Genomic DNA, 57,671 nt, shown 5'->3' on the forward strand with positions numbered 1-57,671 from the left:
GAGGCGCGAGCAGCTGCACGTTCGTCGCCAGCCCTTCTGGCGTGAAGCCGAGGTTCAGGCTGATGCTCGGAAGCCCCGCGAGGTTCGCTATCGTCGTGAATACGTCGCCGAGGTACATCCTTACCGGGTCGGTCTCGCTGAGTCCGCGTTTGTAGGCAAGCGCCGGGGTTATCGGGCATATCATGAAGTCCGCCGTGCGGAAAAGATTTTTGAATTCGTCGGAGATGAGCTGGCGCACCTTCGTCGCGGGTACGAAGTAATTTTCGTAATATCCGCGCGTCAGTATGCAGGTGCCGACGAGTATGCGCTTGCGCACCTCTTCACCGAAGCCCTCCATGCGGCTCTTCTTGTACATCTCGGAGAGGTTGCGGCCGTCGGCGTGATGTCCGTAGCGCATTCCGTCGTAGCAGGCGAGCTTCGAGCTGGCGTCGCCGAGCGCTACCATGTAGTAGCAAGCGACGGTGTGCTCCATCGTTATCGGAAGGCTGGCCTCGACTATCTCGGCTCCGGCTTCGCGGCAGATTTCTACGGCACGGTCTATCGCCTGCGCGAGCGGCGCGTCGATGCTGTTTTTGTCGTAGCCTGTGAGCACGGCGACCTTTTTGCCTTTGAGCGAAGCTCCGTCGAGCGCGCCGCTGAACGACGGACGGTCGTATGCGTCGCAGGTCGTGTCGTTCGGGTCTTCCTTAGCAAGGACGTCCATCATAACGGCGAGGTCCTCAACATTGCGCGCTATCGGGCCGACCTGGTCGAGCGACGAGGCGTAGGCGACGATGCCGTAACGGCTTATCTGCCCGTATGAGGGCTTCATGCCCTGCACGCCGCAGAAGGCCGCGGGCTGGCGCACCGAGCCGCCGGTGTCGCTGCCGAGCGCGACGGGCACGAGCCCCGCCGCGACGACCGCGGCGCTGCCGCCCGAGCTTCCGCCGGGGACGCGCTCCGTGTCGCGCGGGTTGAGCGTCGGGCCGAAGATGGAGCTTTCGGTCGTGCTGCCCATCGCGAACTCGTCCATGTTCGTCTTGCCGACGAGGACGGCTCCGGCCTCTTTCATATTTTTGACCGCCGTCGCGTCGTACTGCGGCACCCAACCCTTGAGCATGTTGCTGCAGCAGGTCGTCTCTATTCCGTTAGTGCAGAAGTTGTCCTTGACGGCGAAGGGAACGCCCGCGAGCGGGCCGGGGTCTTCGCCGCGCGCTATCGCGTCGTCCACTCTGCGCGCCGCGGCGAGCGCCTCGTCCTCGCAGAGCGTGACGACGGAGTTGTATTTTTTGTCGAGCGTCTTGATGCGCTCTATCGACTCGCGCGCGACCTCCTCGGCGGTGAAGCGCTTCTCCTTTACGCCGCGCGCTATCTCGCATGCAGAAAGCTTATGAAATTCCACGGCTATTCCTCCTCGTCCTCAAGCGCTATTATGCGCGGCACGCGGAAGAAGTCGCCGTCGCGCACCGGCGCCTGGTCCAGGAACGCGTCGCGTCCGTCCCATTTCACGGGCTCGTCCCTGCGCCGCGCGGGAGCCTTCTTCACGTCCCATTCGAACTGCGGCACGTCCTCGGCCGCGAGCTCCTGCATCTTGTCGCAGAGCCTGAGTATCTCGTTTACTCGGTCGAGAACTTCCTGATATTTTTCCTCGGGCAGGCCGATGCGCGACAACGTCAGCACTTCGCGCAGCCGTTCCTTGTCCATCTCCATGTTCTGTATCATATATAAACCCCCTTGAGCGAGGAATTTTCCCTAATTTTTCGATTCGTCAGAAGCCGCGGGCTCTTCGCCCGAATCGGCTGCGGCGAGCTTCGCCATGAAGGCCGCCTCGTCGAGCACCGGGACGCCCAAGCTCTGCGCCTTGACGTACTTGCTGCCCGGGTTTTCGCCTACTACGACGAAGTCCGTCTTTTTGCTCACGCTGTCCGCTACCTTGCCGCCGCGCTCCTTTATAAGAACTCCGGCCTGTGCGCGCGTCATCGACGAAAGCTCGCCCGTCAGCACGAACTTGAGGCCGTTCCACGGAAGCGGACGCTCCGCCGCGGCCTTCGCCTCCTGCTCGAAGCGCACGCTGTCGGCCTTGAGCTTAGCAAGCAGCGCGCAGTTGTGCGGCTCGGTGAACCACGCGTGAAGCGACTGCGCGATTATCTCGCCGACGCCCTCGACGGTCTCGAGCTCCTCGACGGCATTCCGCGACTTCTCTGCGAGGACGTCGAGCGAGTTGTAGCGGTCTGCGAGGTCGCCCGCCGTCTTCTCGCCTATGTTGCTGATGCCGAGCGCGTTGATTACCGCGCCGAGCGGGCGGCTCTTCGACTTCTCTATCGCCGTGACGAGGTTCTGCGCCGACTTGTCGCCCATTCTGTCAAGCGCCGCGAGCTGTTCTTCCTTGAGCGAATATATGTCCGCGTAGTTCGAGAGAAGCCCCTTCTCCACGAGCTGGCCGACGAGCTTCGCGCCGAGGCCCGTTATGTCCATCGCGGAGCGCGAGGCGAAGTATATGATGCGCTCCTTGACCTGCGCGGGGCATGAGCTGTTGGTGCATTTCACCGCGGCTTCGCCGGGCAGCCTGACGGCGGTCGAGCCGCAGACGGGGCACGTCTCCGGCAATTTGAACGGCTCCGTGCCGTCGGGGCGCTTTTCGTACTCGACGCGCACGACCTCGGGAATTATCTCCCCGGCCTTGCGCACCCAGACGAAGTCGCCGACGCGCACGTCCTTCTTGTCTATTTCGTCCTGATTGTGAAGCCCGGCGCGGCGCACCATCGTGCCCGCGAGGCGTATCGGGTCGAAGACCGCCGTCGGCGTCAGCACGCCGGTGCGGCCTACCGTGACTTCGATTTTATGTATCTGCGTCAGCTTCTCCTCGGGCGGGAACTTGAAGGCGATCGCCCACTTCGGGGCCTTCGCCGTGACGCCGAGCAGCGGACGCAGCGAGATGTCGTTGAGCTTGACGACGACGCCGTCCGTGTCTATCGGATGCTCGAAGCGCCCCGTCTCCCACTCGTCGAGATAGGCGTATATATCGTCGAGCGAATTGCAGAGCCGTTCGCTCCCCTGCGTCGGCAGGCCGAGCTCCGCGAGCCATTCGAGCATTCTCTTCTGCGTCGTGACGCCGTACTTTTCGGGCGAAATCACCTGATAGAGGTAAATCTTCAGGTTGCGCCGCGCCGTCTCCTTCGGGTCGAGCGTGCGCAGGCTGCCCGCCGCGGCGTTGCGCGGGTTCGCGAAGAGCGGCTCGCGGTTTTCCTCGCGCGCGGCGTTGAGAGCCGCGAAGCCCTTTTTGTCGATGCAGACCTCGCCGCGCACCTCGAGCGTTCCTTCGACCGCCTGAGCGAGGCGCAGCGGCATCGTCCTTATCGTCTTGAGGTTCGCCGTAACGTCCTCGCCTATCTGCCCGTCGCCGCGCGTCGAGCCGCGCACGAACAGGCCGTTCTCGTAGACGAGCGATACGGCGAGGCCGTCTATCTTCGGCTCGCAGAGCACGGCGGGATTCGCGTCAGAGAGGGATTCGCCGAGCTTCGTGTAGAAATCCGCGAGCTCGTCGCGGTTCAGCGCGTTTTCGAGGCTCATCATAGGCTCGGCGTGCGCGACCTTGACGAAGCCCTCGCGCGGCGCGCCGCCTATCCTCTGCGTCGGAGAGTCCGGCTCAGCGAGCTCGGGATATTTTTGCTCAATATCCTGGAGCTCGCGCATCAGCTCGTCGTACTGAAAATCCGAAATCTCCGGCGCGTCGTCCTCATAGTAGAGCCGCGCGTGGCGGTTCAGCTCCGCGCGCAGCTCCTCTGCTCTTTTTTTCAGATTTTCAAATGCGTCCATGAATATATTCCGACGCCGTCTTTAGTCCTTCGGCTTCATCGTCGGGAAGAGAATGACGTCGCGGATGCTCTTCGAGTCGGTGAGCAGCATCGTCACGCGGTCGATGCCGATGCCCATTCCGCCGGTCGGCGGCAGGCCGTACTCGAGCGCGTTGACGAAGTCCTCGTCGAACGGGTGAGACTCGTCGTCGCCCTCGGCCTTCTTGCGCGCCTGGTCGATGAAGCGCTCGCGCTGGTCAAGCGGGTCGTTAAGCTCGCTGAAGGCGTTCGCTATCTCCCACGCGTTGATGTAAAGCTCGAAGCGGTCGGTGATGTCGGGGTTCTCCTTGTTGCGCTTCGAGAGCGGCGAGATTACCGTCGGATGTCCTATAACGAAGGTCGGCTGGACGAGCTTCTCCTCCACGTACTCGTCGAAGAAGAGCGGCAGAATGTCGAAGCGCGTGAACGACGGCTTGATCTCCAGCCCGCGCAGCGCGGCCTGGCGGCGAGCCTCCTCGTCCGTGATGTTCATGAAGTCTATGCCGACGTGCTCATGCACGAGCTCCGCCATCGTCGCGCGGCGGAAGGGCGGGTTGAGGTTTATCTCCGTGCCCTGATAGCTGATGACGCGGCCGCCGAGCTCGTCGGCGCAGGCGACTATCAGCTCCTCGGCGAGGTTCATCATGTCCTCGTAGTTCGCGTAGGGCCAGTAGACCTCCATAGTCGTGAACTCGGGGTTGTGGCGCAAGTCCATGCCCTCGTTGCGGAACTGCTTGCCTATCTCGTAGACGCGGCCCATCATGCCGACGACGAGGCGTTTGAGATAAAGCTCCGTCGCTATGCGGAGGTACATGTCGATGTCGAGCGTGTTGTGGTGCGTGATGAAGGGACGCGCGTTAGCTCCGCCCGCGATGGTCGAGAGTATCGGCGTCTCGACCTCGAGCGTGCCGTGAGCGTCGAGGACGCGGCGGAAGGTCTGGACTATCTTCGTGCGCTTGCGGAAGACGTCGCGCACCTCGGGGTTCGCTATGAGGTCGGCGTAGCGCTGGCGGTAGCGGACCTCCATGTCCTTGAGGCCGTGGTACTTCTCGGGCATCGGGCGCAGCGCCTTCGAGAGAAGCGTGAAGCTGCGCACCGAGAGCGTCAGCTCGCCGCGCTGCGTGCGGAAGGGAACGCCGACGAGGCCGATGAAGTCGCCCGCGTCGACCCATTTTTTGAAGAAGGTGTAGTCCTTCTCGCCGAGCACGTCAAACTGGAAGCAGAGCTGCAGGCGGTCGAAGCCGTCCTCGAAGGTCGCGAAGGCCGTCTTTCCGTGGCGGCGCAGGACGATTATGCGTCCCGCCGTCTGTATCTCGTCCTCGGCCCACTCTTCGGGCTTAAGATAATCATATTTTTCTTTGACGTAGCCGAGGCTCTGCTTCACCTCGTAATGGTCCTGCTTGTAGGGGTCGTAGCCCTCTTCGGTGCGGAGGCGCGTAAGCTTGTCCTTGCGCTGGCGGAAAATTTCCTCTTCCGGCATGACGTTCTGCTGCGCCTGCGCGTTCTTCTTCTCTTCTGCCACTTGAATCACATCTCCCGTGTTTTTAGTAAATCTTTATGATGACGCTTAATTTTCTATATTCGGCGCTTCGCCGCACTCCGCGCCGCTTTCGCCGAGGCCGCGGACTGTGAGGAGCTTTTCCATGTCCTCCCATTTTCTGACCATCGCGCCCTCGCGACGAAGCTTCGGCGCTCCCGCGAAGCCTTTGAAGAGCGCTCCGAGCATTCTCTTCGCTATCATGAGCGCGAGCGGCTCCCCTTCGGTATTATAGATGTTTCTGCCGAGTTCGAGAAGGATTCCGGCCTGCGCCTCGGGCGTCTGCGAGCAGAAGTCCTCTGGCACTGGCGCGCCGAGCCGCTTCAGCGTGCGCGGCACGAGCAGCGCGTCGCGAAGGACGCCGCGCGCCGCGAGCACCGCCGCGCAGCCGCGCGCGAGATAATCCTCAAAATCCCCGGGCGCGTAGCAGTCGCCGCTGCCGCCTATCATTTCGGGGAAGAGAGACGCGACCTCGCCGACGGCCTCGCGCGACGCCGTCCCCTCGTACCTCTGCGCGGGCGTGCGTCCGTGGACGAAGACGAAATCCGCCCCGGCCTCGAAGAGCTTCGCGCAGAAGTCCGCCGTCGAGAGCGCCGAGCCGCGCGGCATGACGCGCACCTTCGCCCATACCGGCAGGCCGAAGCTTTTCAGCGCGCGCATCATCGCCGCTGCCTCGTCGGGAAATTCCATCAGCTTCGAGCCCGCGCCCTTTTTCGTAACCTTCGGCATCGGGCAGGCCATGTTGACCTCGAGCGCGTCGAAGCCGCGAATCGTCAGCGCGATCTCCGCGCCCTTCGCAACGTCCTCCGCGCTCGCGCCGAAGAGCTGGAGCGCGCAGGGGCGCTCGTCGTCGAAGCCGTAGAGCAGCTCCTTCGTCTTGCGTCCTTTATATATGAGGCCGAGCGCGCTCACCATCTCCGTGTGGACGAGCCCCGCGCCGAGCGCGCGGTGGAAGCGTCGGAACGAGCTGAAGGTTATGCCCGCGAGCGGCGCGAGCCATATCGGGTTATCGACCGCGACGCCGCCTATTTTTTTCGGCCATCCTGGAAGCGCGAACGCCGCGCCGCCCGTTTGCGGATTATTTTCCAAAACAGTTCCTCTCGTAAATTATGCGCAGGCCGTCGAGCGTCAGCCACTGGTCTACGGTGTCGATGCGGTTTGAATATTTCGCGATGAGCGGCGCGTGTCCTCCGGTCGCGACGACGCGGCACGGGCCACCGAGCTCTTTGAAAATTCCCTTGATTATCTTGTCCGCCATGCCGACCGTGCCGTAGATGATGCCGGACTGTATCGCCTCGACGGTGTTTCCGCCGATGACGTGCTCCGGCGCGACGAGCTCGATCTGCGGCAGCTTCGCGGTGCGCGAGAAGAGCGACTCCATAGCGAGCTCCATGCCCGGGGCAATCGCGCCGCCGAGGTACGCGCCGTCCTGCGCTATTACGTCGAAGGTTATCGCGGTGCCGAGGTCGACGACGATGAGCGGCGCGCCGTACTTTTCACGCGCGGCGACGGCGTTCACTATGCGGTCCGCGCCGATGCCGGTCGGGTTCTTCATCTTTATCGTGAGCCCCGTGTTGAGCTTCGCCGTGACGCGGAGGCACTCTATGCCGATGTACTTGCGCACGCCGCCGCGTATCATTTCGTCGAGCGGCGGCACGACGCTGCCGAATATAGCGCCGTCTATCGCGCCCTTGTCTATGCCGAAGGATGAGAGCATCCCCTGAATCATAAAGCCGACCTCGTCCGCCGTGCGTTTGCGCGACGTGAGCCGCCAGTGTCCGACGAGCTTATCCCCGTCGAATATGCCCATTACAGTGTTCGTGTTGCCGATGTCGAAGACGAGAAGCATCCGCCATTCCTCCCAAGAGATACAATTTTTATATTTTACAACACCGCGCGGAAATATAGCAGGACGGCGAGCGAAAAGAGGACGATAAAGGGCGCGCGCCGGAGCGGAGCGCCGCACCTGAGCGCCGCGGCCGAGCAGAAAATCGCGGCGGCGAGGACGAAGAGCGGCGTCGAGTATCCGACCTGCGCCGGAGTCAGCGACGCAAGTGCGTCGAGCGCGCTCTGCGAAAAGCGCAGAATAAGCTCGCTCGTCTCCGCGAAGAGCGGCGCGAGCGGAAGGCCGAGCAGCGGCGGCAGGCAGAGCGCGAATATCAGAGGGAAGACGACGGCGAAGTAGGGCACTGCGACGAGGTTCGACGTAAGCCCAGCGACGGGAACGGACGAAAATACCTCCGCGACGACGGGCGCGCTGACGAACCATACGAGCACGGAAAGCGCTGCTGCGCCCGCGAAACCGCGCCCGACGAGCCGGACGCCCGCCGTTATGAAGAGAGCCGCGAGCACGGAGAGCCGCCAGCCGACGTCGAAGAAGCTCCACGGATTGTACAAAAGCATGAGGCAGGCCGCGGCGCTTACGTTGTTGAATGACGAGTACGGACGGCCGAGAGCCTCCGCCGCGATGCAGATCTGCGCCATCGCGGCCGCGCGCGCACCGCCCGGCGGAAATCCCGCAAATGCGACGTAAAGCCACAGAAGCGCGGATACCGTGACGGTCCTCGCCGCGCCTCCGCGCTTGAGGAAAAAGAGCAGCCACGCGAGCACGCCGACGTGAAAGCCGGAGACCGAGAGCAGGTGTATCGTCCCGGCGCGCTCGTGCGGCTCTTCTATCGCGGCGCTCCTGCGCCCCGTCGTGAGCGCGGACATATATGCCGCGCTAAGCGGATAGAGCCGCGCGCGGAAAAGCTCGTCAAGATGTGCGCGCCAGGCCGCGAGCCCCGAGGGCGGAGCCGTCTCGCGGATTTCGAAAAGCTCCAGCTTTTTCACCGCGCCCCTGCCGCGCCAAAAGAGCATCTCGTCGAAGCCGCCGCGCTCCTCCGCTCGCTTGAAATCGAACGACGCGGCGCGCAGCCGGACGCCCGCGCCCTCGCGCAGATTTTCGCGCGAGTAGGCCGCCGCGCGCCCGTATGGCGTTTCTATGAGATAAGCGCGCGTTTTGCCCCAATCGCGCACGAGCAGGATTTTTCCGTAAGCTTCGAAGCTGTCGGGAAATGAAATTTTTTCGCGCGTGCGCGCCGCGGATATGAAAGATAAGACGAAGGAAAGAATTACGACGAGCGCGAGCATCCGCCGCCATCCGGGGACCTCGCGCTCTGTGCCCGCGAATATCGCGGCAGCGGAAAAAAGCGCCGAGACGGCGGCGATTGCGGAGACCGGCGCGGACGTGCGCACGCCGAGCAGAATCGAGACGCAGAGCGAGACGAATATAAAAAAGGCGGGAGCCGCGGCGAGCGGCCCCTCCTTAACCGCCAATCGTTATGTCGTCCTTTATCGCGTCGAATTTCTTCGGGCCGATGCCCTTGACGTTCATCAGGTCCTCGGCGCGGCGGAACGGGCCGTTGGCCTCGCGGTAGGCGATTATCGCCTGACCCGTCTTCGGCCCGATTCCCGCGAGCGTGTCGAGCTCGCCGAGGCTCGCGGTGTTTATGTTGATTTTGCCGGAGGCCGCAGGCGCGCGCGGTGCGGACGAAACGGACTGCGCCGCCGGAGCAGCGGGCGCGGAGGTCTGCGGCTGCGCAGACTCGCCCTTGCGCGGGAATTTTATATGAACGCCGTCCGCCAGCTGTGCTGCAAGGTTGATCGCCTCCTGGTCGGCGTCGGACGAGAAGCCGCCCGCGGCGTTCAGCGCTTCGTAGACGCGCGACTGCGGCGCTATCTCGTAAACGCCTGGATTGCGCACCGCGCCCGTGACGTAGACGACCCACTTGGCAGCGGGCGCGCTCTGCGCGACGGAGGCGATACGCTCCGGCCCGGACTGCGCGGGGGCCGCGGCCTGCGGCGTTACTTCGAGCGTGTCCTCCATCCACGGCGCGTCGTTGTTAAGCCCCGCGGTGTCTTTGCCGAACTCGCCGCGAAACGAATTCAGCAGCAGAAAGGCGACGGCGAAGCATAAAATCCCCGCCGCGGTCAGCAGCTTGCCGGAGCCGCGAAGGTTCATTTCGTCCTCCGCTCGCCTTCGAGCGACCAGTGGCTCGCGCGCGTAATCGTGACCGGTATCGTCTTGCCGAAATCTGACTCGTCGCCTGGGATTATGACGACCTTGTCGGTCATCGTGCGCCCCTGTATCCTGCCCTCGCCGCGCGGAGCCCAGCCGTCGGCGAGTATCTCGAAGTCGCGGCCGACGTACTGTTCGTTCGAGCCGCGCGCGATCGACGCCTGGAGCGCGTTCATCTCGTTGAGCCGCGCCGCCTTGACGCGGTTGTCAATCTGTCCGTCCATCACGGCTGCGCGCGTCCCTTCGCGCGGCGAGTAGGCCGCCGTGTGGACTATGTCGAACTTCACAGTTTCGAGCAGGCGGTACGAATCGCGGAAGTCTTCCTCCGTCTCGCCCGGGAAGCCGACGATGAGGTCCGTCGTGAGGCTCACGTCGGGGAGCGCGGCCTTAATCCTGTCGACGAGCTCGAGGTACTGGCCCGAGGTGTAGCCGCGGTTCATCTCGCGCAGTATCCTGTCGCTGCCGGACTGCACGGGCAGATTTATCGCGCGGCATATCGTCGGGTTGTCGCGCATCACGTCGAGGATGTCCGCGTCGAAATCCTTAGGGTGCGAGGTCGCGAAGCGAAGCCGCTCGAGCCCCGGCAAAGCCGCCGTGTCGGCGAGCAGCGAGGCGAAGCCGTAGCCGTTCTTCAAATCCTTGCCGTAGGCGTCGACGTTCTGTCCGAGCAGCGTAATTTCGCGCGCGCCGCCGTCGATGAGCGTCTTCACCTCGTTCAGAATATCCTCGTGCGCGCGGGACTGGAGCCTGCCGCGCACGTAAGGGACTATGCAGTATGAGCAGAAGCGGTCGCAGCCGTAGGTTATCGTGACGTAGGCCTTGAAGGGGTTCGTGCGCGCGGTCGGCACAACCTCGAGGTCGATGAGCGCGCGCGGGTCGTCGTCCATGAAAAAGCGCGGCGCGCAGTCGGGCGTTATCTCCGCCGCGGCCTGAGGCACGAGTCCGAGATGGCGCGGCCCGGAGACGAGCTTGACGCAGGGGAATTTTTTCGCCATCTCGCGCCCTATGCGCTGCGCCATGCAGCCGACAAGGACGACCGCGGGCTTGCCCGTCCTGCGGCGCTGAAGGTCGTAGCGGCCGATTTCGCTCGCGGCCTTCTGCTCCGCCTTCTCGCGGATGCTGCAGGTCACGAGCATCACGACATCGGCCTCCTCCTCCGCCGACTCCGTCCATCCCATGTGGTTCATCGCGGTGCGCAGCCTGTCCCCGTCGTAGGAATTCATCTGGCATCCGAAAACTCTGATAAAAAATTTACGCAAAGGCGGTTGCTCCTTCGTTTCATATATTCATAAATTTCGCGCCGCGTCTTTGCGCGGCACATTGCTGCAGTTTATTTTACATTACATATATGAAATTGTCTGCGTATCGCGCCGCGCCGGCGGCAAAGCAAAACGCCCGGCCTTCCTCCGCCGGGCGCTCTCTTCGCTTTTGATGACGATTCGCTTATTTTTTAGAACGCGACCGTTTCTCCGTCCTCGGGAACGTGCACGCGGTCTTCGATTTTCAGCATCTTCGTGAGCGCTCTTACGTTCTTTCTGGAGACCGTGCAGTGGTTGATGGCGTCCATGTGGACGGCTACGATTTCGGCCTCGGGCAAAAATGCGGCGGCCTTCGCCACGTCCGCCGTGCCCATGATGATGCTTTCGTTGTAGCCGAGTATCTTCGCATAGCCGGTGTTCATGATGAGCACGTCGGGCTTGACGGCGTGGAACGTCTTCGAGACGCGCGGCGTCCAAACAGTGTCGCCGAGCAGATATACGGTCTTTTCTCCCGGCGCGGCGAAGACCACGCCCATGCTTTCGCCGAGCAGCGCCGCCAGGCCGGCGTCGTCGTACATCGCCTGAGTGCCGTGCGTACCCTCAACGCGCGTCAGCGTTACGCCGCCGAACTCCGCGCTCCCGTCAAGAACCGTGACGTTTTTGAAGCCCGCCTTGCGTATCGCCGCCGCGTCGGCCTCGTCCTGCACGAAGAACGGAATCTTTTTATCGATAAACTGCTGCGCGACATCGTCCCAATGGTCGAGGTGCGTATGCGTGACGATTACCGCGTCGACGCCCTCCATTATCTTTTCTTTGGATTCAGGCAGCTCTACGGTCGGGTTTCTCACCTCGGCGTTGAACGTTCCGGCAAAGCCCTCGTAGCGCCCTTTTTCCGCGAGCATCGGGTCTATGAGGAAGGTCGTCCCGTTATAGATTACCTTCCCCGTGGCGCTGCGCAGCTGCTGATAGGAGACCCCTTTCGTATTCATCGTCAATTCCTCCGTCGCATTTGATTGTTTCGTGCGCTTCCGCGCCGAACGGCTGAATTGTAGATGAAGCGCCTCTCCGCCGCCACGATGCGATTCAACCCTTTCGGGCCGTTCGCTTGAATTTTTCAAGTCCCAGCGCTAAAAGGGGCCGACGGTGCGCAGCACTATGTCTATGCTGCAAACGCCGTACTTCTCCGCCTCGGAGAGAAAGCCGTCGCGCTCTTCCTCCGACATGAAATATGCGTCGACGACGTAAGAGGGCTTGCCCGTCACTCGGTAGCAGTGGATTATCTTATATTGTCCGCTGTTGATGAAATCTTCAAAGCCCTGCGGCTGCGACGCTCGGAGCTCGACCTTTATCAGCGCGTGTATCTTGTACCCGTAGACCGGGCAGTTCACGTTGACCGTGTAGCGCTGGATTATTCCCAAATCTTCGAGCCGCTCGATGCGGTTCTTCACCGCCTGCCCCGTCAGGTGTACGCGCCGTCCGAGCTCCTGCATCGTTATGCGTCCGTCGCGCCACAGTATGCGGATAATCTCTTCGTCTATATCGTCCGGTCTGCCGCAGTTCATCGCGCGCACCTCCCGCTCTGCCAAGTCTGTCATAAGCATTCTACAATACCGCGCGGCGCGGCGGCAAATCGGCGCGGCGTTTCGTTTGCGCGCGGTTCGCATTAAGCGCTATACTTAGCGGCAGCGATGAGATTGGAGGAATCCTCATGAAACTTAGAAAATTTCTGCTCGCCGCGGCGATTGCGGCGCTCGCGGCCTCGCAGGCGTTCGCGGCGGCGCTGCCGGAGGTCGAGGGCTGGGCGTGCGGCCCGCTGCGCGAGACGCAGCTTGATGCGGTCTCCGGACATCAGGGACAGTGGCTCGAACGCGAGTACAGGACGGCGAACGGCGTCAAGTTCCTCGCCGTGTGGATGGAGGGCGCGGGGCCTAAGCTCTGGGAGCCCGTCGCGGAGGTCGGCGAAGGCGGCGAAACCTCGGGCGGCGAGAGCGCGGAGAAAATTTCCGTCGCGGGGCGCGGCGCGATGCTCGAAAGCCGCCCCGTCCTCGGACTCAGCCTAATCGTGAAGCTCGGCAAAGACGGCGTGCTGACGCTCGAATCGCAGTCGGCGGACAGGGACGAGCTGACGCGCGCGGCGGAGACGCTGATAGAACAGATGACGGCGGAGAAGGCCGAAAAATAGTCGCGCTCGATGCGCCGGCAAAAGGGCATAAAGAGAGCGGCGCGTCCCGAGCTTTACCGGCGCGCCGCTCTCTTTTGCCTTCCGCGCGAATCCGCGGCGGCGTTATAAAGCTTTGCCCTTTTCCATGCAGTCCGCGCGCCACGGGCAGCGCGCGCAGCGTTCCGCCGCTCCACCGAAGTCTCCCGAGACGGCGCGGATCGCCGCGTTTTCTATCTCTTCCTCGATTTTCGCAAAATCCTCCGCATCGTAATTGCGCACGTCGCCCGTTCCGTCGGAGCGCAGATATATGAGCGCCGAGTCTATCGGCATGCCCGCGCCGCCGTTCGCCGCGAGGCAGCGGTTCAGCGCACAGGCGTAGAATTCGAGCTGCTTCTCATAATAGAACGACGGGGCCGTCTCCTCCGGCGCGCTCTTCCAGTCGCGCAGATGCAGCCCGTCCGCGTCGCGCCAGAAAAGGTCCGTCGCGCCTATCAGCACGGTGCCGTTCAGCGACACGCGGAAACGCGTCTCCCTTTGCAGCGCGCCCTCCTCTCCGGCGAGCGCGGCGAGACGCGCGCACTCCTCTGTCGCCGCGAAGCGTTCGAGCATAGCGCGCAGCTCCGCGCGCTTCGCGTCCGAGCGGTACTGTAAGCGAAGCTCGGCGGGCATACGCCAGCTGACGGCGTGCCATTCGAGGCCGCGCGCGCGCGGCAGCAGAAGGTCGAGGCTTTCGGCGCGGAAGTCCCAGCGCGCGAGCAGCCAGTGCGCCATGACGCCGAAGTCCGCGCCGCCCCCGCCGCCCTTGATTATCCAGTCCGCGTCGCGCCCCTGCCGGTAAATCATGCGGTAGGCCGCGGGACACCACGAGAGCAGCGCGTAGGCCGAGGCCGAAATGCGCCCGAGCTTCGCGGGGCTCACGACCTTCAGACCGAGCTTCGCGCCCTCCGCGGGGGCCGCGTACTCGGCGTACTTCGGGACGCTCTTGTCGTCCTCGTCCAAATCTGTGTATTCGTCGCAGAGCCCGCTCTCTATTATCGAGCCGAGGAAGTTCGGCTTCGCGCTCTCCGCCTTTTTCGGCTCTTTGTAGATTCCGCAGAGTATCAGCCGGTCGCGCGCGCGCGTGAAGCCGACGTACCACAGGCGCTCCAGCTCCTCGCGCTGCGCGGCGTTCTCATCGTGCCGCTCCCATCTGTACGCCGCGGTGCGTCCGTCGCCGCGCGCTTCGCCCGCGCCTTCGAGGTACTCGGGGTAATCCTTCGCCGCCGCGCCGTATTTTTTAGAGACGATTATCGACGGCAGCGACGCGCCCTTTTTGTCGGAGAGCGTCATCGCGACGACGGGGAATTCGAGCCCCTTCGAGGCGTGGACGGTCATCACGCGCACGGCGTCGACATCGTCGCCGAAGAGCTCCGGCTCTTCCTTCGCGCTGCCCGAGGACGACGCGGTGAGCAGGTATTCGGCGCAGCCGCGCAGCGACTTTCCCTCGGAGCGCTCGTACTCCGCCGCGATGTTCGCGAGGTAGACGACGTTCGCGTTGACGCGCAGGCGGCGCATTCCCGCGTAATTTTCGAGGAACTGCGGCGTTTTGAGCAGGCCGAGCAGAACTTCGGAGACTCCGCCAAGCAGCGCGCGGCGGCGCATTTCGTCAAGCCGAGCCATAACGTCGGGACGCGCGCGCGTCACGGCCTCCGCGAGCGGCAGCGCGCTCCCGCGTTCTCTCTTTTCGAGAGCCGCCTCTATGAGCTCCTCGGCCTCCGCGCTTTCGACGCCGCTGAACGGCGAGGCGAGCCAGCCCGCGAGGAAGAGCGGATCGTCCGGCGAGGCGAGCAGCGAAACGAGGTTGACGAGGTCGCCGGTCTCGCCGCGGCCGAAATAGTCCTTGCTTGTCGAGAGCACGTAGGGCAGGCCGATGCGTTCGAAGGCTCGCTCGATGTCCGAGTATTCGGCGCGCGTCTGGACGAGCACCGCGAAGTCGCGCCAGCGGACGGTACGGAAAACTTTCGCGCGCTTGTCCCAGACCGGAGCCTGGGCTTCGACCATAGCGGCGAATTTCCGCCCGAGCCCTGCGTAGAGGCGCAGGCGCAGCGCCGCGGAGTCTGGGCGTTCGCTTTTGTCCTCGACGTAAGGCGCGAAGGCGCGCAGAGCTTCGAAGCGCGGGTACGGCACCTCCGCGCCGTCGCGCCGCGCGGAGGCCTCGTCGTTCTCGGGCGCGGCGAGCCGCTCGTAGAGGACCGGCGAATCCGCGCCGCCCCACATTTCGCCGAAGAGGTCGTTGAATTTTTCGAGAAGCCCCTTCGCGGTGCGGAAGTTCTGATCGAGCACGATGTATTTTGCAGCTTCGTGATTGTTCAGCGCGCGCGCCGTGTAGTCGCGGAAGAGGCCGAGGTCGGCGTGGCGGAAGCGGTAAATCGACTGCTTCTGGTCGCCGACGACGAAGAGCGTCGCGCCGCCCTCGCCGCCGCCCCAGAGCGATTCTATAAGCTCGTTCTGCAGCGGGTCGGTGTCCTGGAATTCGTCGACCATTATATGCTTGAACTTAGTCCGGTACTCCGGCGACGAGCGCACGACCTTCGAAGCATAGTATATGAGGTCCGATATCGAGAGAAGCCCTTCGCGGCGACGGAACTCGTCCCAGCAGGCCCAGCCTACGGCGCAGGCTTTACAGAGAAGGCCGTTTATCCTCTTTTCGGCCTCCGACGGCGGTTCGAGCAGCGCGAGCGCCTCCTGCGTTTCGCCGCGCCATTCAGTGAGCGGACATCCGAGAAGCGCTTCGACAGCCGTTTTTATCTTTCCGCGAGGAGCGGGCTTCAGCGCCTCGTCGAACAGCCCTTGGCAGAATTCTGCGAGGGCTTCGCCGTCGTCGGGCCCGACGGCGCGCGCCGTCCATTTCTCGCGGAAGTCCGCGAACTTCCTCTGCGTGTCGTTCGCCTTCTTGCCGCAGTCGAGCAGCCCCTCCGAGGCGAGCGCGGTGAAAATTTCGCCCATCCACAGCTCGTATATCTCTGCGCGCAGTGGGACCATCGACGCGGCGGAGGCCTCGAGCGCCGAGCCGTCGCAGCGCCACAGTTCGTCCGCGCTCTGCCCAGCGCAGTAGAGCTTCTCCGCGCAGCTGCGCGCGGCGTCCGCGAACGCCTCGGGCGTCAGCGCGTTGAGCGCGTCTACGAAGTCCGGCGAGCGGAACAGCTCGCCTGCGCGCGCTCGCCACTCCTCCGGCAGCGCGGCGGAAATTTTGCCGAACGACGCGGAGGAGAGCGCGGCGGCGAACTCCTGCCACCATATCTCCTCCTTCGGCGCCGGCATTATCGCGGCGGCGGGGTCTATGTCGAGCGCGAGCCCCGACTCGCGTATCAGCTTCATCGCGAAGGCGTGTATCGTCGAGATATAGGCGTCGTCCATGTGCTCGATGCGCTCGCCGAGGTGCGCCAGCTCGTCAGGATAGGCGTTGTGCCACGCGGCGAGCGTCTCCTTTATTCTTCCGAGCATCTCGGCGGCGGCCTTTTTCGTAAAGGTCAGCACGAGTATCTCTCCAGCGCCGCACGACGGGTCGGAGGCGAGCAGCCACGCGAAGCGCTGCGAGAGCGTCTGCGTCTTTCCGGTTCCCGCCCCGGCGCTGACGACGGTCAGGCGCGCCTCGCTCTTGAGCGCGGCTATCTGGTCGGCGGTTCCGGTCACGAGCGAATGCCACTTCGGCGCGTTATTCTGCGTCATCGTTTTCCGCCTCCTCGATAAGGGATTCAATGTAGACGCGCTTCTCCCTCTTGCGGCAGAGCGTAAAGTAGGCGCAGGTCTGGCATACGCGGTTCTTAACGTTGTACATCGGCGGATATTCGCCCTTGCGCACGGACTCCGCCATATCCGCCATGAGCGCGAGGGCCTCGTCGATTCTTTTAGCGAAGGATTCCCTCTTATTCACGGTGTCCTTAAATTTATACAGATCGAAAATTTTCCCGGAGAAGTAGCCGCTCAGCGACGGCCCCGCGTGTCCGAGCCAGCCGAAGCCGAGGATGTTTTCCTCGCGCGAGGCCGCGAGCATCGCGCAGTAGGCCGCGACCTGGAGCTCCTTCTCGTGCGGCCTGCTGCCGCCGAGCTTGTAGTCGAGCACCACTATTCCGTCCTCGAAGCGGTCTATCCTGTCCGCCTGCCCCGTGAAGAGCGCGCCCGCGAATTCAAAGCCGTCGAGCCGGACCTCCGTCTCAGTCGCAAGCTTCGGGGCGGCGGCGAGGCGTTCCTCAAGCTCGTCCTGAGCCGCCGCCATGTCGAACATCTGGCGGCGCAGCCGTTTTTCGTAGCGCGCGAGGCGCGGGTCGGAGTCGAGCTCAGGATAGCCGAAGGTCTTGAAGCGCGTCCAGTTGTCCATGACGTAGCGGTGTATCGAAAGCTTGGGATTCTCTTCCTTCTCGCGGAAGGCGGCCTCCCACGCTAGGTGCGCGAGCGTCCCCGCCTTGCGGCTGTCGTAGAGCGACGGCCGTCCGCTTTCGAGGCCGAGCACGCGCTCGCACCAGTACATGTAGGGGCAGACGTTCCACCTGTCTATGTCGCTGACGCGTATTCTCGGGAGCTCCGACGGAGCGGCGCGCCCCACCGGCTGCGCCTCGGGACGCCCGTGGCTCACGGGCGTGCAGACGACCTCCGCCTGCGGGAACCACGGGCCGCCGCCGTCCGGCATCGAGCGCTCCGCCGGATAGAGGGCCGAGCCCGCTACGCGCCAGCAGCGCTCGCCCCTGCCGTCCAGCGCGGAGGCCGCGAAGCGCGATTCGCCGCATTCTTCGCCGTTCTCGTTGAACAGCGCGCGCGTCACTACGGCGCACTCGCGCCCGGTCGCGAGGATGCGGCGGAAGACAGCCTCCTTCTGTTCGCGCTCCTCATGAAGCTCGGGAAGGTGCGACGGCTCGCCGTCCTCGGGGCGCGAGGCGTTGAATTTCGCCTTTTTGTCGTTGCCGAGCAGCATCGACTCGCGCAGCACGCCGGGCCAGCGGTTCGAGTCGACGCCGGTCATTATCCAGCAGCGGTGCGACGCGAGCGTCGGCGGCGGGCCGGCGTAGACAGTCACGGAACGGCTCTGCGGCAGCTGCACGGGCAGCGTCGCCGTAGCGCCCCATTCGTTTATGAAGGCCGCGGCCTCCGCGCCCTTCAGCGTTATATTCGCGGCCGGGCCGATGTCCTTGGAATCGTCCGCGAGCTTTCTGATTTTTTTGTCGAGCTCGTCGAGCGCCGAGGCCGCCTGCTTGACGCTTCCGTCGAGCTCGCTCAGCTCCGCGGCCGCCGACGCTGCCCTTTCCGCAACGCGGCAGCCCTTCAGGAAATCGCGCCAGAGCGACAGCGCCGCCTCCGGCGACGCGCCTCCTTCAAAATCTTCGCAGAGCGCGTCCGCGCGGCGCAGCGTTTCGCCGGCATCCTCCGGCAGCGCGCTGAGCCACGCATCCATGCCGTCGGGCATCGAGCCTTCGTCGCAGCGCGGCAGCTCGCCGCCCCATCCGAAAAGCAGCGGGTTCGAGACGAGCAGAGCCGTCTCGCGGTTGTTCCAGCCGGAACGGCGCGCGCGCCATATGGCCGACGGCAGGCCGCCGAGCAGAGTTTCGCCCGCCGTGCCGCCCTCCTGGACGTTGTAGGGAATTTTATAGCGCGAGAGCGCGTATTCCGCTATATGAAGCCTGTCGGGGCTCGTCATGAGGCCGACGGAGCCGTATCCGCCGAACTCGCCGAGCGCCGTCAGCGCGCCTTCGCCGCAGGCCCAGAGCGCGAGCTCGCGCGCGACGGCCTCAAGCTCGAGCTGCGGATTGCCCGCGTCGATTTTTACGACGGGGACGTCCCATTTCGGCCTCTCTTTATAGCCCTCGTTGAGCTGTAATATTCCGTCGTGGAACCAGTCGAGCCCCGTCTCCGGCTGTAGCATCGTCAAATCCGCAAGCTCGCCGAGCGCCTTTACGAGCCGGAGCTGCGACGATGTAAACGAGAGAAATCCCGCGAAAACTATCTTCTTTCCCTCTACGAACACGCGCCCCGCGTCGGTCAGGAGCTTTCTGCGCGCGAGCGTAAAAATCTGCGCCGCGTCGGCGAGGCCGTAGTCCTCGAGGTATTCCGTGTATCTTTCGTAAAGCTCAATAAGCACCGACTCCGGCGAATATTCCTCAACCTCTTCGCCGAGCGCCGAGCGCAGCGAACCGGCAGAAACTTCCTCGGCGAGCAGATCTTTTATGTTTTCTCCGAGGACGGAGACGAAGCCCGCGTGGCTGTAGCCCGGTTCGAGCGCCGCGCCCTTCTCCTCCGCCTCGGCGAGGAATTCCGAAAGCAGCCAGCGCAGTATAAGCTTGTGGTCGGGCGGGTCGATTATGCGCTCGTACTCCTTCGTCGCACGCTGCAGCTCAAGGAGCAGGTCTCCGACGGTCCATACTGCGGGGCGCGCGCCGAAGCCGGGCTCGCCGCCGCATATCAGCTCGAGCATGAAATCGCGGTCGAGCCTCGCGGGGACGATAAAGATAGCCCTAGCACCGTATTTTTTATAAATCCGCGCGAGCTCCGCGCGTTTGTCGTAAAGGCTGAAATAGCTGCCGACGGTTATCCCCATCGCTCCGCCTCCTTATTTTATGCTCTGCGGGCGCAGCGCTTCGGCGAGGTAGCGCCCCGTCACGCTCTCCGGCGACGCGGCGACCTCCTCGGGCGTTCCGGCTGCGACTATGCGCCCGCCAGCATCACCGCCGCCCGGCCCCATGTCTATAACGTAGTCGGCGTTCGCTATCATGTCGAGGTCGTGCTCGATTACGACGACCGTCGCGCCATGTTCTATGAGGCGGCTCAGCACTCCGGTCAGCACGCGCACGTCGAGCGGGTGCAGCCCTATCGTCGGCTCGTCGAAGACGAAGACCGCGTCGTCCTGCGCGCGCCCCATCTCGGCGGCGAGCTTGAGCCGCTGCGCCTCGCCGCCCGAGAGCGCCGGCGTCGCCTCGCCGAGCGTCAGGTAGCCGAGGCCGAGCTCTGAGAGCGTGCGAAGCTTTTCGCCCGCGCCCTTGACGCCGGAGAGTTTTTCGCGCGCCTGGTCGACGGTCAGAGCCATGAGCTCCGGCAGAGAAATTTCCCCGCCGCCGAGGTTCAGCGTAACGCCGCGCGCGGCCTCCGAGTAGCGCCCGCCGCCGCACGACGGACAGATTATTTCGACGTCGGGAAGGAACTGCACGTCCATAGTTATCTGCCCCGTGCCGTCGCAGTCCGGACAGCGCAGCGAACCCGTGTTGTATGAAAAATCCCCGGCCTTGAGCTTGCGCTTCTTCGCCTCGGGCGACGCCGCGTACAGCTTCCGCAGGTCGTCGAGCACGCCGCAGTATGTCGCGACGGTCGAGCGGACGTTCGCTCCGACAGGCGTCGCGTCGATGAGGTTCGCGCGCTTTATGCCAGCGGCTTCGAGCTTCTCTATGTGAGCCGGCACGGCCTCGCCCGCGATGCGCGCCTTGAGCGCAGGGACGAGGCTTTCGAGCACGAGCGTCGTCTTTCCTGAGCCGGAGACGCCCGTAACGACGGTCAGCCGCCCCTTCGGTATCTCAAGGCCGAGCGCGCGCACCGTGTGCAGCGGCTTCGTGCGCAGCGCGACGCGCCCTTTTGCGAACATCTCTTCGCGCGAGGCGCGCTTCCGCGCCGCCGCCGGCTCGCGTTCCGCGAGGAAGCCGCCTATCAGCGAAGCGGGGTTGTTTTCTATATCCTTTATCGTGCCTTCGGCGACTACCCTGCCGCCGCCCGCCCCGGCGCCCGGCCCCATCTCTATCATCCATTCCGCGGCGCGCAGCACGCGCGTGTCGTGGTCCACCATTACGACGGAGTTGCCGTGCGAAACAAGGTCGCGCACGACGCCGAGCAGCCCCTCTACGTTCGCCGGATGCAGCCCTATCGACGGCTCGTCGAGCACGTAGAGCGCGCCGGTCGTGCGGCTGCGCACGGAGCGCGCGAGCTGAACGCGCTGCCGCTCTCCGGTCGAGAGCGTAGCTCCGGCGCGGTCGAGCGTCAGGTAGCCGAGGCCGAGCTCTTCAAGCCGTTTCGCGGTGTTAAGGAACTGCGAGACGATGCTTTCCGCCATCGGGCGCATCTCCTCCGGCATCTCCGCGGGCACTTCCGCGGCCCATTTTACGAGCGAGTCGAGAGTCATCGCCGTCGCCTGCGCGAGGTCGATTCCGCGCAGAAGCGTCGAGCGCGCCTTTTCGTTGAGCCGCGAGCCTCCGCAGTCCGGGCATACGTCCTGCTTCAGGAATTTCTCGACGCGCTTCATCCCCTGGTCGTCCTTCACCTTCGCGAGCGCGTTTTCCACCGTGTATACGGCGTTGTAGTATGTGAAGTCGAGCTCACCCGCAACGTCGGAATTCTTCGATTTGTACAGAATATGCTTCTTCACGGCGGGGCCGTGGAAGACTATCTCGCGCTCCTCCGGCGTCAGCTCGCGGAACGGCACGTCGGTGCGCACGCCCATCGCGCGGCAGACGTCCGTCATCAGCGACCACATCAGCGAGTTCCACGGCGCGACGGCCCCTTCATCTATCGTGAGCGATTCGTCCGGCACGAGCGCCGCTTCGTTGACCGCGCGCACGACGCCGACGCCTCCGCAGGTCCGGCACGCGCCGCCGCTGTTGAACGAGAAGCTCTCGGCGCTCGGCCCTTCGAACTCCGCGCCGCATTCCGGGCAGACTATCTTCCCCATTGCGGCGGTCTCTATCGACGGCGGGCAGATATGCCCGTTCGGACACCTGTGGCTCCCGAGCCGCGAGAACATGAGCCGCAGGCTGTTAAGCAGCTCCGTCATCGTGCCGAAGGTGCTGCGCACTCCCGGCACGGCGGGGCGCTGGCGCAGCGCGAGCGCGGGCGGGATGTTTTCTATGCTCTCTATCTTCGCCTCCGCGGCCTGCGTCATGCGCCGCCGCGTGTATGTAGAGAGCGCTTCGAGGTAGCGGCGCGAGCCCTCCGCGTACAGTATGCCGAGCGCGAGCGACGACTTGCCCGAGCCGGAGACTCCGGCGACGGCGACGAGCTTGCCGAGCGGCACCTCGACGTCTATATTTTTCAGATTATGCACGCGCGCGCCGTAAATTTTTACCGAGCGCGCCGCCTCTGCTTCGTTTCCGTTGTTATGCGATTCCATCAGAATTCTGCTCCGTGACGATAAATTCCGCGGCGCGGCCTGACGCGCGCCGCCGTTTCAATATTATCACCCGCGGCGCGCACGCGCCATAAAATTCCGCGCGCGCCGCCCGCAGGCGAACTTTGAGCTATAATTACAAAATGCCGCAAAGGCCTGGGAGGTGCGCGCATGGACGCGGATAAAATAATAGACAAACTATACGAAAGCTGCGGCGCTTCGCTCGAAGAGCTGGAATTTCTGATAGACGGCAGAAACGAAGAGACGGCGCAAAAATTATTCGCGCTCGCGCGAAGCCGCGCGCTCGAACACTACGGGAACAAGATATACGTGCGCGGACTCGTCGAAATTTCGAGCTTCTGCAAAAACGACTGCCTTTACTGCGGCATCAGGCGGAGCAACGTAAACGCGCAGCGCTACCGTCTCACGAAGGACGAGATACTCGAATGCTGCCGCGAGGGCTGGGCGCTCGGCTTCCGCACATTCGTGCTGCAGGGCGGCGAGGACGCATATTACACCGACGACATAATGACCGGCATCATCGCCGCAATACGCGCGTCGTACCCCGACTGCGCGATAACGCTCTCGCTCGGCGAGAAAAGCCGCGAAACGTATCAACGCTATTACGACGCGGGCGCGAACCGCTACCTTCTGCGCCACGAGACGGCGACGCCGGAGCATTACGCGAAGCTGCACCCGAAGGAGCTCTCTCTCGCGAACCGCATGGAGTGCCTGCAAAACCTGAAAGAGATAGGCTATCAGGTCGGCTGCGGCTTCATGGTCGGCTCGCCCTATCAGACGACGGCGGACCTCGCGCGCGACCTGCTCTTCATAAAGAGCTTCGCGCCGCAGATGGTGGGCATCGGCCCGTTCATTCCGCACCACGACACGCCCTTCGCGCACGAGCCCGCGGGCACGGCGGAGCTGACGCTCTTCCTGCTCACGATAGTGCGTCTGATGAACCCGAAGGTGCTGCTGCCCGCGACGACGGCGCTCGGCACAATCGAAGGCGACGGACGCGAGCGCGGGATACTCGCAGGCTGCAACGTAGTGATGCCGAACCTCTCGCCGCAGTCGGTGCGCAAAAAATATATGCTCTACGACAACAAGCTCAGCAGCGGCGAAGAGGCGGCCGAGGCGCGCGCGGCGCTCGAACGGCGCGTCGAGGCGATAGGCTACCGCGTAGTGACCGACCGCGGCGACTACAAAGGTTAAGACAAAAATACGCCCGACAGAGGCGTTTAAGGAGGAAACAGAAATGCGCAGAACACTAAAAATGTTTCTCGCGGCGGCGCTCATAGCCTCGACCGCGGGAGCGGCGGCGGCCGAAAACTGGCCGTTCTTCAAGAACGACGCGGAGCGCAGCGGCAACTCGCAGCTGACGGCGGACGCGGCCGACTCCTTCAAAGGCGAGGTCGAATGGAGCGCGCCAGCGCCGCGCGACACGTCGTCGTCGCCCGCCGTCTACGGAGGCACGATATACGTAGGCTCTAACGAAGGCGCGATGTACGCGTACAGCCTCAAGACCGGCGAGGAGCGCTGGAAGTTCGACACCGGGAACTGGATAACTACCGCTCCGGCCGTCTACGGCGGACAGGTATTCGTCACCAGCTACGACAGCAGGCTCTACTGCGTCGACGCGCTGACCGGAGACCAGCTGTGGCAGTTCACGACCTCGAACAACGTGCAGAGCTCGCCCGCCGCGGCCGACGGAGTCGTATATTTCGGCTCCGACGACAGTTACGTCTACGCCGTGACGATAAAGACCGGCTGGCAGAAATGGAAATTCAAGACAGACGCGGCGGTGACCGGCTCGCCCATAGTCGCAGACGGAGTCGTCTACGTCGGCAACCGCAACGGCAAGCTCTACGCGATAGACTGCGCGACCGGCAAACAGAAATGGCGCGCGATAGTCGGCGGACCGATAACCTCGGCTCCCGCCGCCGCGGACGGCCTGCTCTACTTCGCGAGCCAGGACGGAAAGCTCTACTGCGCGCGCATCAAGCACGAGGCCGTGATATGGAGCTATGACGCGAAGGCGCAGATAGAGACCTCGCCGCTCGTCGCGAACGGGCGCGTCATATTCGGCGACATATCGGGCAAGGTGACGGCGCTCGACGCGCAGAAGGGCGGCGTGCTCTGGAGCTTCGACGCGGGCGGCTCGGTATTCTCCTCCGCGGCGTACCACGACGGCACGATATACGTCGGGGCGAACGGCGGCAAATTCTTCGCGCTCGACGAAGCCACCGGCAAACCGAAGTGGACGCTCGAACTCGGCGGCGACATAACGGCGACGCCGGCAATCGCGGGCGGCAGGATAATAGTGCCGACGACGGCGGGAGAGCTGTTCTCCATTAAGTAAGCGGCGCTGACGGTGAAGATTCAGCCGTGCGCGCCAAAATCCGAAAGGAGCGGGAAATCATGGAAATCACGGAAAATTTTGAGCGGACGATCGCGCCCTTCTTTTGGGTAGACCACGACGAATCCGCCTCTGTATGTCTGAACGTGGGCGAATATTTGCAGGACGTTTTCGACGGGCGCGCCGATGACGGATTTGAGGGAAACGGCTACGACTGGGCGAGCTTGGCGCAGGTTTTCCTCAACGAAAAATGTCCGCAGCTGCTCGGCAAGGTTGACTTCGACCCCGAAGGCAGCATGTTCTGCGCATATTCCGAGGACGCGGAGGCGCTCGGGGAATTTATTCTGAAATTCAAGGAAGCGTGCGAGGACAGAGAGCTGATTACGGATTTATTCAGCCGCGCTGAATTGGATTAAATCTCACGCAGCCCTCGACGACAGGATATAAAAACGCCGGAGCGTCACATCGAAGCTCCGGCGTTTTTATTCGCTATTTAGAAATTTTCGACCAAGCTCTCAAACGTGTCCGCCGCGCGTATCAGCTTGAAGCCGCCGTCGAGCGTTTTGAGCACCTCGGCGGGGCGCAGGCGGCAGTTGTAGTTCGACGCCATCGAGTAGCCGTAAGCCCCGGCGTTCATCACGGCGATGAAGTCGCCCTCCTCCACGCGCGGAAGCTCGCGCTCCTTCGCTATAATGTCGCCGCTCTCGCAGATGTTTCCGACGACGTTGACCTTCTTCGTCTCGCTCTGTTCCTCGCCGCCGCGGTCCGAAATCACCTCGACCTCATGGTACGAGCCGTAGAGCACGGGACGCATGAGCACGTTGAAGCCGATGTCCGTGCCGACGTAGGTTTCGCTGTAGTTTTCCTTTATCGCGTTGACGGTGCCGAGCAGCGCGCCGCATTCCGCACAGACAAAACGCCCCGGCTCACACTTGAAGTGGACGAATTTGTTGTCGTAGCGCGCGATAAAGTCGTCGAGCAGCGGGAAGAGCGCGTCGCGCGTCGCGGCGAAGTCGAGCCTCGGCTCCTCGGGACGGTAGGGCACGCCGAAGCCGCCGCCGAAATCTACGAACTCAAGCCCTGGGAAATTCTCCGCCACCATGTCGAGCAGGTTCGCCGCGGCCGCGGCGTAGGGCGCCGGGTCGAGGAAGAGCGAGCCGATGTGCTGGTTGATGCCGACCAGCTTCATGTCGTATTTTTCGAGGATTTCCTTGACCTCGCGGCAATATTTCGGTTCGACGCCGAACTTCGTCTTCTTGCCGCCCGTTATGACCTTGTCGCAGTGGCCCGCGCCGATGCCGGGATTGAAGCGCACGGCGACACAGCCGCCGCGGTTCATGCGGCTGTACGTTTCAAGCTGCGAGAGCGAATCAACGCTCACCGTAATGTCACGGTCGATGCAGAAGCGGAACTCGTCCTCCGAGACGTTGTTGCCGATATAGAAAATCTCGTCGCTCTGAAAGCCCGCCTTCTCAAGCAGATATATCTCGCCGGGCGACATTGCGTCCGCGCCGTAGCCTTCCTCGCGGATTATCTTGAGAAGCGACAGGTTCGTATTGGCTTTCACGGAAAAACTCGGCGCTATCCGCCCCTCGAAAGCCTCAAGCAGCGTGCGGCAGCGGTCTCTCAGTATCTCCTCGCTGTAAACATATACCGGAGAGCCGTACTCCGCCGTTATTTCAGAAACTTCGTCGTAATTCAAAAACATGAAGCTGCCTCCGTTGTTTATATTAAAGCGGCCGTAGGCGCATATATGGCAGATAGGTTTTCCGCGCGGCCGAATCTCTGGAATTTAGTCAAACATCTCTGGCCGTCATTTTTCACAGCCGCGCCCCCGGTCCTGCAACTGGAAAATTGTATCTCTATTCGTATTGAATTGCAAACTCTTCATCAACTGCCATATAATACAGCCGACACAATTATACTTGAAAATCCGCGAAGGAAGGACAACGCGATGCTTGACAGAGAAGATTTATATAAAAAATGCGTAGAATTTCACGGGCATTCGTGCGGCGGGCTGCTCGTCGGCTTCAGAGCCGCGCTCTGCGCGATGGAGCGCTTCGGCCTGGACGGGCGCGCGCAGGACGAGGAGCTCGTCTGCGTCGCGGAGAACGACGCCTGCGGCGTCGACGCGATTCAGGCGCTGCTGGGCTGCACCGCCGGCAAGGGAAATCTAATCTTCCGTCTGCGCGGCAAGCAGGCGTTCACGTTTTATGAGAGGAAGAGCGGCGAGTCGTTCCGCATTTCGCTGAAAAACCTGGAATTCGCCGACAGAGAGTCGAAGCGCGCCTTCATGGAGAGCGCGGCCTCGGAGGAAATTTTCGACTTCGGCGAAGCGCCGTTCCCTCTCCCCGGCGAAGCCAGGATATATTCGTCGCAGAGCTGCGCCGCCTGCGGCGAGCGCACCGCCGAGCCGTGGCTGCGCGTGAAGGACGGACGGCTGCTCTGTATCGATTGCTGCTATAACGACAAATAAAGATAATCGCGACGAGCATGCCGTATCGGCTGCTCGTCGCATAACAACTTATTTTTTCACACTACTGACAACGCTCTTTTATAAAGTGTATGCTTAAATCATACACTTTATTTTTCCATTCAACAGCGCTAAATTGATGATTAGCGCCCGCTATCACTTTAAAATCTGCCTTCTCGCCATACATATCCATATAAAGTCCGGAGGCGTAAATTGGTACTTTTTCATCTTCTTCCCCATGGATGATTAAAACTTTACCGTTATATCCTTTCGCATCTTCGACGATATTGATTCGTCTGACTTCTTCCAGGAATTCGCTTGAAAGCGTGAGGCCTCCAATATCATAAAACGGTTGGTAGTTTCCAGGAACTGCGTGCACACGACTGCTGATATCGTAATACACATAATTTCCAGGAGCCCACAATATTATCGCTTTGGGCTGCACTATAGGGGCAATATTTGACACAACGGCTCCCCCTAAACTGTGCCCTACAAGAAACACATTTTCTGTATCGCACCATTGCTGATTTTTCGTCCATTCGTATATTGCCTGCGCCTGTACTTTTTCATCGGTATAGCGCATTTCAGAGAAATCTCCGTCGCTTTCCCCGCAACCATAGAAGTCGAACTTAACGCACGCAACGCCGGATTCTGCGCATCGTCTGGCAAAAAGTTCGTGAAGGCGCATCAGGCCGATACGATCGACACAAAAACCATGAAAAAAACACACTGTGGGGAATTTTTCGCCATGGTCCGGGAGTCTGACATCTCCACGGATAAGTTTATCTCCGACATATAGTTCTAAATTTTGGAACATTTTTCTACCTCACATTCGAAACATACCCTAAGAGCTTAGGAAGGCACAGCGTAATGTCAGGGAATATAACCAAAATCGCCAACAAAGCGTAAAGCACAATTATCATCGGGAATGTATCTTTGAATATTTCTTCAAATGTCGTATTTGACACACGCTGCGCGACAAAGAGGTTACCGCCCATCGGCGGCGTTATCATACCGATGCACAGGTTTATCACCATTATGATACCGAAGTGCAGCGAATCATATCCGATAGCCGTTGCAATAGGCGCAAAAATCGGAGCGAACAGAACTATTGAGGAAATGGTATCAAGGAACATGCCTATAATTAAAAGCGCAATGTTCAGCATCAACATAATGAGTATTTCTGAAGATGTTATGGACAGCATCCACTCCGTTATATGTGTCGGGACACTGTTTATCGTCAATATTCTCCCCAGCGTATTGGCTGCTCCAAAAAGTATCATTATTGTCGCTGACGTGATTGTCGCTTCAAACATAGCTTTACAAAACCGCTCCCATGTAAGTTGATGATAAACAAAAACGGCAACAATCAGCGAATACACAACACCTATAACAGCAGATTCCGTAGGCGTGAATACGCCGGAATATATTCCGCCAAGAACAATAATCGGCATCAAAATCGCTGGAATGGCTTCCTTATAAATTCGAGCTCTTTCAGCTGGGGTTTGCGCTACAGACTCTTTTCCCTTGTATCCACGTTTTTTACTTTCAAAATAGTTATATACCATCAGCACAACTCCCATAAGGATTCCAGGGATAATGCCTCCGATAAACATATAGCTTACAGAAACACCTATCGTAACGCCATACATAATCATTGGTATGGACGGCGGGATAACGGGGCCAATCGTACTTCCAGCTGCAATCAGCGCGCCTGCATATCCTTTTGAGTATCCTTGGGCAGTCATAGCGCCAATCATAATTCCGCCGATCGCAGCCGCAGTCGCCGGACCGGAACCGGAAATAGCGGCAAAAAACATCGAGGCTAATATAGAAGCCATCCCCAGCCCTCCAGGCATCGCTCCTGTCAACAACTCTGCGACATTAACCAATTTTTTTGCAATGCCGCCATATTCCATCAAACTTCCGACAAGCATAAAGAATGGAACAGCCAGCAGCGAGAAAGAATCTATACTGGTCACAGTTGATTGCGCCAGCATTTGCACCATATTCACGCTGGTATCAAACAGAGAAAACGCAAAAATACAGCTTATGCCAAGGCTTACTGCAATAGGCACTGTCAGCAATAAGCAAGCAAACAACACTCCTATCATCATACCCGTCATTAGTTTTCACGTCCTTCTTTGTTGTTTTTATTAGCTGCAGCAGCAACTCTTCTTTGTATGATTCGTAAAGACATACCGGCCATACCGAGCACACCAGCGAGATACATGGTCCACTTAGGAATAAGAGGAAGAGCTGAAAGCACCTGCCCTTGATTCTTAACCAGCATCATTACCTGAAAAATCTCATAGGCCATATAGAAACCATAGCATATAGCGATAATATCGCCGAGCAGATAAATCATCTGAAACATTTTGGGGTTTTTCTTCAGAGCCAGCGCTATTGCAGTAACTCTCATATGCACGTCTATACGTCCGCACCAGCTAATACCAGCAAACGAACTCCAGACTAGAAGAAAACGTGTAAGCTGTTCTCCCCAGGATAAAGTATAGTCGAAGACAAATCTAGTAATAATATTGAACGAAATAATCACAGTCATGACCAAAAGCATGGCCACAATCAGATATTTTTCAATCTGGTTATAGAACGGTTCTTTTTTAACCGCTGTATTCATTTGAGAATCCTCCCTCATCATATAGTTAAGGCATAAATATAGCGGGCCTTTAACTATACGCCTCACACAAAGGCGGCAGGCCCGCTGTTTGGTTGTAGTCAGTAAGCCGACATACCCCAATAATGCTATTTATACTTTTTATTGACCTCTTCGACCTGTTTTACGAGATCGGCGCCAATCTGGGGAACATATTTATCGTATACAGGTTTCGCAGCTTTCCTGAATGCATCGCGTTCTTCAGGTGTTAGAACGATCACAACGTTTTTACCATTGCCGCCAATCTTTGCTTCAAGCTCTGCCTCGTTTTCGGCGGAGAGTTTTCTTTCAAACTTTACCATGTCGTTCACGCAGGCCTGAATAAGTTCCTGATCCGCCTTAGAGAGTCTATCCCACCACGCCTTTGACGCAAGCAATGGACTTGTGTCATATATATGTCCGGTTTTGATGATATATTTCTGGACTTCATACAGCCTGTTGCCGTCTATATTGGCAAATGGGTTCTCTTCAGCGTCCATCGTTTTGTTTTGCAGCGCTGTATAAAGTTCAGAGAAAGCCATAGGCACGGCAGAAGCGCCAAGAGCGTTGAAATGATCTATGTGCATCTGGTTTTCCATAACGCGGATTTTCTGTCCCTTTAAATCTTCAGGTTTTCTAACTTCTTTGTTGGATGTCACATGTCTCCAACCTGTGGCCAGCCACGCCACACCCTTAAATCCGGCAGGCTCAAGCTGGGCGAAGATTTTCTGACCGACTGGTCCATCAAGCACTTCTTCAGCCGCCGCATCTGATTCAAACAAGTAAGGTAGATCAAGCAGCTTCGTCGAATCAGTGAAAGCGCCTAAGAACGCGACAGAAGATATCGCCATCTCCAGGGTTCCCATCTGAAGCTGTTCAAGCAGCTCAGTGTTGTTCCCCAGCGCAGAAGCCGGAAATACCTGAACGGTTATTCTTCCTCCAGTTTTTTTATTCAGTTCTTCTCCCAGCTTGAGTGAAGCGACATCAATCGGGACTCCTGCTTGACTTACGTGGGCTATCTTGATCGTCACCTTTTCCCCTTGCGTAGGATCCGAGGTTTCCGCAGCCGATGCCGCTGCGGGCATGAATGCCACAGAGGCAATCATAAGTACCAATAAACAAAAACTCAATTTTTTCATATCGTGTACCTCCTGCAATAAAAATATGATGTTTACCTTACTGTTAATGTTATCATCGCACAAAAATATGCTTCAATATTCTTAAAAAATAAAAAAAGCTTTACCAACATGTACTTACTGCATATAAAAGCTGCGCTATACTCTCAGCCTCAAAACAATTTCGCTGTGATATACAGCGAAAAACGACGAATAACAGTATCGCCGCCCAATACTCCCTATCGGCATTTTCTATTATCAATTCTGCGCTTTATATTTATACTCAATGCACATATACTATACGACAAATTAGGAGGTATGTATGTGGAACTGCAGAACGGAATAATCCATGAACTTATTCAAAACGCACACTCCGTATGCGGAGTAGACCTATATATTGCAGATTTAAATTTTAAGATTATAGCTCCCCTCAATGATGCGGCGGACATATTGCAAAAGGAACTAGACGCTCATCCAGAATACCGGACGCGCGATTATAGCAACGTTACTGAACCTCCAACAAATGCCGTTATTTATAAATATATATCAAACGGCCTGCCGCTATGTTACTTTATTGTTCAAGGAGAACGCTCTCGGTTTGCCGTCCATTATGTGAAGACCTTGGCAGACATCATTTTAAGCAAACAGCATCAAGACCGCCAAGACTCATCAGACAGCAGAGGTATGCTCATAAACCAACTGAGCAATATAGGTAAGGAAAGCTATGAGCTGGATCTTTTAATAAAAGATTTTAGATATTCTAGAAGCTGCTCAAGATGCGCGATATTATTTGAAATGGCTAAAAAACATGGTGATTCGGAAATGCAGCGTAACTTTTCTGATTCGCTATTCGAGACGGCTGTTCGTCAACCCTCCAACGTCCTTTCAAACGAAGATATATACGGGCTGCTTACGCCCCAAAGGTATTTAATCTATAAAGACGTATCGTCTGTATGTGAAGATGAAACTGCATCATACCTTCATAAATTTACACACTCAGTGATGACCGCAGTCACCGAATTATTGGGCTGTGAGTGCAGAGCCGGAATAGGCAGTGTATACTCGGAAATTTTTGATTTGCGATGCAGCTATCTGGAAGCCTCTTTTCTGCTTTCAAACTTTGAATACTTAAGCGTAGAGCATGAGCTCCCGATACTATCTATAGACCGCTATATTTTTGACTATTTAGCAAACTCAATTAATATAAAATATTGGCAGACACGGTTTGATATGTTTTCCAACGCGTTGGGGGGAAACGATACACTGCTTCGCACTGCAACGGAGTTGTCGCGTCACAATTTAAATCTGTCGGAAACAGCGAAAACGTGCAATGTGCACAGGAATACATTGCTGCAAAGATTCAGTAAACTAAAAGACATGACTGGGCTGTCACTATCCGGCAATGATAGAGACAGAATGCTGCTTCGAGTTTTCACTCTGCGCAAAAATAGAAAAATAACGTTGCGCGTAGGTATAGTCATACAGCCCAACTCTGTTCTGCACCAAGGCATGCAAAAACTCGCCGCTATAGTAGAACACAATTCCGACGGACGATTGAAACTGGATATTCATACACTTTCCGTTTCTGGCAACAATGCGATGCTTTTTGAGACGACACGCAGCGGGGCATTAGATATGATAGTGGCCGCGACAGGCGTCATGAATAAATTTACAGAGGGACTGACATCGCTTATTGATTTTCCGTTTCTCTTTGCAACCAACGAAGAAGCTATGTTTGTACTAAATTCTGCGTTTCTGGACGGTATAGAGGACTCAATGAAAAAAATCGGAATAAAGTGCCTCAACATATGGTCAATGGGATGGCGCTATATTACCTCCCGGACACCTATATATACTCCGTCTGATATGGCAGGTAAAAGAATACGTATAATGTCCACAAAATCTATATACGAGTATTTCAAATCCATGGACGCGCTGCCTATACATATTGATTACGGGAAAGTCAAAGAAGCACTGCATACAGGCGTTATAGACTGCGAAGAGAACCCATACAATAACATACTTGGTATGAGATTTTATGAGGAACAAAGTTATATAACACGTCTTAAATATTATCTGGACACAGAAGGACTCTATATGTGCCGCAATACGTGGAACTCGTTGAATCAGTCGCATCGTGAAATGCTGAGCGTTGCAGCGAAAGAAGCAACGGAGTGGATATTCAATGAACAACACTACGTTATAAACCAAGAAGCCAAAAATTCTCTGCTTCGCGAGCATAATATGAAAATACTAGAGATTTCAGAAGAACAAAAATCCCTATGGGAAGAATATTCAAAACCTCTTTATTCAGCATATCCACATAAGTCATTTCTTCATAAAATTATGGAGGTAAGAAATGAATTCAGACAATAAGGCACCCGCAGTAAAGTTTGTACAAAACATAAAGAGTGCGCTACCTTGCGCGCATATATATGCAGTTTCTCATGACGGTCAGACAATATCAACTTCAGATACAGATGTTGATTTTTCCGACAAGTTTAGATGCGACAGACAAGAATATAAAAGCATAACCACGGTTATTGATAATTCCGGCAAGGCTTTTTATCGTATACATTTGCCCATACGTTCACTATTCAGCATAAACATTTATGTCCCGACTAATTTCGACGATATATTGACGGTCGCTAAGATAGCAGAATCGATAGTGCACTATTCATACAGCGTTTTCGATAACGACGCAGTGTATTCCCGGCTGCGTAATATAAATATGCTGCTCGACCGTATTCTGCACAAAGATATGGAAGAAGCAGACGTATATTCGTCCTTGCTTACAGCTGATCTTGGTTTTGATATGTCAATACAGAGAAGTTTATTAGTAATACATTTTTATCATAAAGTAACTCTAGAAAACGGCGATAACAATCTATTTTCACCTACAAGAAAATTACTAAAGGTAATATCGTCTGACAACAGCCAAAATATTGCCGGTTTTTTCGGAGGGAACAATCTTGTAATCTGTCGCGCCGTCAACAAGAATGAACCGTTATGCGACTTCATAAATGCTTTAACAGATTGTATCGGTGATGAAACCAAGTACTTTATCGTACATGGCGCATCATGCTCCGCAATAACAGATTACGCTGACAGTTTTCAATTTATATCAACTGCGTTGGTATTTGCTGAACGATATGTGAACACAGGAAGATATATTTTCGACGCTACAGATTTTCTTGCAGAATATATAGTTGCAAGTACTCCTGATTCTGCTCTGGAACATTTCTACAAACGAGAACTCAACTATGCGCATATTACGCCATGGTTTATTGAAACATTACAGGCGCTTGTTGATAACGACATGGAAATTTGCGCCGCGTCAAAATGTCTTTTTATACATAGAAACACAATGTTTTTTCGCGTTAACCAAATCAGGAAAAAACTAGGGATCGATCCAATAAATGACGACAGAGACAGATTCCGAATAATAATTTTCTGCAGATGGCAGGAAAATCTATTGAATCAACGACAATAAAAATTAAGCTAAAAAGTCTGCGCAGGCGTTTTAGCCTGCGCGGACTTTATCATATGGGACGAACTTCACATAAAATGTTCTCTACATTCCCATGTAAGCTTTGCGCACTTCGTCGGAGTTGAGGAGCTCTTGCGCAGTGCCTTCGTGGACCACGCGGCCTGTCTGGAGGACGTAGCCGCGGTCGGCGATTTCGAGCGCCTCCTGCACCATCTGTTCGACGAGCAGGACTGTGACGCCGCGCTTGCGTATCTCCGTGACGGTCTCGAGCACGCGCTCGACGAGGCTCGGCTGGAGTCCGAGCGAAAGCTCGTCCAGGAGTATGAGCTTCGGACGCGACATCAGGCCGCGCGCTATAGCGCACATCTGCTGCTCGCCGCCGCTCATCGTCTCCGCCGTCTGCTCGGAGCGATCCTTGAGTATCGGGAAGAGCTCGTACATCTCTTCGATGCGCTCCGCTACGACACTCTTGTCGGTGACGCTGAAGGCCCCGAGTTCGAGGTTCTCGCGCACGCTGAGCTTCGCGAAGAGCCTGCGCCCCTCCGGAACGTAGCTGATGCCGTGCTTGATTATCTCGAAGGCCGGCTTTCTGGAGATATCTTCGCCGCAAGAACGATATCGAGCCGGACTCGGGATGCATTAGCCCCGCTATCGTGCGCATCGTCGTCGATTTTCCCGCGCCGTTCGAGCCGAGTATCGCGACGATCTCGCCCTCTTCGACGTGCAGCGATATTCCGTGGATTACGGGGACGTGGTCGTAGGAGCAGAATATGTTGTTGACTTCAAGCATACGCGCCATTACTGATTTCCCTCCCCGTGCAGCCGTTTGCTGAACTTCTCGCCGAAGTAGGCCGTTATGACGACCGGGTCGTGGACGATGTCGGCGGGCTTGCCTTCGGCTATCTTCTGTCCGCTCGCCAGAACTACGATTTTGTCGGCGATCGGCATTATCGCTTCCATTATGTGCTCGACCATGAGAATCGTCAGCCCTTCTTCCTTGAGGCGGACGATGACGTTGACCATCTCCTTGACCTCGGACGAGGTGAGCCCCGCGACGGCCTCGTCAAGCAGTATGAGCTCGGGCTCCGTCGCAAGCGCGCGGGCGACTTCAAGGCGTTTCTTGTTGCCTATCGTGAGGCCGCCGGCGAGCTTGTTTCTGTGCTCGGAGAGGAAGCAGAGGTCCATGCAGCGCTCCGCGACCTCGCGCGCCTCGCCGTGTCGCTGGTGCGCATGTAGGCGCCAACGAGGATGTTCTCAAAGACCGACATTTCCTTGAGCGGGCGCACGACCTGGAAGGTGCGCGCGACGCCGAGACGCGCCATCTTGTAGGCGGGAAGATCCGTGACGTCCTCGCCCTTGAAGGTTATCTTGCCGCTCGTCGGCTTGTAGAGGCCGGCGACGCAGTTGAAGAGCGTCGTCTTGCCCGCGCCGTTCGGGCCGATGAGCCCGACGATGCTGCCCTTTTCAACGTCGAACGAGACGTCGCTGTTAGCGAGCAGCGAACCGAATTTCATCGTAAGGTTTCTGACTTCGAGCAGCGCCATCAGCGATTCCCTCCTTTTTCAGCCTCTTCATGTGATTTGTTAAGTTTTCTGGATATGTAGCCGAGAAGCCCCATTATTCCGCGCGGCTCCTTGACCATGACTATTATGATGATGAGCCCGAAGATTATGAGGTCGACGCCCGGGCCGAGGTGCGAGAGATAGGCTCTCGTGTATTCCTGGAGCGGTATCAGCACGAGCGCGCCGAGGAACGGCCCCCAGAAGGTGCCGAGTCCGCCGAGTATCGTGATGAGCACGAACTTCATGGACATGTCGAGCGACATGACCATCGGCGGGTCGACGCGGTAGTTGTACTGCGCGAAGAAGGCTCCGCAGAGCGCCGCGAGCGCCGCGGAGAGCGCCATAGCGCCGAGCTTGACTACGGTGCTGTTGACGCCGAGCGACTCAGCCGTCTCCTGTCCTTCGCGGACCGCCGAGCAGGTAGTAGCCCATGCGGTTCCTCTCGATGTGGCGGACTATGCCGAATACGAGGAGGAATATCGCGAGCGCGCCGATGTAATATCCGGTCTTGGTCGTCGACCACGAGAAGTTCACCCATCCGTCGGGGAGTATCGGGTAGTCGAGGCCGAGCGCGCCGCCGACGGCGTCCCATATCATGAGAGCCTGTTGAAGATTTCGACAATCGCGAAGGTCGCTATCGCGAAATAGTGGCCTTTAAGCTTGAAGCAGGGATAGCTGATTATTATAGAAACGGCCGCCGCGGCGAGCATTCCGAGCGGAGCGCCGAACCACGGCAGGGAGCCGAAGGTGACGACCGCGAGTCCCGCGCCGTACGCTCCGATGCCGAAGAATACGGAGTGTCCGAAGGAGACCTGTCCGCCGTAGCCGCTGATAATGTTCCACGACTGCGCCATCGAGGCGTAGAGCAGCACCATCGTCGCGACGTGGCCGAAGAACGAGCCGCCTATGACGCCCGGTATGCAGGGCAGTATGACGGCGACTGCGATGAACGCGTACCAGAGTTTGTCTTTCTTGCTGAGGTTCATCTGCATCACCACCCGAAGAGCCCTTTAGGACGGACAAGTATAACTATCAGGTAGATAGCGAATACCGCGACGTATTTGACGACGGCCGCGATGTAGAAGCCGGAGAACGACTCTACAAGGCCGATGAGCAGCGCCGCGGCGAGAGCGCCGGGGATGCTCCCGAAGCCTCCGAGCGCGACGACGACGAAGGCGAAGAGGCTGAAGAGCGCGCCGACCTCGGGATGGACCGCGAGGTAGGTGGTCATAAGCCCGCCCGCCACGCCGACGCATGCGCCGCCGATGCCGAATACGAGCAGGTAGATTTTTTCAGTGTTTATGCCCATAAGCTCCGCGGCCTCCTTGTCCATCGCCGTGGCCTGTATGGCCCAGCCGAGGCGCGTCTTCTTGATGAGCCAGTAAAGCGCCGCGAGTATCACGAGCGCGGAATATGCCTGTTACGAGCTGCGGAACCGAGACGATGGCCCCTCCGATTTCAAACGTCTTGCCGTCCAGCACGGTGCCGGAGAGAAGGCGGAAGTTCGGGGAGAAAACGGTTCATGCAGAAGTTCTTCAAAAGCATTGAAAGGGCCGAACGTGGCAAGAAGCGGAGCCATCGCCGCCTTGCCGAGGCTGTGCTTGATTACCAGCTTATAGGTCAGGGCGCCCATAATAAAGAGGAATATGCCGGACGCGATCCACGTGAAGAGCGGGTCGAGACCGAGGATGAACCCTAACCAATAGCAGACGTACATCGCCACCATGAGGAATTCTCCGTGGGCGAAGTTGATAACGTCCATGACTCCCCATATCATGCTGAGTCCCGCGGCGACGAGCGCGTACAGAAGTCCGCTCAATATGCCATCTATAAGGACCTGCAGAAAACTGCTCATGCAAAGACCTCCTTGCTGATGCTTCTTAAAAAGGCGGGGCATTGGGAATAATGCCCCGCCCGCGTGTGGATTTGGGTCAGTTTCTGTTAAATGCTATCTCTTGTCCACGGGGTCATCGGGAAGGTGGGTTCAGAGTCTTTGTACTTAAGCGGGAACACCGTGTTGTACTTCTGGCTTTCGAGCTGGGGTGATGACGGAGAGCGCCTTGACGTTCTGTCCGTCCTCGCCGAACTTGACGGAGCCGGAGAGCGACATTATCGACGGGAATTCTTCGGTTCTGAGGACCTGGAGGACCTTCTCGGTATCGGGGCCGCCGGCCTTCTCTATCGGCCTGAGCGAGGACCATGAGCATGACGGCTTCCTGGATGGAGTCGCTGTCGAACGGCTGGTTGCTTCTCGGCGTGTAGTACTTATCCTGGACCTTTATGGCTTCGGGCATAAATTTCTTCGCGAGCTCCGGCGAGAAGCCCATGCCGCCCATGAAGAAGTTTCCGTCGTCTCCGAGTTCCTTTCTGTACCGCGGGGTTCTGATAGCCGGTGCAGTAGTTGATGGCGATCTTCGGGAGCCAGTTGAGCTGCTTCATGGTGCGGACCCACAGCGAGTAGTCTCCGCCGAGCGCAGCGCCGAACACCGCGTCGGGGTTGGCGGCCTTGAGCTTCTGGACTTCGCTGTTGAGGTTTGTAGCGCCGTTGTTGAACGGAACGTCGGCGACGATTTCGAGGTTGATTTTCTTCGCGGCCTTCTGAGCTTCGGCGGCGGCGTGCTTACCGAACTCGGTGTTCTCGTAGATGAGTCCGAGGGTCTTTATGCCGGCGTTCTGCTCTTTGTTGAGGTATTCGATGTAGTCGACGAATTCGACGGATTCGATGGCGTCGGTCGGGGCGTGGCGGAAGAAGTACTTATAGCCGCGCTCGGTGAGCTCAGCGGAGCTCGAGCAGCCGCAGAGGAATATCTTCTTCGCGCGTTCGGCGACGGCGCTGGCGGGCTTCGTAGCGGCGCTGTTGTAGCATCCAATTATCGCGAAGACGCCTTCCTGATTATAAAGACGCTCTGCTTCCGACTTCGCGACGTCCGGTTTGCCTGGTGGTCGGCCTGGACTATCTTGATGACGTACTTTCCGCCGAGGAGTCCTTCTCCGGCGGCGAGCGGCGCGTTGATCTCGGGGTTGGCCTCGTTGATGAAGTCGGCGGCGGCAAGGACGGAATTAATGCAGTTCTGTCCCGAGACGGCGGCGGGGCCGGTCAGCGGGAAGAGGGCTCCGATCTTGATCTCTTCTGCGGCGAACGCGGAAGAGGCGAGCAGGGCCGCGCTAAGTACGGACATAGCGGCAATGACGACACGTTTTCTCATAACTACTTCAACCTCCTTAAATTTTGAGCGGGGGAATAAATATTTGCTCTGCTCAATATTATACTATTTTTTTACTTACCGTCAATTTATAACTTCTCATTTTCTGAAAGTTAAAACATTGACTTTTATAGGCCATAACGGTATATTATGAGCATCTTAGTGGACAATTCCCACTTAACAAATATCAAATAAACATCTCAAGGAGGATGTCATCATATGATTTTCCATGCAGAGGCCATAATTACTCCGCGTGAGGGAGTCCTCGACACACAGGGCAAAGCGGTCGAAAAAACGCTTACGCACCTCGGCTACAAGGGGCTTGAGGAAGTCCGCGTGGGGCGCATAGTCACGATGCGCATCGAGGCGGAGAACAGCGGAGCGGCGGCCGAGGCCGTGAAGAACATGTGTCAGGATCTGCTGGCCAACGACCTGATAGAGACCTACAAGATATCCGTCAGGGAAGCCTAGCGATGAAGACAGCCGTCGTTGTTTTTCCCGGGAGCAACTGCGACCGCGACGTTCAGCGCGCAGTCTCCGAGACGTTAAAGACCTCCGTCGACATGGTCTGGCACGAGGAGACGGAATTCGCCTCCGAGCCCGACCTCGTCATTCTCCCCGGCGGCTTCTCCTACGGGGACTATCTGCGCTCCGGCGCGATGGCGGCGCGCTCGCCCATCATAGCCGCGGTCAGACGCCATGCCGAAGCCGGCAGGCTGCTGCTCGGCATCTGCAACGGATTCCAGGTGCTCACCGAGACTAAGCTCCTCCCCGGAGCGCTTCTCGCGAACACCACCACTACATTTATATGTAAGAAATGCTACGTCCGCGTAGAACAGACCAACAACCGCTTCACATCAGGGCTCAAAAAAGGGCGAGATTGTAGAGTACCCTATAGCCCACCACGAAGGACTGTACTTCCTGCCGCCCGCCGAACTCGAAGAACTTGAGAAGGCGGGCCGCGTCGTCTTCCGCTACGCCGATCCCGCGACCGGAAAAGCCGGCGCCGAGTACGCGCCGAACGGCTCGCTCAACGCATAGCCGGAATATGCAACGAACATGGGAATATACTCGGCCTCATGCCGCATCCGGAGCGCGCGACGGTCGCGCACCTCAACGGAGGCTCCGACGGCGAGGCCTTCTGGCTTTCGATCGCGCGCGGTTTCGCAGAAAGGAGCGCCCGCTGATGGGTTTCCGCGAGGTTGGACTTTCCGAGTCCGAATACAAGAGAATACAGGAGCTGCTCGGACGCGAGCCGAACGACCTTGAGCTCGAGCTCATCGGCGTAATGTGGTCCGAGCACTGCAGCTACAAATCTACGCGCCCGCTGCTGCGCACCTTCCCGTCGAAGGGCAAGTACGTGCTTCAGGGACAGGGCGAGAACGCCGGCGTCGTCGACATGGGCGAGGTGCTGGGGCTTCGCCTTCAAGGTCGAGAGCCACAACCACCCCTCCGCGGTCGCGCCCTTCCAGGGAGCCGCGACGGGAGTCGGCGGCATCATCCGCGACATCATCGCGATGGGCGCGCGCCCGTCGGTTTCGATGGACGGACTTTTCTTCGGCGACGCTTCGCTGCGCAAGACGCAGAACCTCGCCAAGGGCATCGTCGAGGGCATAGGCTCCTACGGCAACTCCGTCGGCGTTCCGACGGTCGGAGGCAAGACCTTCTATTCGCCCTGCTATAACGACAACCCGCTCGTCAACGCCTTCAGCGCGGGCTTCGTCCGCCTCGACAAGATGGCGAGCTCGCAGACCGCGAAGCCCGGAGACATGGCGGTGCTGCTCGGCTCGAAGACGGGCCGCGACGGCATAGCGGGCGCGTCGTTCGCCTCGCGCGAGCTCGACGAGGACGCGCGCGCGAGCAAGCCGCAGATTCAGATAGGCGACCCGTTTCGAGGAAAAGCTCCTCATCGAGTGCTGCATGGACCTGCTCGACATGAAGCTCATCGCCTCGATGCAGGACATGGGCGCGGCAGGCATCCTCTCGTCGTCGAGCGAAATCGCCCACAAGAGCGGCTGCGGCATAGACATCCAGGTTGAAAAAATTCCTCTCCGCGAAGCCGACATGCTTCCGTGGGAGATATTCCTCTCCGAGTCGCAGGAACGTATGCTGCTCATCGTCGAGGAAGAGAAGCTCGCGCCCGTCTTCGACATGGCGAAGCACTACGGCCTCGACTGCGCGATAGTCGGCGTCATGACCGACAGCAAGCGCTACCGCGTCTACAAGAACGGCGTGCTCGAAGCCGACCTTCCGACCTCGATACTCGGCGACACGCCGGAGATATACTGGCCCTCCGAGGAGCCGAAGGACCTTCCCGAGCGTCAGGCGCTCGACCTTTCGACGCTCAAGTGTGAGGACGCGGGAAAAGAGCTCCTTTCGATGCTCTCCTGCCCGAACGGACGCAGGAAGAACGCGATATGGGAACAGTACGACTCCATGGTGCAGCTCCACACAATAGCCGGCCCCGGCGAGCCTGCAGCGATTGTCGAAGTCCCAGAGACGGAGCGCGCCTGCGTGCTCACGATGGAGGCCGAGCCCTACAAGTGCTGGACTGATCCTTACACGGGAGCCGCGGAGGCCATGGCGCTTTCTCTGCGCGGCGTGTGGCTCTCGGGAGCCGACGCGCTCGGCATGACGAACTGCCTCAACTTCGCTTCGCCGGAATTCCCGGAGAAATTCTACGAACTAAAAGAATGCCTGCGCGGCCTCGCCGACACCTGCCGCGCTCTCGACTGCCCCGTCGTTTCGGGCAACGTCAGCCTCTACAACGAAACGGCGAACGACAGGATTTACCCGACGCCGCTCGTCGTTACGGCGGGCCTCGCCGTCGAGCGCGGTAAGCTCATGCGCGCCGGCAGAACCGAGGCCGGCGACATGCTCTACCTCGTCGGGCCGAAGGAAGGCTCGCTCGGCGCGACGCGCTACCAGGAGGCGAAGGACGGCAAGCCGCTCGGCAAGACCTGCGCCCCCGACTACGAGGCTGAAAAGAAGTTCCGCGACGCGGCGCTCGCCACGGCTCACGGACAGCTTGCGAAATCGGGCCGCGTAGTCGCCGGCGGCGGACTCGCCACGGCCCTCGCGAACGAAGCTATAGCTTCGGAGACCGGCATGAAGCTCACGCTCGCGCCCGAGACGACCGTCGAAGCGATGCTCTTCTCCGAGGGCGGCCCGCGCGCGGTCTACGCCGTAGCGCCCGAGAAGGCCGCCGAGTTTGAGAACGCCTGGAAAGCCCTCGGCTTCGTCAAAATCGGAGAAGCGGGCGGAGATTCCCTCGACTGGGACGGAATCATGTCCGTGCCTGTCGCTGAGCTGACCGCAGCGTTCACGGGAGAAAATTAAAGAATGTGCGGAGTATTCGGGGCTTACAGCACGAACGGAAGCCCCGTTCTTGAAGACGTCTATCTCGGCCTCTGCGCGCTCCAGCACAGGGGCCAGCTCTCCGCCGGAGTAGCGTGGACGGCGGACTGGACGATACACGTAAAGAAGGGGCTCGGCCTCGTCCACGAAGCGCTTTCGCAGAACGAGCTCGCGCAGATTCCGGCGCACGCCGCGATTGGACACGTCCGCTACGCGACGGCGGGCGGCACGCGCCCTGAGAACTGCCAGCCGCTCGGAGCGGATTACGCGCAGGGGCCGATAGCGCTCGCGCACAACGGCAACCTGACCAACGCGCGCGCCCTGGCCGCCTATCTGGCATACCGCGGCGCGATATTCCAGACGACCTGCGACTCGGAGACGATCCTCCAGCTCGTCGCCCATCAGCCGGGAGTAGTGCCGCTCGAAGCGCTTGAAGTTGCCCTCTCGAAAGTCGAGGGGGCTTACAGCCTCGTCGTTCTTATAGAGGACTGCCTCATCGCTGCGCGCGACCCGTGGGGCTTCCGCCCGCTCGCAATAGGACGCCGCGGCGACGACTACTTCGTCGCCTCAGAATCCTGCGCCTTCGACATACTCGGCGCTGAGATGGTGCGCGACGTGGAGCCGGGAGAGATTCTCGTCATCGACAAGCGCGGGCTGATTTCGCGCAAAAGGCCGCAGAAGCCGCGCCATTACAGATGCGCCTTCGAATACGTCTATTTCGCGCGCCCCGACAGCGTCATCGACGGACGCTCCGTATACAAGACGCGCAAGGAGCTCGGCGCTACGCTCGCGCGCTGCGCCGGCTGCCCGAAAGACGCCGTCGTCGCCGGAATGCCCGACAGCGGCACGCTCGCAGCGATAGGCCTCGCGGAAGAGGCTGGCGCGGACTTCGAGGCCGGCGTCGTGCGCAACCGCTATGTCGGACGCACCTTCATACAGCCGACGCAGCGCGTGCGAGAGGCGGGCGTCAAGATAAAGCTGAATCCGCAGCCCGGCATCTTCGACGGCAGGGAGGCCGTCATTGTAGACGACAGTCTCGTGCGCGGCACGACCGCCGGGCGCATCGTCTCCATGATACGCGGCAGCGGCGCGAGCAAGGTGCATATGCGCATCGCCTCGCCGCCTGTGCGCTTTCCATGCTACTACGGCATCGACACGCCGAGCTCGTCTGAGCTGATAGCGGCGCAGACGGATATACCGGAGCTCTGCCGCAAAATCGACGCGGATTCGCTCGAATATATAAGCTGCGAGGAGCTATGCCGCGCGATCGGCCTTCCGCAGGAGGAGCTCTGTACAGCCTGCTTCGACGGGAATTATTTAGAGGAAGAAGAAAAGAACGATCTTCTGGGATTTTAAGCATTATATCCGGGGCTTCGGTCCCGGAAATTACATTTTACGGAGGAACTAAAAATGGAGCTTACAAAGAAGGATTTCATCTACGAGGGAAAAGCCAAGAGGCTTTACACGACCGAAGACCCGAACTATGTGATAGTCGAGTATAAGGACAGCTTCACCGCCTTCAACGGACAGAAGAAGGCGACCATGAGCGGCAAGGGCGTTCTCAACAACAAGATCTCGTCGAAGCTTTTCCAGCTTCTCGCCGACAACGGCGTCGAGTCGCACTTCGTGAAGCAGATAGACGAGACGAACCAGCTCGTCAAGCGCGTCAACATCGTCCCGCTCGAAGTCATCGTCCGCAACATCACGACCGGCTCGCTCTGCAAGCGCCTCGGCGTCAAAGAGGGCATGGAGCTTCCGCGCCCGCTCTTCGAGATGTGCTATAAGGACGACGCGCTCGGCGATCCGTTCATCATCGAAGACCACGCGCTCCTCTTCGGCTGGGCGACGAAAGAGGAACTTGACAAAATCAAGGACATCTCGCTCCGTGTCAACGCGATACTCAAGGACTACTTCGCGAAGCTCGGCGTCGTCCTCGTCGACTTCAAGCTCGAATTCGGCAAAGACATGCAGGGCAACCTCATCCTCGCCGATGAAATTTCGCCCGACACCTGCCGCTTCTGGGACAAGTCGACCGGCGACCACCTCGACAAGGACCGCTTCCGCAAGGATCTCGGCAACGTGCTCGGCGCATACGAAGAGATCTGGAGAAGGATATCCGCGTAACGTAATATGAGCGGCATTTTCGGCGCATACAGCGTCAAGAACCAACCAGTACTCGAAGAAGTCTACCTCGGCCTCTACGCGCTTCAGCACCGCGGACAGGAGTCCGCGGGCATCGCGTGGGCGCACGACGGCCACGCCGCCTCGGCGCGCGGCTTCGGGCTTCTCCACAACGCAATAGACCAGCACAAGCTCTCGCTCGAGAACGCGAACTGCGCGATAGGCCACGTCCGCTACGTCCCGCTCGAGAGCTCGCAGCTTCACAACGTCCTGCCCGTCTGCGCGAACTACGCGCGCGGCCCGATAGCGATAGCGCACGACGGCCTCGTCACGAACGTCGACTCGCTCAAATCGCAGCTCGAGGCGCGCGGAGCGATATTCCAGTCGGCTACGAACTCGGAGGCCATCCTGCACATGGTCGCGCAGAAGTCGCACATGGAGCCGGTCGACGCGATAGTCGACGCGCTAAAAAGGCTCGAAGGCTCCTACGCGATAGCGGTGCTCCTTGAAGACGCGCTCGTCGCCGCGCGCGACCCCTACGGCTTCAAGCCGCTCGTCCTCGGCGAACGCGACGGCACGTACTACGCGGCCTCCGAGTCCTGCGCGCTCGACATAGTCGGCGCGAAGCTGCTGCGCGACGTCGAGCCCGGCGAAATAGTCATAATCAACTCGCGCGGCATGAAGAGCCTGCGCGTCCGCCACGAGCGCCCCTCGCGCTGCATGCACTGCTCCTTCGAGTACGTCTACACGGCGCGCCCGGACAGCATAATCGACGGACGCTCCGTCTATGAAGCGCGCAAAGAGATGGGCCGCCGCCTCGCGCTCAAGGCTCCCTGCGCGAACGCGGACCTCGTCGCGGGAATGCCCGACAGCGGAACGATATCCGCCATCGGCTACGCTCAGGCGGCGCACGTTCCGTTTGAAATGGCGGTCGTGCGCAACCGCTACGTCGGACGCACCTTCATCCAGCCGACGCAGAAGGTGCGCGAGCTCGGCGTCAAGATAAAGCTCAATCCGATAGAAGAGCTCTTCAAGGACAAACGCGCCGTCATAGTCGACGACTCGATAGTGCGCGGCACGACCGCGGAGCGCATAGTCACGATGATACGCAACTGCGGCGCCGGCGAGGTGCATCTGCGCATCGCGTCGCCGCCCGTGCTCCATCCCTGCCGCTACGGCATCGACACGCGCAAGGAAGAGACGCTCGCCGCAGTCCGCATGACGCTCGACGAGCTCTGCCGCAAAGTCGGTGCGGACTCGCTCGACTACCTCACGGAAGAAGACCTCGTCGCGGCCATCGGCCTCCCGGCGGACAGGCTCTGCACGGCCTGCTTCAGCGGCAAATATCTCGAAAAATATTAAGGGGGAACTCTGTTGGGCAAGCTCAGTTACGAGAAATCAGGAGTTAGCATCTCAGGCGGCGACGCGTGGGTCGAAACGATAAAGTCCCTCCTCGCCAAACACCCGAAGGATAAGAACTGCGTCGGCGGAGTCGGAGGCTTCGCCGGCCTTTACAGGATAGGCGGCGGCAAATGCCTAGCCGGATGCACCGACGGCGTCGGCACGAAGCTCGAGCTCGCGAAGGCGACGGGCCTCTACCGCGGCCTCGGGCAGGATCTTGTCGCGATGAACGTCAACGACCTCGTCACGGTAGGCGCGCGTCCGCTCTTCTTCCTCGACTACGCGGCCTGCGGCAAGCTCGACGAAAAGATACTCGCGCCTATAGTCGACGGCGTCATCAGCGCCTGCGAGGAAAGCATCTGCGCGCTGCTCGGCGGCGAAACGGCGGAGATGCCCGGCGTCTACGACGCCGATGGCTTCGACCTCGCGGGCTTCGCGGTCGGCATAGTCGACGAGGACAAAATCATCGACGGCAGCGACATCCAGGAAGGCAACCTGCTCGTCGGCATCGAAAGCTCCGGCATCCACAGCAACGGCTACAGCCTCGTGCGCAGCGCGCTCGGCAAGGACGGGCTGAACGTAGACCTCGGCTCGACGCCCGAAGGCTGGGACGAGACCGTCGCCGAAGCCGTCATGCGCCCGACGCGCCTCTACGTCAAGGCCGCGCTCGCGGCTATCGAGACCGGCGTTGTGCGCGGCATGGCGCACATCACTGGCGGCGGCATGTACGGCAACGTCATCCGCGTCATACCGAAGCACCTCGACATAAACGTGGACTTCGGCTCGTGGAAGCGCCCGAAGGTCTTCGACCTCGTGCAGAGCGCCGGAATCGACGAAGAAGAGATGCGCAAGGTATTCAACCTCGGCATCGGCTTCGTATTCATAATAGACCCGAAGGACCTTAAAACGCTCGAAGAAGCGCTCGAAAAGCTCGGAGAGCATCCGACCGTCATCGGCGAGGTCATCAAATGCAGCAGTCCCCGCGAATAGCGATACTCATATCCGGCACCGGCACCAACATGCACGCCATCCTCAACGCGATTAAGGACGGCGAGCTCGACGCCGTGCCGGTATTCGTCGGCAGCGACAAGGCGGCCGCGAAGGGGCTTCAGACCGCCGCCTCGCTCGGCGTGCCTACGCGCGTATTTTCCTATAAAGAGCTCGGCAAGGCCGACGCCGAAGAAGCGATAGCGCTCGCGGTCGAAGAGGCCGGCGCGGACTGGATAGTCCTCGCCGGCTTCATGCGCATACTCTCGCCGGACTTCGTGCGCCGCTTCGCGGGACGCATAATCAACATCCATCCCGCGCTCCTGCCGCTCTTCCCCGGCGCGCACGGCATCCGGGACGCATGGGACGCGGGCGTGCCCGAGACTGGCGTCACCATCCACATAGTCGACGAGGAAGTCGACCACGGCCCGATACTCGCGCAGGAAAGCGTGAAACGCGAGCCGGAGGACACGATAGAGACGCTCGAGGCGAAGATTCACGCTGTCGAGCACAAGCTCTACAAAAAGACGCTGAAAGAATTTTTCGCAAAAAATCCCGCAAATCCGAAATGGAGGCTAGGAATGGTGGAAAAGAAAAAAGCGCTTATCTCCGTATGGGACAAGACCGGCGCGCTCGAACTCGCAAAGGGGCTCGCGGCCCACGGATACGAAATAGTGTCCAGCTCGGGCACCGCGAAATATCTTGAAGAGGGCGGCGTGCAGGTCACGGAAGTCGTCGACCTCACGGGCGTCCCCGCGATACTCGGCGGCCGCGTGAAAACGCTGCACCCGACGATAATGGGCGGAATACTCGCAAGACGCGGCCTCGCGCAGGACGACGAAGACCGCGCGAAATTCAACATTCCCCTCATCGACGTCGTCGTCTGCACGCTCTATCCGTTTGAAGAGACCGCGAAGAGCGGAGCCGACCTCGACCAGCTCATCGAAAAGATAGACATCGGCGGAGTTTCGCTCATCCGCGCCGCCGCAAAGAACTACTACCACGTCGCGGTAGTCACCGACATCGCCGACTACAAGCGCGTGCTCGAGGAACTCGAGCAGAAACAGGAATTCACGCTCGAATTCAAGCAGGAGCTCGCGCTCAAGGCCTTCCGTGCGACCTCCTCCTACGACGCGGTAATCTACCGCGGACTCTGCCGCGAGGTCGGCGTCGAAGAAAACGTCGCCGACGACAAAGTAATCCCGCTCCGCATGGAGCAGGAGCTCCGCTACGGAGAAAACCCGCACCAGAAGGCCGCGCTCTTCATGCCGCCGCTCGAGCACCGTCCCTTCAAGCAGCTCTCGGGCAAAGAGCTCTCCTTCAACAACCTGCTCGACCTCGACACGCTGCTCCGCGGCTGCTCCGTATTCCAGGACGTCTGCGCCTGCACCATAGTCAAGCACACCACGCCCTGCGGCACGGCCTACGGCGCGACGCCGCTCGAAGCTTTCAAAAAAGCGCTCGCCTGCGACCCCGTGTCGGCCTTCGGCGGAATAATCGGCCTCACGCGCAAGGTGGACATGGAGACAGCGAAGGCGATAACGGAGACCTTCTTCGAGATAGTCGCCGCTCCCGACTTCGACGAGGGCGTAGCGGAATACTTCGCGGAAAAGAAGCACAACCTCCGCGTCCTCAAGATACTCCCCGGCTACGCTCCTAAATTCCAGATATCGGCCAACCGCTGCGGCTGGCTCATAGAAGAGGACAAGCTCCCCGCGCTTCCGCAGGAATCCGCGGGACAGTGGCATGGCACGCCGCGCCCCGAGCTCTGGGACGACATCATCTTCGCCTGGAAGACCGCGGCGATCACCAAGAGCAACGCAATAGTCCTCGTAAAAGACGGCGCTGCGGTTGGAATCGGTGGCGGCTTCACGAACCGCGTCGACGCGGCGGAATACGCGATAAAGATGGCGAAAGACAAGGCGCAGGGCTCCGTCATGGCCTCCGACGCATTCTTCCCCTTCGCCGACTCGATAGAGCTCGCGGCAAAGGCCGGAGTCAGCGCCGTCATTGAACCCGGCGGCTCGATACGCGACGAAGAAGTATTCAAAAAGGCCGAAGAGCTCGGCGTCAGCCTCTTCGTCGGCGGCAGCCGCACCTTCCGCCACTAACGGCTAAAGGAGTGAAAGCTATGAAAGTTATGGTACTCGGAGGCGGCGGCCGCGAACACGCCGTAGTCCACGCCCTTTCCAAATCCAAGGTAACGACAGAACTTCACTGCTGCCCCGGCAACCCCGGCATAGCTAAGCTCGCGCTCTGCCACGCGGGCGATCCGTGCGATCCCAAGGCGATGAAGGAGCTCTGCACCTGGCTCGGCATAGAGCTCGTATTCGTCGGCCCCGAAGCGCCGCTCGTCGCTGGCACCGCCGACGCGCTGCGCGAGGCGGGCATCCTCGTTGTAGGCCCCGGAGCCTCCGGCGCGCGCCTCGAGGGAAGCAAAGCCTTCTCGAAGACCTTCATGAAGAAGCACGGCATCCCGACCTCGGACTTCGACCTCTGCACAAACCTCGCCGAATGCGAAGCAGCGCTCAAAAAGCGCACCGCACCATTCGTCGTCAAGGCCGACGGCCTCGCGGCCGGCAAAGGCGCGTTCCTGCCCGAGACCTACGAGGACGCAGTCGCGACCTGCCGCATGATGCTTGAAGAGCAGAAGCTCGGGACGGCGGGAAACCTCATAGTCGTCGAAGACTACGTCGAAGGCATGGAGATGACCGTCCTCGCCCTCACCGACGGCAAGACCGTGCGCATCCTCCCCTCCAGCCAGGACCACAAGCGCGCGCTCGACGGCGACAAAGGCAACAACACCGGCGGCATGGGCGCATACTCGCCCGTTCCGTGGGTAGACGACGCCTTCATGAAAAAAGTCACCGACGAAGTGCTCACGCCGACAGTCGACGGACTCGCGGCCGACGGCATCCCCTTCTGCGGCGTCATCTACGCGGGCATAATGATCAGGCCCGACGGCTCGCTCTCCGTGCTCGAATACAACGTCCGCCTCGGCGACCCCGAAGCCCAGGTCGTACTTCCCGCCTTCGGCGGAGACTTCGGCGAAGTGGCCCTCGGCTGCGCCAAAGGCGAGCTGGCCTCCGTCGAATGGCCCGGAGCCGTCCGCACCGCGCTCGGCGTAGTCATGGCCTCCGGCGGCTATCCCGAAGCCTTCGAAAAAGGTTACGCGATAACCGGAACCGATGAGGATGTGCCCAACACCTTCGTTTACCACGCCGGCACAAAGCTCAACGACGCGGGACAGCTCGTCACCAACGGCGGACGCGTCCTGACCGTCGTCGGCCTCGCGGACGACCTCCCGACCGCGCGCGAGCGCGCCTACGCGAGAGTCGCCGGCATACATTTCGAAAAAGAGCATCACAGAAACGACATCGGCGACAAATCGCTGAAAAGGGGGAAATAACATGGCCTCTCCGAAAATAGGCATAATCATGGGCTCAGCATCGGACATCTCCGTCGTTGAGAAGGGAACGCCTGTCCTCGACGAACTCGGCATCGAATACGAGGTCGCCATAGCGTCGGCCCACCGCACGCCCGAAGACGTCGAAGGCTACGCGAAAAAAGCCCGCGCACGCGGCATCCAGGCGCTCATAGCGGTAGCCGGCCTCTCCGCAGCGCTCCCCGGCGTCGTAGCCGCAGCGACGACGCTCCCAGTCATCGGCGTCCCCGTAAAAGGCGGCGCGATCGACGGAATGGACGCGCTCCTCTCGATAGCTCAGATGCCCCCCGGAGTACCGGCGGCATCCGTCGGCCTCAACGGCGCGAAAAACGCCTGCCTCATGGCGGCGCGCATAGTAGCTGCAACAGACTGCGAGCTCACCAAAAAACTCGAAGCCTACGCCGCGAAGGAATCCCAGAAAGTCCGCGACAGCCGCAAAAAACTGGAAAACCTCCCCGCCGCGCCCGACGAAGCGTACTAAAACTTTCCAAAGTACCAAGACACACAAGAGGCCGTACACAAACCGTGTACGGCCTCTTTTAACAAATAATGCCGACGTCATTGCCCCGCCGCAAAACAATAAGAATTTCTCGTATAATATCTGCAATGATAAATAACTTCAGAAACTGCCGTCATTAGCTATGTGCAGGGAGGAAATATAGTATGTCATTCAACCACAAAAAGCTGCTGCCGCCTCCGTGGCTCGCATACCCCGAAATAGAACGCTACTCCATTGGCTGGCGAATGGGATACGGCGAAGATTATCTATATAAATTCTCAGATTGGTTTTATTCGCTTCCGGAAGAGGGGCAAATAAAGTATCGTGACATGTTCCCTGAACCAGTCACATGGGCAGGCTGGTGGAATGATACAGACGATACAAATATATTAGAGCACGGCAACTTTATTGCTGCACTATGGACTCCGGATGGAAATCCTAAGTATACGCTCCCGTGGCTTCAGAGAACAACGGCAGAGGGTCAACGACATAAATTTTGCTTCTTCTGGGGACATCAGCCTGCTAATGACGGTTCCGTAACAAAAAGCTGCTTTAGTCAATGGTGGATGGCAGATTTCAACGCAATAGAACAGACATATTGCTGCATGGAGCAATACATGATGGCAGGAAAAGCGGAGCTATTCGATGACAAAGAAACGCGGGGAAAAATTTTAGCAAGCCGCAGCCCTAAGCAAATCAAGGAACTGGGACGGCGCGTCAAAGGCTTTGATCAAGCCACGTGGGATAAGGCTAAATTCTCAATCGTACTTAACGGGAACTGGTGCAAATTCAGCCAAAATATGGAGCTGAAGGCATTTCTCCTATCGACAGGCGACGCTATATTAGCCGAAGCCAGCCCGTATGACGGTATATGGGGCATACGCATGCAGGCAGACGCGCCCGATGCCGTCAATCCTCTGAAGTGGCGCGGGCAAAACCTCCTAGGCTTTGCGCTTATGGAAGTACGTGATGAACTGCGGCGCGTTACCAAGAACGAATCGTTATGTGAGTATGCGGCACGTAATCAAAGCAATAGTAAGCTGGCTAAATAACCCATGTGATGCGGTACAGCTGCATAATCCGCGCCTTCTCTCTTTCATGATTTTATGGCTTAGCACGTGCATGATTCGCATGTTTCTAGCAGTATCAATAACGAAATCATAGACGAATCATATTGGCTGGATAGATTAAAACGAGTAAAAGACGAGTGCATGTCCGAGTGATTATATCTTCCAAGCAAGTGCCACTGTTCAGATTGCTAAATTCATGCGAAAGCGTAAAGGTTGCACTGCAATAATAGTTGAGCTGCGATAGAGATTTTTGATGCATGTAGTATGCTATAAGTAATAACTCAAAGGCGCAGAGAAGCACATGCGCATATAAAGCAAGAGAGGGAAGTCATAAAGACTTCCCTCTCTCCTTCAACTAAATCCGGCGCCGGCCTACTCTCCCACGAATACCCTCCGCAGTACCATCGGCGATGAGGTGCTTAACTGCCAGGTTCGGCATGGAGCTGGGTGTGTCCACCTCTCTATGAGCACCGGAAATTTTTTCTCAACCTCTTAGACTCTGTTATATATCGTCTATTCGGTCGTGCGGTATAAAGCCTTCGCTTTAGATGTCCGCAAAGGATTTATGAGGTTAAGGCTTCGGCGTATTAGTATTGGTCGGCTCAAAGGGCGTTACCCTCTTACACCCCCAACCTATCTATCCGGTCGTCTGCCGGACGCCTTATCTACTTATGTAATGAGGTATCTCATCTCAAGGCCGGCTTCCCGCTTAGATGCCTTCAGCGGTTATCCGATCCGAACATGGCTACCCAGCGTGTGCACCTGGCAGTACAACTGGTTCACTAGCGGTTCGTCCATCCCGGTCCTCTCGTACTAGGGACAGTTCCTTTCAAATACCTTGCGCCCACAGTGGATAGGGACCGAACTGTCTCACGACGTTCTGAACCCAGCTCACGTACCGCTTTAATGGGCGAACAGACCAACCCTTGGGACCTGCTTCAGCCCCAGGATGCGATGAGCCGACATCGAGGTGCCAAACGCCGCCGTCGATAGGAACTCTCGGGCGGCATCAGCCTGTTATCCCCGGGGTAGCTTTTATCCGATGAGCGATGGCCTTTCCACTCAGGACCACCGGATCACTAGGACCAACTTTCGTTTCTGCTCGACATGTCTGTCTCACAGTTAAGCCACCTTATACCCTTACGCTCTCTGGGTGTTTTCCATTCACCCTGAGGTGACCTTCGCGCGCCTCCGTTACTCTTTGGGAGGCGACCGCCCCAGTCAAACTGCCCGCCTGACAATGTCCCGCGTCGTGCTTCAACGCTCGCGGTTAGAATCCCAGCAAGGTAAGGGTGGTATTCCAAGGGCGACTCCATATAGTCTGGCGACCATATTTCAATGTCTCCCACCTATCCTATACATACCTTACCGAAATCCAATATCAAGTTACAGTAAAGCTCCACGGGGTCTTTCCGTCCTACTGCGGGTAACTGGCGTCTTTACCAGTACCACAATTTCACCGGGTCTACTGTCGAGACAGCGCTCAGATCGTTACACCTTTCGTGCAGGTCGGAACTTACCCGACAAGGAATTTCGCTACCTTAGGACCGTTATAGTTACGGCCGCCGTTTACTGGGGCTTCAGTTCAAAGCTTCGACCGAAGTCTAACTTCTCCCTTTAACCTTCCAGCACCGGGCAGGTGTCAGACCCTATACTTCGGCTTGCGCCTTGAGCAGAGTCCTGTGTTTTAGTTAAACAGTCGCCTGAGCCTGGTTTCTGCGAACCGACAGCGCTTACAGAGTAAATCCTTAACGCCGCCAGCCACTCCTTCTCCCGAAGTTACGGAGTCAACTTGCAGAGTTCCTTAACAATAGTTATCCCGTTCACCTTAGCTTGCTAAGCCAACCCACCTGCGTCGGTTTGAAGTACGGGTTCGATAAATCTCCATAGAGGTTTTTCTCGGCAGCCGAGCTTTTGCACCTTCTCGAATTAGATTCTTCCACATCAGCTCTCAGGAACCCGAAAGAAGGGATTTGCCTCTTCTTTCTCCCTACGGCTTTGTACCGGGACGTCCATCACCCGGCGTGCATAGCTTTCTGCGTCGCCACATTTGTCAAACGATTTATCGAAGGGCAGGATTGTCTACCTGCTGTCCATCGGCTACGCCTTTCGGCCTCGCCTTAGGGCCCGCCTAACCCTGGGCGGATGAACCTTCCCCAGGAATCCTTGGGTTTACGGTGAGTGTGTTTTACGCACACTTTGCGCTACTCATGCCGTCATTCTCACTTCCATAATGTCCACGAACCCTTACAGGTCCGCTTCGTCCCTTATGGAACGCTCCCCTACCAGTCAACGAAATTCTCCGTTGAATCCGAAGCTTCGGCGCCATGCTTAGCCCCCCACATTTTTGGCGCAGGGACGCTCGACCAGTGAGCTGTTACGCACTCTTTCAAGGGTGGCTGCTTCTGAGCCAACCTCCTGGCTGTCTGGGCATCCCCACATCCTTGTAACACTTAGCATGGGCTTTGGGACCTTAGCTGTCGGGCTGGGCTGTTTCCCTTTCGACTACGGATCTTCGCACTCGCAGTCTCACTCCCAATCATGATGCGCAGGTATTCTTAGTTTGATTAAGCTCGGTAGGCGGGACCGCCCCCTTACCTAGTCAGTGCTTTACCCCCTGCGTTCTTAGATTGAGGCTGCACCTCAATGCATTTCGGGGAGAACCAGCTATCACCATACTCGATTAGCTTTTCACTCCTATCCACACCTCATCCAGGCCTTTTTCAACAGGCTGTGGTGCGATCCTCCAACCGGTGTTACCCGGTCTTCAATCTGGACATGGATAGATCGTATGGCTTCGGGTCTATAGTACGAGACTTGCGCCCTGTTCAGACTCGCTTTCGCTGCAGCTTCAAACCTTGTAGTTTTTAACTTTGCCACGCACTATAACTCGGCGGCTCATTTTCCAAGAGGCACGATGTCACTCCTTACGAAGCTCCATCTGCTTGTTAGCACGAGGTTTCAGGTCTATTTCACTCCCCGCCAGGGGTGCTTTTCACCTTTCCCTCTCGGTACTGTTTCTCTATCGGTCGCTGAATGTGTTTAGCCTTGGACCGTGGTCGGCCCGGATTCGTACGGAATTGCACGTGCTCCGCATTACTTGGGTGGCTTCCCAGAGGTTTTTCATTTTCACTTACAAGGCTTTCACTTTCTTCGGCCAGATTTTCCAACTCTGTTCGGTTAATGAAAAACTTTGTAACTCTGTGTAAGGGCCGCATCCCTTACTGGAAGCTCCCACAACCCCTGTGCCGCAACGCTTGCGGGCTTGGCACGGCTCAGGTTTGGGCTTTTCCCCTTTCGCTCACCACTACTTGGGGTATCTCTTACGATTTCTTTTCCTCGGGGTACTGAGATGTTTCACTTCTCCCGGTTGCCGCCTTTTTAAAAGGCTCACAGGTTGCCCCATGAAGGTTGCCCCATTCAGAGATCCGCGGGTCAATGGATGCTTGCTCCTCGCCGCGGCTTTTCGCAGCTTGCTGCGTCTTTCTTCGGCATTCAGCGCCAAGGCATTCCCCTCGTGCTATGTGTACCTTAACCTCATAAATCCTTTATGGACTTCTTCTAAAGTTTCTTACCACTCCAGTTTTTCACTTTTGAGCGGTTTTTCCTACTCTATACCGAAGTTTGTCATGGTGCGTTCATTATATTTAAGCAACATAATGGTGGAGATGATCGGAATCGAACCGACGACTTCCTGCGTGCAAAGCAGGCGCTCTCCCCCTGAGCTACATCCCCAGTAGTATTAAAAAATGGTGGGCCGAGGGAGATTCGAACTTCCGACCTCACGGTTATCAGCCGTGTGCTCTAACCAACTGAGCTATCGGCCCACTCAATAGTTGTGCATAAGGAAATGCGAGGAAACTAAATTTTTTACGGCATCTTGTGCCGCTCCTTAGAAAGGAGGTGATCCAGCCGCACCTTCCGGTACGGCTACCTTGTTACGACTTCACCCCCCTTACTCGGCGCACCTTAGACGCATCTCTCCTTTGCAGGTTGAGCCTGCGGCTTTGGGTGCCCCCAACTCGGGTGGTGTGACGGGCGGTGTGTACAAGGCCCGGGAACGTATTCACCGCAGCTTGGCTGATCTGCGATTACTAGCGATTCCGGCTTCATGTAGTCGAGTTGCAGACTACAATCCGAACTGGGACCGGCTTTGGAGGATTCGCCAACGCTCGCGCGTAAGCTGCCTTCTGTGCCGGCCATTGTAGCACGTGTGTCGCCCTGGGCATATAGGCCATGATGACTTGACGTCATCCCCACCTTCCTCCGCCTTGTCGGCGGCAGTCTCGCCAGAGTGCTCAGCTCCACCTGTTAGCAACTGGCAATAGGGGTTGCGCTCGTTGCGGGACTTAACCCAACATCTCACGACACGAGCTGACGACAGCCATGCAGCACCTGTTCACGCTCCCCAGCAAGCTGGGGTCTATCCGCTTTCACTTCAATACCACGTGTATGTCAAACCCAGGTAAGGTTCTTCGGTTTGCATCGAATTAAACCACGTGCTCCACCGCTTGTGCGGGCCCCCGTCAATTCCTTTGAGTTTCAGTCTTGCGACCGTAGTCCCCAGGCGGGATACTTAACGCGTTAACTACGGCACGGAACAACTGCTTGCCCCACACCCAGTATCCATCGTTTACGGCCAGGACTACCGGGGTATCTAATCCCGTTCGCTGCCCTGGCTTTCGCACATGAGCGTCAGTAGTGTGCCAGGAAGCCGCCTTCGCCACTGGTGTTCCTCCCGATATCTACGCATTTCACCGCTACACCGGGAATTCCACTTCCCTCTCACATACTCTAGTCCGCCAGTATCTGTTGTAGAACTGAGGTTGAGCCTCAGCCTTTGACAGCAGACTTAACGAACCGCCTGCGTGCGCTTTACGCCCAGTAATTCCGAACAACGCTCGCCCCCTACGTATTACCGCGGCTGCTGGCACGTAGTTTGCCGGGGCTTCCTCGTGTGGTACCGTCATTATTCTTCCCACACAACAGGGCTTTACATCCCGAGGGATTTCTTCACCCACGCGGCGTCGCTGGGTCAGGGTTGCCCCCATTGCCCAATATTCCCCACTGCTGCCTCCCGTAGGAGTCTGGACCGTGTCTCAGTTCCAGTGTGGCCGGTCGACCTCTCAGTCCGGCTATCCGTCTTCGCCTAGGTGGGCCTTTACCCCGCCTACTAGCTGATAGAACGCGAGTCCCTCTCCTGCCGGATTGCTCCTTTCACCTCTCGGCTTATGCGGTATTAGCATCCGTTTCCAAATGTTGTCCCCCTGCCGGAGACAGGTCCTCACGCGTTACTCACCCGTCCGCCACTTGGTTATACTCAAAGCAAGCTTCTTATATAACCCCGTTCGACTTGCATGTGTTAGGCACGCCGCCAGCGTTCGTCCTGAGCCAGGATCAAACTCTCCGTTTGATTCCTGATGCTTCGCTCGCTGGAATTGCGGAATTGCATCGTGCAATTCTTTATTTCCTTATGCACTATTCTATTGACATGGTTCTTATCGCTCAACCGTTTCAGCTTGTTGCGTGCCTCGTGGCGGCGACAAAAGGTAGTATATTACGCTTCCCCGAAAATTGCAAGCCCCTTTTTATAATTTTTTTGTAAATCTCCTATTTTTATTTTTAGGAGTATTCCATGGGGCGGCGCTGGAGTATCAGGAGGCCGTCGCGGGGCTCGAAGGAGAGGCGTCCCATGAACTCCGTCAGCTCGCTCGTGTATGTGACTATCACGGGGACGTTCTTTATCGCCGGATGGCCGAGCGCGTATGTGAGGAGCTGCGAGCCTATGCCTTTGCCCTGGTAGTCGGGGTGTACGAGGATGTCCCAGAGCGAGGCGCGGAAGACGAAGTCCGTGAGTATCCGGCAGAAGGCTATGAGCTTTCCTTCGTGACGGATGGAGAAGCACATGCTGGTGCCTTCGAGCATTTTTGCTATCTGGTCGAGCGAGCGGCTGCGTCCCCAGCGCGTGAAGCGGTAAAGATCCTGAAGCTCCGCG

The 57,671-nt window shown here is 58.5% G+C and carries 45 protein-coding genes, 2 tRNA genes, 3 rRNA genes and 5 pseudogenes (2 of these 55 cut by a window edge); 20 read left to right on the forward strand and 35 right to left on the reverse strand.

Features of this window, described 5'->3' with window-relative positions; genetic code table 11:
- From gatA to ABGT66_RS08445, 11 genes are all read right to left on the reverse strand, one after another.
- Positions 1-1,381, reverse strand: the 5' portion of a protein-coding gene (gene gatA, locus ABGT66_RS08395) for an Asp-tRNA(Asn)/Glu-tRNA(Gln) amidotransferase subunit GatA (RefSeq protein WP_346690109.1). Its footprint begins 77 nt before the window's first position; only the first 1,381 of its 1,458 coding nucleotides appear in the window; it begins with the start codon at positions 1,379-1,381; the stop codon falls past the left edge of the window.
- A gap of 2 nt (positions 1,382-1,383) precedes the next feature.
- Positions 1,384-1,701 carry an Asp-tRNA(Asn)/Glu-tRNA(Gln) amidotransferase subunit GatC gene (gene gatC, locus ABGT66_RS08400; protein WP_300263043.1) on the reverse strand — a complete coding sequence of 106 codons (318 nt, stop codon included), beginning with the start codon at positions 1,699-1,701 and terminating at the stop codon, positions 1,384-1,386.
- Between the two features lie 30 nt (positions 1,702-1,731).
- Complete coding sequence (gene ligA / locus ABGT66_RS08405) at positions 1,732-3,795, reverse strand: NAD-dependent DNA ligase LigA (protein WP_346690110.1); 2,064 nt, start codon at positions 3,793-3,795, stop codon at positions 1,732-1,734.
- 21 nt (positions 3,796-3,816) lie between these two features.
- Positions 3,817-5,292 carry a lysine--tRNA ligase gene (lysS, locus tag ABGT66_RS08410; RefSeq protein ID WP_346690463.1) on the reverse strand — a complete coding sequence of 492 codons (1,476 nt, stop codon included), beginning with the start codon at positions 5,290-5,292 and terminating at the stop codon, positions 3,817-3,819.
- An 87-nt stretch (positions 5,293-5,379) separates the two neighbouring features.
- On the reverse strand, positions 5,380-6,438 hold the full coding sequence (locus ABGT66_RS08415; RefSeq protein ID WP_346690112.1) for a tRNA-dihydrouridine synthase: 1,059 nt from the start codon (positions 6,436-6,438) through the stop codon (positions 5,380-5,382).
- Positions 6,428-7,198 carry a type III pantothenate kinase gene (locus ABGT66_RS08420; RefSeq protein WP_346690113.1) on the reverse strand — a complete coding sequence of 257 codons (771 nt, stop codon included), beginning with the start codon at positions 7,196-7,198 and terminating at the stop codon, positions 6,428-6,430. Before ABGT66_RS08420 ends, ABGT66_RS08415 begins: the two co-directional genes overlap by 11 nt.
- 35 nt (positions 7,199-7,233) lie before the next feature.
- A complete protein-coding gene (locus ABGT66_RS08425; RefSeq protein ID WP_346690114.1) occupies positions 7,234-8,667 on the reverse strand; it encodes a ComEC/Rec2 family competence protein in 1,434 nt (477 codons plus the stop codon).
- The gene (locus tag ABGT66_RS08430) at positions 8,657-9,352 is read right to left on the reverse strand and encodes a ComEA family DNA-binding protein (protein WP_346690116.1); all 696 of its coding nucleotides are present in this window, start codon (positions 9,350-9,352) and stop codon (positions 8,657-8,659) included. The genes ABGT66_RS08425 and ABGT66_RS08430 overlap by 11 nt, the downstream gene beginning before the upstream one ends.
- The gene (gene miaB / locus ABGT66_RS08435) at positions 9,349-10,668 is read right to left on the reverse strand and encodes a tRNA (N6-isopentenyl adenosine(37)-C2)-methylthiotransferase MiaB (protein ID WP_346690117.1); all 1,320 of its coding nucleotides are present in this window, start codon (positions 10,666-10,668) and stop codon (positions 9,349-9,351) included. Before miaB ends, ABGT66_RS08430 begins: the two co-directional genes overlap by 4 nt.
- A 191-nt stretch (positions 10,669-10,859) precedes the next feature.
- On the reverse strand, positions 10,860-11,657 hold the full coding sequence (locus ABGT66_RS08440; RefSeq protein ID WP_346690119.1) for an MBL fold metallo-hydrolase: 798 nt from the start codon (positions 11,655-11,657) through the stop codon (positions 10,860-10,862).
- A 138-nt stretch (positions 11,658-11,795) separates the two neighbouring features.
- Positions 11,796-12,263, reverse strand: a complete 468-nt coding sequence (locus ABGT66_RS08445; protein WP_346690121.1) for an Lrp/AsnC family transcriptional regulator — start codon at positions 12,261-12,263, stop codon at positions 11,796-11,798.
- Positions 12,264-12,376: 113 nt separating this feature from the next.
- Between ABGT66_RS08445 and ABGT66_RS08450 the strand changes: the two genes are divergently transcribed.
- Positions 12,377-12,850, forward strand: a complete 474-nt coding sequence (locus tag ABGT66_RS08450) for a hypothetical protein (RefSeq protein ID WP_346690123.1) — start codon at positions 12,377-12,379, stop codon at positions 12,848-12,850.
- A gap of 102 nt (positions 12,851-12,952) precedes the next feature.
- Here ABGT66_RS08450 and ABGT66_RS08455 read toward each other — a convergent pair whose 3' ends face one another.
- From ABGT66_RS08455 to ABGT66_RS08465, 3 genes are read right to left on the reverse strand one after another with little or no spacing between them, the layout of a single operon-like run.
- Positions 12,953-16,537 carry a UvrD-helicase domain-containing protein gene (locus ABGT66_RS08455; RefSeq protein WP_346690125.1) on the reverse strand — a complete coding sequence of 1,195 codons (3,585 nt, stop codon included), beginning with the start codon at positions 16,535-16,537 and terminating at the stop codon, positions 12,953-12,955.
- A complete protein-coding gene (locus tag ABGT66_RS08460; RefSeq protein WP_346690126.1) occupies positions 16,524-19,394 on the reverse strand; it encodes a PD-(D/E)XK nuclease family protein in 2,871 nt (956 codons plus the stop codon). Before ABGT66_RS08460 ends, ABGT66_RS08455 begins: the two co-directional genes overlap by 14 nt.
- A gap of 12 nt (positions 19,395-19,406) precedes the next feature.
- Positions 19,407-21,944, reverse strand: coding sequence for an excinuclease ABC subunit UvrA (locus ABGT66_RS08465; protein ID WP_346690127.1), 2,538 nt, complete (start codon positions 21,942-21,944; stop codon positions 19,407-19,409).
- A gap of 168 nt (positions 21,945-22,112) precedes the next feature.
- On the opposite strand from ABGT66_RS08465, the gene hydE reads away from it, so the two are divergent.
- Genes hydE through ABGT66_RS08480 form a run of 3 tightly spaced genes read left to right on the forward strand, consistent with a single transcriptional unit; the run spans position 22,113 to position 24,716 of the window.
- Positions 22,113-23,156: a [FeFe] hydrogenase H-cluster radical SAM maturase HydE gene (gene hydE / locus ABGT66_RS08470; RefSeq protein WP_346690129.1), complete on the forward strand. Its 1,044-nt coding sequence runs from the start codon at positions 22,113-22,115 to the stop codon at positions 23,154-23,156.
- A gap of 43 nt (positions 23,157-23,199) precedes the next feature.
- Positions 23,200-24,303: a PQQ-binding-like beta-propeller repeat protein gene (locus ABGT66_RS08475; RefSeq protein WP_346690130.1), complete on the forward strand. Its 1,104-nt coding sequence runs from the start codon at positions 23,200-23,202 to the stop codon at positions 24,301-24,303.
- A 59-nt stretch (positions 24,304-24,362) separates the two neighbouring features.
- On the forward strand, positions 24,363-24,716 hold the full coding sequence (locus tag ABGT66_RS08480) for an immunity 51 family protein (protein ID WP_303148559.1): 354 nt from the start codon (positions 24,363-24,365) through the stop codon (positions 24,714-24,716).
- Between the two features lie 77 nt (positions 24,717-24,793).
- Here the strand turns inward: ABGT66_RS08480 and lysA are convergent, their stop codons facing one another.
- Positions 24,794-26,008, reverse strand: coding sequence for a diaminopimelate decarboxylase (gene lysA, locus ABGT66_RS08485; protein WP_346690132.1), 1,215 nt, complete (start codon positions 26,006-26,008; stop codon positions 24,794-24,796).
- A gap of 246 nt (positions 26,009-26,254) precedes the next feature.
- Here lysA and ABGT66_RS08490 point away from each other — a divergent pair, with 246 nt between their 5' ends.
- Positions 26,255-26,776 (forward strand): FmdE family protein, encoded by a 522-nt coding sequence (locus ABGT66_RS08490; RefSeq protein WP_346690134.1) that lies wholly within the window; start codon positions 26,255-26,257, stop codon positions 26,774-26,776.
- 61 nt (positions 26,777-26,837) lie between these two features.
- Here the strand turns inward: ABGT66_RS08490 and ABGT66_RS08495 are convergent, their stop codons facing one another.
- From ABGT66_RS08495 to ABGT66_RS08510, 4 genes are all read right to left on the reverse strand, one after another.
- The gene (locus ABGT66_RS08495) at positions 26,838-27,590 is read right to left on the reverse strand and encodes an alpha/beta fold hydrolase (RefSeq protein WP_346690136.1); all 753 of its coding nucleotides are present in this window, start codon (positions 27,588-27,590) and stop codon (positions 26,838-26,840) included.
- 4 nt (positions 27,591-27,594) lie between these two features.
- A complete protein-coding gene (locus ABGT66_RS08500) occupies positions 27,595-28,899 on the reverse strand; it encodes a TRAP transporter large permease (RefSeq protein WP_303148567.1) in 1,305 nt (434 codons plus the stop codon).
- Positions 28,899-29,411, reverse strand: a complete 513-nt coding sequence (locus ABGT66_RS08505) for a TRAP transporter small permease (protein ID WP_303148570.1) — start codon at positions 29,409-29,411, stop codon at positions 28,899-28,901. Before ABGT66_RS08505 ends, ABGT66_RS08500 begins: the two co-directional genes overlap by 1 nt.
- A 125-nt stretch (positions 29,412-29,536) precedes the next feature.
- The gene (locus tag ABGT66_RS08510) at positions 29,537-30,565 is read right to left on the reverse strand and encodes a TRAP transporter substrate-binding protein (RefSeq protein ID WP_303148574.1); all 1,029 of its coding nucleotides are present in this window, start codon (positions 30,563-30,565) and stop codon (positions 29,537-29,539) included.
- A gap of 300 nt (positions 30,566-30,865) precedes the next feature.
- Here ABGT66_RS08510 and dctP point away from each other — a divergent pair, with 300 nt between their 5' ends.
- Both dctP and ABGT66_RS08520 read left to right on the forward strand, forming a co-directional pair.
- Complete coding sequence (dctP, locus tag ABGT66_RS08515; protein WP_346690139.1) at positions 30,866-32,917, forward strand: TRAP transporter substrate-binding protein DctP; 2,052 nt, start codon at positions 30,866-30,868, stop codon at positions 32,915-32,917.
- Positions 32,901-34,034 carry a helix-turn-helix domain-containing protein gene (locus ABGT66_RS08520; protein ID WP_346690140.1) on the forward strand — a complete coding sequence of 378 codons (1,134 nt, stop codon included), beginning with the start codon at positions 32,901-32,903 and terminating at the stop codon, positions 34,032-34,034. The genes dctP and ABGT66_RS08520 overlap by 17 nt, the downstream gene beginning before the upstream one ends.
- Positions 34,035-34,115: 81 nt before the next feature.
- Here ABGT66_RS08520 and ABGT66_RS08525 read toward each other — a convergent pair whose 3' ends face one another.
- From ABGT66_RS08525 to ABGT66_RS08570, 10 genes and pseudogenes are all read right to left on the reverse strand, one after another.
- The gene (locus ABGT66_RS08525) at positions 34,116-34,667 is read right to left on the reverse strand and encodes an ABC transporter ATP-binding protein (RefSeq protein ID WP_346690464.1); all 552 of its coding nucleotides are present in this window, start codon (positions 34,665-34,667) and stop codon (positions 34,116-34,118) included.
- Positions 34,657-34,830: pseudogene (locus ABGT66_RS08530) on the reverse strand (ATP-binding cassette domain-containing protein); the annotation flags it as partial. The pseudogene ABGT66_RS08530 and the gene ABGT66_RS08525, both read right to left, overlap by 11 nt.
- Entirely contained in the window at positions 34,830-35,216 is a 387-nt protein-coding gene (locus ABGT66_RS08535; RefSeq protein ID WP_346690142.1) for an ATP-binding cassette domain-containing protein, read from the reverse strand. The pseudogene ABGT66_RS08530 and the gene ABGT66_RS08535, both read right to left, overlap by 1 nt.
- Positions 35,159-35,575 carry an ATP-binding cassette domain-containing protein gene (locus tag ABGT66_RS08540; protein WP_346690144.1) on the reverse strand — a complete coding sequence of 139 codons (417 nt, stop codon included), beginning with the start codon at positions 35,573-35,575 and terminating at the stop codon, positions 35,159-35,161. Before ABGT66_RS08540 ends, ABGT66_RS08535 begins: the two co-directional genes overlap by 58 nt.
- A pseudogene (locus ABGT66_RS08545) lies at positions 35,575-35,955 on the reverse strand (branched-chain amino acid ABC transporter permease); the annotation flags it as partial. The gene ABGT66_RS08540 and the pseudogene ABGT66_RS08545, both read right to left, overlap by 1 nt.
- 22 nt (positions 35,956-35,977) lie before the next feature.
- Positions 35,978-36,190, reverse strand: coding sequence for a hypothetical protein (locus ABGT66_RS08550; RefSeq protein ID WP_346690146.1), 213 nt, complete (start codon positions 36,188-36,190; stop codon positions 35,978-35,980).
- On the reverse strand, positions 36,187-36,579 hold the full coding sequence (locus ABGT66_RS08555) for a branched-chain amino acid ABC transporter permease (RefSeq protein ID WP_346690148.1): 393 nt from the start codon (positions 36,577-36,579) through the stop codon (positions 36,187-36,189). The genes ABGT66_RS08550 and ABGT66_RS08555 overlap by 4 nt, the downstream gene beginning before the upstream one ends.
- Positions 36,580-36,584: 5 nt before the next feature.
- Positions 36,585-36,995 (reverse strand): branched-chain amino acid ABC transporter permease, encoded by a 411-nt coding sequence (locus ABGT66_RS08560; protein ID WP_346690149.1) that lies wholly within the window; start codon positions 36,993-36,995, stop codon positions 36,585-36,587.
- 18 nt (positions 36,996-37,013) lie between these two features.
- The gene (locus ABGT66_RS08565) at positions 37,014-37,448 is read right to left on the reverse strand and encodes a branched-chain amino acid ABC transporter permease (RefSeq protein WP_346690151.1); all 435 of its coding nucleotides are present in this window, start codon (positions 37,446-37,448) and stop codon (positions 37,014-37,016) included.
- Positions 37,449-37,858: 410 nt separating this feature from the next.
- Positions 37,859-38,470: pseudogene (locus tag ABGT66_RS08570) on the reverse strand (ABC transporter substrate-binding protein); the annotation flags it as partial.
- A gap of 545 nt (positions 38,471-39,015) precedes the next feature.
- On the opposite strand from ABGT66_RS08570, the gene purS reads away from it, so the two are divergent.
- From purS to ABGT66_RS08635, 13 genes and pseudogenes are all read left to right on the forward strand, one after another.
- Positions 39,016-39,267 carry a phosphoribosylformylglycinamidine synthase subunit PurS gene (gene purS / locus ABGT66_RS08575; RefSeq protein ID WP_294192537.1) on the forward strand — a complete coding sequence of 84 codons (252 nt, stop codon included), beginning with the start codon at positions 39,016-39,018 and terminating at the stop codon, positions 39,265-39,267.
- 2 nt (positions 39,268-39,269) lie between these two features.
- Entirely contained in the window at positions 39,270-39,746 is a 477-nt protein-coding gene (locus tag ABGT66_RS08580; RefSeq protein WP_346690153.1) for a phosphoribosylformylglycinamidine synthase subunit PurQ, read from the forward strand.
- Between the two features lie 236 nt (positions 39,747-39,982).
- Positions 39,983-40,056 (forward strand): annotated as a pseudogene (locus ABGT66_RS08585) (hypothetical protein); the annotation flags it as partial.
- A gap of 215 nt (positions 40,057-40,271) precedes the next feature.
- Positions 40,272-40,835: pseudogene (locus ABGT66_RS08590) on the forward strand (AIR synthase related protein); the annotation flags it as partial.
- A complete protein-coding gene (locus ABGT66_RS08595) occupies positions 40,717-42,135 on the forward strand; it encodes an AIR synthase-related protein (protein WP_346690154.1) in 1,419 nt (472 codons plus the stop codon). The pseudogene ABGT66_RS08590 and the gene ABGT66_RS08595, both read left to right, overlap by 119 nt.
- Positions 42,136-42,138: 3 nt before the next feature.
- Positions 42,139-43,509, forward strand: a complete 1,371-nt coding sequence (purF, locus tag ABGT66_RS08600; protein ID WP_346690156.1) for an amidophosphoribosyltransferase — start codon at positions 42,139-42,141, stop codon at positions 43,507-43,509.
- 54 nt (positions 43,510-43,563) lie between these two features.
- The gene (purC, locus tag ABGT66_RS08605; RefSeq protein ID WP_346690158.1) at positions 43,564-44,277 is read left to right on the forward strand and encodes a phosphoribosylaminoimidazolesuccinocarboxamide synthase; all 714 of its coding nucleotides are present in this window, start codon (positions 43,564-43,566) and stop codon (positions 44,275-44,277) included.
- Between the two features lie 6 nt (positions 44,278-44,283).
- Positions 44,284-45,636, forward strand: a complete 1,353-nt coding sequence (gene purF / locus ABGT66_RS08610; protein WP_346690160.1) for an amidophosphoribosyltransferase — start codon at positions 44,284-44,286, stop codon at positions 45,634-45,636.
- Between the two features lie 12 nt (positions 45,637-45,648).
- Positions 45,649-46,665 (forward strand): phosphoribosylformylglycinamidine cyclo-ligase, encoded by a 1,017-nt coding sequence (gene purM / locus ABGT66_RS08615; RefSeq protein ID WP_346690161.1) that lies wholly within the window; start codon positions 45,649-45,651, stop codon positions 46,663-46,665.
- The gene (gene purH / locus ABGT66_RS08620) at positions 46,644-48,773 is read left to right on the forward strand and encodes a bifunctional phosphoribosylaminoimidazolecarboxamide formyltransferase/IMP cyclohydrolase (RefSeq protein WP_346690162.1); all 2,130 of its coding nucleotides are present in this window, start codon (positions 46,644-46,646) and stop codon (positions 48,771-48,773) included. Before purM ends, purH begins: the two co-directional genes overlap by 22 nt.
- 20 nt (positions 48,774-48,793) lie before the next feature.
- Positions 48,794-50,071, forward strand: coding sequence for a phosphoribosylamine--glycine ligase (purD, locus tag ABGT66_RS08625; protein ID WP_346690164.1), 1,278 nt, complete (start codon positions 48,794-48,796; stop codon positions 50,069-50,071).
- 1 nt (position 50,072) lies between these two features.
- Positions 50,073-50,588, forward strand: coding sequence for a 5-(carboxyamino)imidazole ribonucleotide mutase (purE, locus tag ABGT66_RS08630; RefSeq protein WP_346690165.1), 516 nt, complete (start codon positions 50,073-50,075; stop codon positions 50,586-50,588).
- A gap of 182 nt (positions 50,589-50,770) precedes the next feature.
- Positions 50,771-51,658 carry an NADAR family protein gene (locus ABGT66_RS08635; RefSeq protein WP_346690166.1) on the forward strand — a complete coding sequence of 296 codons (888 nt, stop codon included), beginning with the start codon at positions 50,771-50,773 and terminating at the stop codon, positions 51,656-51,658.
- A 377-nt stretch (positions 51,659-52,035) separates the two neighbouring features.
- On the opposite strand, the gene rrf is transcribed toward ABGT66_RS08635, so the two are convergent.
- From rrf to ABGT66_RS08665, 6 genes are all read right to left on the reverse strand, one after another.
- Positions 52,036-52,151 (reverse strand): 5S ribosomal RNA (gene rrf / locus ABGT66_RS08640).
- Between the two features lie 92 nt (positions 52,152-52,243).
- Positions 52,244-55,213: ribosomal RNA gene (locus tag ABGT66_RS08645) — 23S ribosomal RNA — on the reverse strand.
- Positions 55,214-55,336: 123 nt separating this feature from the next.
- Positions 55,337-55,411: transfer RNA gene (locus tag ABGT66_RS08650), tRNA-Ala, on the reverse strand.
- 15 nt (positions 55,412-55,426) lie between these two features.
- Positions 55,427-55,503: transfer RNA gene (locus tag ABGT66_RS08655), tRNA-Ile, on the reverse strand.
- A gap of 69 nt (positions 55,504-55,572) precedes the next feature.
- Positions 55,573-57,089: ribosomal RNA gene (locus tag ABGT66_RS08660) — 16S ribosomal RNA — on the reverse strand.
- The 16S, 23S and 5S rRNA genes sit together here with 2 tRNA genes alongside, the layout of an rRNA operon.
- A 209-nt stretch (positions 57,090-57,298) precedes the next feature.
- Positions 57,299-57,671, reverse strand: the 3' portion of a protein-coding gene (locus tag ABGT66_RS08665; protein ID WP_294195110.1) for a GNAT family N-acetyltransferase. The gene runs 53 nt beyond the window's last position; only the last 373 of its 426 coding nucleotides appear in the window; its start codon lies off the right edge, out of view — the gene reads right to left on this strand; its stop codon occupies positions 57,299-57,301.

The sequence above is a fragment of the uncultured Cloacibacillus sp. genome, assembly GCF_963926575.1.
Classification (GTDB): Bacteria; Synergistota; Synergistia; order Synergistales; family Synergistaceae; genus Caccocola; species Caccocola faecigallinarum.

What these genes read in the sequence shown, in the direction of transcription:
- gatC (WP_300263043.1), bottom strand. Translation starts at nt 1,701, where the DNA reads ATGATACAGAACATGGAGATGGACAAGGAACGGCTGCGCGAAGTGCTG.
- ligA (WP_346690110.1), bottom strand. Translation starts at nt 3,795, where the DNA reads ATGGACGCATTTGAAAATCTGAAAAAAAGAGCAGAGGAGCTGCGCGCG.
- lysS (WP_346690463.1), bottom strand. Translation starts at nt 5,292, where the DNA reads ATGCCGGAAGAGGAAATTTTCCGCCAGCGCAAGGACAAGCTTACGCGC.
- ABGT66_RS08420 (WP_346690113.1), bottom strand. Translation starts at nt 7,198, where the DNA reads ATGCTTCTCGTCTTCGACATCGGCAACACGAACACTGTAATGGGCATA.
- ABGT66_RS08430 (WP_346690116.1), bottom strand. Translation starts at nt 9,352, where the DNA reads ATGAACCTTCGCGGCTCCGGCAAGCTGCTGACCGCGGCGGGGATTTTA.
- ABGT66_RS08440 (WP_346690119.1), bottom strand. Translation starts at nt 11,657, where the DNA reads ATGAATACGAAAGGGGTCTCCTATCAGCAGCTGCGCAGCGCCACGGGG.
- ABGT66_RS08445 (WP_346690121.1), bottom strand. Translation starts at nt 12,263, where the DNA reads ATGACAGACTTGGCAGAGCGGGAGGTGCGCGCGATGAACTGCGGCAGA.
- ABGT66_RS08450 (WP_346690123.1), top strand. Translation starts at nt 12,377, where the DNA reads ATGAAACTTAGAAAATTTCTGCTCGCCGCGGCGATTGCGGCGCTCGCG.
- ABGT66_RS08455 (WP_346690125.1), bottom strand. Translation starts at nt 16,537, where the DNA reads ATGACGCAGAATAACGCGCCGAAGTGGCATTCGCTCGTGACCGGAACC.
- ABGT66_RS08460 (WP_346690126.1), bottom strand. Translation starts at nt 19,394, where the DNA reads ATGGGGATAACCGTCGGCAGCTATTTCAGCCTTTACGACAAACGCGCG.
- ABGT66_RS08465 (WP_346690127.1), bottom strand. Translation starts at nt 21,944, where the DNA reads ATGGAATCGCATAACAACGGAAACGAAGCAGAGGCGGCGCGCTCGGTA.
- hydE (WP_346690129.1), top strand. Translation starts at nt 22,113, where the DNA reads ATGGACGCGGATAAAATAATAGACAAACTATACGAAAGCTGCGGCGCT.
- ABGT66_RS08475 (WP_346690130.1), top strand. Translation starts at nt 23,200, where the DNA reads ATGCGCAGAACACTAAAAATGTTTCTCGCGGCGGCGCTCATAGCCTCG.
- ABGT66_RS08480 (WP_303148559.1), top strand. Translation starts at nt 24,363, where the DNA reads ATGGAAATCACGGAAAATTTTGAGCGGACGATCGCGCCCTTCTTTTGG.
- lysA (WP_346690132.1), bottom strand. Translation starts at nt 26,008, where the DNA reads ATGTTTTTGAATTACGACGAAGTTTCTGAAATAACGGCGGAGTACGGC.
- ABGT66_RS08490 (WP_346690134.1), top strand. Translation starts at nt 26,255, where the DNA reads ATGCTTGACAGAGAAGATTTATATAAAAAATGCGTAGAATTTCACGGG.
- ABGT66_RS08495 (WP_346690136.1), bottom strand. Translation starts at nt 27,590, where the DNA reads ATGTTCCAAAATTTAGAACTATATGTCGGAGATAAACTTATCCGTGGA.
- ABGT66_RS08500 (WP_303148567.1), bottom strand. Translation starts at nt 28,899, where the DNA reads ATGACGGGTATGATGATAGGAGTGTTGTTTGCTTGCTTATTGCTGACA.
- ABGT66_RS08505 (WP_303148570.1), bottom strand. Translation starts at nt 29,411, where the DNA reads ATGAATACAGCGGTTAAAAAAGAACCGTTCTATAACCAGATTGAAAAA.
- ABGT66_RS08510 (WP_303148574.1), bottom strand. Translation starts at nt 30,565, where the DNA reads ATGAAAAAATTGAGTTTTTGTTTATTGGTACTTATGATTGCCTCTGTG.
- ABGT66_RS08520 (WP_346690140.1), top strand. Translation starts at nt 32,901, where the DNA reads ATGAATTCAGACAATAAGGCACCCGCAGTAAAGTTTGTACAAAACATA.
- ABGT66_RS08535 (WP_346690142.1), bottom strand. Translation starts at nt 35,216, where the DNA reads ATGGACCTCTGCTTCCTCTCCGAGCACAGAAACAAGCTCGCCGGCGGC.
- ABGT66_RS08540 (WP_346690144.1), bottom strand. Translation starts at nt 35,575, where the DNA reads ATGGCGCTGCTCGAAGTCAGAAACCTTACGATGAAATTCGGTTCGCTG.
- ABGT66_RS08550 (WP_346690146.1), bottom strand. Translation starts at nt 36,190, where the DNA reads ATGATATGGGACGCCGTCGGCGGCGCGCTCGGCCTCGACTACCCGATA.
- ABGT66_RS08555 (WP_346690148.1), bottom strand. Translation starts at nt 36,579, where the DNA reads ATGAACCTCAGCAAGAAAGACAAACTCTGGTACGCGTTCATCGCAGTC.
- ABGT66_RS08565 (WP_346690151.1), bottom strand. Translation starts at nt 37,448, where the DNA reads ATGAGCAGTTTTCTGCAGGTCCTTATAGATGGCATATTGAGCGGACTT.
- purS (WP_294192537.1), top strand. Translation starts at nt 39,016, where the DNA reads ATGATTTTCCATGCAGAGGCCATAATTACTCCGCGTGAGGGAGTCCTC.
- ABGT66_RS08580 (WP_346690153.1), top strand. Translation starts at nt 39,270, where the DNA reads ATGAAGACAGCCGTCGTTGTTTTTCCCGGGAGCAACTGCGACCGCGAC.
- ABGT66_RS08595 (WP_346690154.1), top strand. Translation starts at nt 40,717, where the DNA reads ATGGACCTGCTCGACATGAAGCTCATCGCCTCGATGCAGGACATGGGC.
- purF (WP_346690156.1), top strand. Translation starts at nt 42,139, where the DNA reads ATGTGCGGAGTATTCGGGGCTTACAGCACGAACGGAAGCCCCGTTCTT.
- purC (WP_346690158.1), top strand. Translation starts at nt 43,564, where the DNA reads ATGGAGCTTACAAAGAAGGATTTCATCTACGAGGGAAAAGCCAAGAGG.
- purF (WP_346690160.1), top strand. Translation starts at nt 44,284, where the DNA reads ATGAGCGGCATTTTCGGCGCATACAGCGTCAAGAACCAACCAGTACTC.
- purH (WP_346690162.1), top strand. Translation starts at nt 46,644, where the DNA reads ATGCAGCAGTCCCCGCGAATAGCGATACTCATATCCGGCACCGGCACC.
- purD (WP_346690164.1), top strand. Translation starts at nt 48,794, where the DNA reads ATGAAAGTTATGGTACTCGGAGGCGGCGGCCGCGAACACGCCGTAGTC.
- purE (WP_346690165.1), top strand. Translation starts at nt 50,073, where the DNA reads ATGGCCTCTCCGAAAATAGGCATAATCATGGGCTCAGCATCGGACATC.
- ABGT66_RS08635 (WP_346690166.1), top strand. Translation starts at nt 50,771, where the DNA reads ATGTCATTCAACCACAAAAAGCTGCTGCCGCCTCCGTGGCTCGCATAC.